General features: G+C 68.4%; 59 protein-coding genes, 1 tRNA gene and 1 pseudogene (2 of these 61 only partly in view). 32 read left to right on the forward strand and 29 right to left on the reverse strand.

All coding sequences use genetic code 11. The features are described 5' to 3' along the window. The 8 genes in view from LXT13_RS23435 to LXT13_RS23470 are tightly spaced (at most 35 nt apart) and all read left to right on the forward strand, a layout consistent with a single transcriptional unit that may run on beyond the window. Window positions 1–289 carry the 3' portion of a hypothetical protein gene (locus LXT13_RS23435; RefSeq protein WP_233374736.1) on the forward strand. The gene continues 143 nt to the left of window position 1, outside the view, so only the last 289 of its 432 coding nucleotides appear in the window; its start codon lies beyond the left edge, outside the window; the stop codon is at window positions 287–289. Further along, window positions 286–636 carry an antibiotic biosynthesis monooxygenase family protein gene (locus LXT13_RS23440; RefSeq protein WP_233374737.1) on the forward strand — a complete coding sequence of 117 codons (351 nt, stop codon included), beginning with the start codon at window positions 286–288 and terminating at the stop codon, window positions 634–636. The genes LXT13_RS23435 and LXT13_RS23440 overlap by 4 nt, the downstream gene beginning before the upstream one ends. Beyond that, complete coding sequence (locus LXT13_RS23445) at window positions 633–1,019, forward strand: hypothetical protein (protein ID WP_233374738.1); 387 nt, start codon at window positions 633–635, stop codon at window positions 1,017–1,019. The genes LXT13_RS23440 and LXT13_RS23445 overlap by 4 nt, the downstream gene beginning before the upstream one ends. Before the next feature lie 35 nt (window positions 1,020–1,054). Continuing rightward, window positions 1,055–1,987 (forward strand): branched-chain amino acid transaminase, encoded by a 933-nt coding sequence (locus LXT13_RS23450; protein WP_233374739.1) that lies wholly within the window; start codon window positions 1,055–1,057, stop codon window positions 1,985–1,987. Between the two features lie 13 nt (window positions 1,988–2,000). Beyond that, the gene (locus tag LXT13_RS23455; RefSeq protein WP_233374740.1) at window positions 2,001–2,216 is read left to right on the forward strand and encodes a zinc-finger domain-containing protein; all 216 of its coding nucleotides are present in this window, start codon (window positions 2,001–2,003) and stop codon (window positions 2,214–2,216) included. Beyond that, complete coding sequence (locus tag LXT13_RS23460) at window positions 2,216–2,659, forward strand: YybH family protein (RefSeq protein ID WP_233374741.1); 444 nt, start codon at window positions 2,216–2,218, stop codon at window positions 2,657–2,659. The genes LXT13_RS23455 and LXT13_RS23460 overlap by 1 nt, the downstream gene beginning before the upstream one ends. A 13-nt stretch (window positions 2,660–2,672) precedes the next feature. Beyond that, complete coding sequence (locus tag LXT13_RS23465; RefSeq protein WP_233374742.1) at window positions 2,673–3,638, forward strand: YheT family hydrolase; 966 nt, start codon at window positions 2,673–2,675, stop codon at window positions 3,636–3,638. A gap of 12 nt (window positions 3,639–3,650) precedes the next feature. Beyond that, window positions 3,651–4,166, forward strand: coding sequence for a DUF2946 family protein (locus tag LXT13_RS23470; protein WP_233374743.1), 516 nt, complete (start codon window positions 3,651–3,653; stop codon window positions 4,164–4,166). A 48-nt stretch (window positions 4,167–4,214) separates the two neighbouring features. Here the strand turns inward: LXT13_RS23470 and LXT13_RS23475 are convergent, their stop codons facing one another. After that, window positions 4,215–4,754: a c-type cytochrome gene (locus tag LXT13_RS23475; protein ID WP_233374744.1), complete on the reverse strand. Its 540-nt coding sequence runs from the start codon at window positions 4,752–4,754 to the stop codon at window positions 4,215–4,217. 134 nt (window positions 4,755–4,888) lie between these two features. Here LXT13_RS23475 and LXT13_RS23480 point away from each other — a divergent pair. Further along, window positions 4,889–4,964: transfer RNA gene (locus tag LXT13_RS23480), tRNA-Arg, on the forward strand. A 540-nt stretch (window positions 4,965–5,504) separates the two neighbouring features. On the opposite strand, the gene LXT13_RS23485 is transcribed toward LXT13_RS23480, so the two are convergent. From LXT13_RS23485 to LXT13_RS23540, 12 genes and pseudogenes are all read right to left on the reverse strand, one after another. Continuing rightward, entirely contained in the window at window positions 5,505–5,783 is a 279-nt protein-coding gene (locus LXT13_RS23485; protein ID WP_233374745.1) for a hypothetical protein, read from the reverse strand. Window positions 5,784–6,038: 255 nt separating this feature from the next. Next, window positions 6,039–6,668 (reverse strand): hypothetical protein, encoded by a 630-nt coding sequence (locus tag LXT13_RS23490; RefSeq protein ID WP_233374746.1) that lies wholly within the window; start codon window positions 6,666–6,668, stop codon window positions 6,039–6,041. A gap of 11 nt (window positions 6,669–6,679) precedes the next feature. Next, window positions 6,680–7,189, reverse strand: coding sequence for a hypothetical protein (locus LXT13_RS23495; protein ID WP_233374747.1), 510 nt, complete (start codon window positions 7,187–7,189; stop codon window positions 6,680–6,682). A 2-nt stretch (window positions 7,190–7,191) separates the two neighbouring features. Then, complete coding sequence (locus tag LXT13_RS23500; RefSeq protein WP_233374748.1) at window positions 7,192–8,286, reverse strand: hypothetical protein; 1,095 nt, start codon at window positions 8,284–8,286, stop codon at window positions 7,192–7,194. Between the two features lie 194 nt (window positions 8,287–8,480). After that, window positions 8,481–9,917: a hypothetical protein gene (locus LXT13_RS23505; protein ID WP_233374749.1), complete on the reverse strand. Its 1,437-nt coding sequence runs from the start codon at window positions 9,915–9,917 to the stop codon at window positions 8,481–8,483. Window positions 9,918–10,452: 535 nt separating this feature from the next. Then, a pseudogene (locus LXT13_RS23510) lies at window positions 10,453–10,803 on the reverse strand (transposase); the annotation flags it as partial. Between the two features lies 1 nt (window position 10,804). Next, the gene (locus LXT13_RS23515; protein WP_233374750.1) at window positions 10,805–12,118 is read right to left on the reverse strand and encodes a type II toxin-antitoxin system HipA family toxin; all 1,314 of its coding nucleotides are present in this window, start codon (window positions 12,116–12,118) and stop codon (window positions 10,805–10,807) included. Beyond that, window positions 12,115–12,414, reverse strand: a complete 300-nt coding sequence (locus LXT13_RS23520; RefSeq protein ID WP_233374751.1) for a helix-turn-helix transcriptional regulator — start codon at window positions 12,412–12,414, stop codon at window positions 12,115–12,117. The genes LXT13_RS23515 and LXT13_RS23520 overlap by 4 nt, the downstream gene beginning before the upstream one ends. 291 nt (window positions 12,415–12,705) lie before the next feature. Further along, window positions 12,706–13,005 carry a DUF4209 domain-containing protein gene (locus LXT13_RS23525; RefSeq protein ID WP_233374752.1) on the reverse strand — a complete coding sequence of 100 codons (300 nt, stop codon included), beginning with the start codon at window positions 13,003–13,005 and terminating at the stop codon, window positions 12,706–12,708. Between the two features lie 218 nt (window positions 13,006–13,223). Then, window positions 13,224–14,246 carry a FecR family protein gene (locus LXT13_RS23530; RefSeq protein WP_233374753.1) on the reverse strand — a complete coding sequence of 341 codons (1,023 nt, stop codon included), beginning with the start codon at window positions 14,244–14,246 and terminating at the stop codon, window positions 13,224–13,226. Between the two features lie 53 nt (window positions 14,247–14,299). After that, entirely contained in the window at window positions 14,300–14,794 is a 495-nt protein-coding gene (locus tag LXT13_RS23535; protein ID WP_233374754.1) for an RNA polymerase sigma factor, read from the reverse strand. A gap of 5 nt (window positions 14,795–14,799) precedes the next feature. Continuing rightward, window positions 14,800–15,393: a hypothetical protein gene (locus LXT13_RS23540; RefSeq protein ID WP_233374755.1), complete on the reverse strand. Its 594-nt coding sequence runs from the start codon at window positions 15,391–15,393 to the stop codon at window positions 14,800–14,802. Window positions 15,394–15,516: 123 nt separating this feature from the next. Between LXT13_RS23540 and LXT13_RS23545 the strand changes: the two genes are divergently transcribed. Continuing rightward, entirely contained in the window at window positions 15,517–15,831 is a 315-nt protein-coding gene (locus LXT13_RS23545) for a helix-turn-helix domain-containing protein (RefSeq protein WP_233374756.1), read from the forward strand. Between the two features lie 261 nt (window positions 15,832–16,092). Here the strand turns inward: LXT13_RS23545 and LXT13_RS23555 are convergent, their stop codons facing one another. Together LXT13_RS23555 and LXT13_RS23560 are read right to left on the reverse strand one after the other, a co-directional pair. Continuing rightward, complete coding sequence (locus LXT13_RS23555; RefSeq protein ID WP_255719689.1) at window positions 16,093–16,839, reverse strand: type IV toxin-antitoxin system AbiEi family antitoxin domain-containing protein; 747 nt, start codon at window positions 16,837–16,839, stop codon at window positions 16,093–16,095. A gap of 196 nt (window positions 16,840–17,035) precedes the next feature. After that, on the reverse strand, window positions 17,036–17,299 hold the full coding sequence (locus tag LXT13_RS23560; protein ID WP_233374758.1) for a hypothetical protein: 264 nt from the start codon (window positions 17,297–17,299) through the stop codon (window positions 17,036–17,038). 353 nt (window positions 17,300–17,652) lie between these two features. Here LXT13_RS23560 and LXT13_RS23565 point away from each other — a divergent pair, with 353 nt between their 5' ends. Further along, the gene (locus tag LXT13_RS23565) at window positions 17,653–18,162 is read left to right on the forward strand and encodes a DUF4142 domain-containing protein (RefSeq protein ID WP_233374759.1); all 510 of its coding nucleotides are present in this window, start codon (window positions 17,653–17,655) and stop codon (window positions 18,160–18,162) included. A 235-nt stretch (window positions 18,163–18,397) separates the two neighbouring features. Here the strand turns inward: LXT13_RS23565 and LXT13_RS23570 are convergent, their stop codons facing one another. Next, on the reverse strand, window positions 18,398–19,291 hold the full coding sequence (locus LXT13_RS23570; RefSeq protein WP_233374760.1) for a LysR family transcriptional regulator: 894 nt from the start codon (window positions 19,289–19,291) through the stop codon (window positions 18,398–18,400). A 95-nt stretch (window positions 19,292–19,386) separates the two neighbouring features. Here LXT13_RS23570 and LXT13_RS23575 point away from each other — a divergent pair, with 95 nt between their 5' ends. Genes LXT13_RS23575 through LXT13_RS23585 form a run of 3 tightly spaced genes read left to right on the forward strand, consistent with a single transcriptional unit; the run spans window position 19,387 to window position 22,959 of the window. Next, a complete protein-coding gene (locus tag LXT13_RS23575) occupies window positions 19,387–20,394 on the forward strand; it encodes an NAD-dependent epimerase/dehydratase family protein (protein WP_233374761.1) in 1,008 nt (335 codons plus the stop codon). A gap of 33 nt (window positions 20,395–20,427) precedes the next feature. Continuing rightward, a complete protein-coding gene (locus LXT13_RS23580) occupies window positions 20,428–22,152 on the forward strand; it encodes an IlvD/Edd family dehydratase (protein ID WP_233374762.1) in 1,725 nt (574 codons plus the stop codon). Window positions 22,153–22,212: 60 nt separating this feature from the next. Next, window positions 22,213–22,959, forward strand: a complete 747-nt coding sequence (locus LXT13_RS23585; RefSeq protein WP_233374763.1) for a proteasome-type protease — start codon at window positions 22,213–22,215, stop codon at window positions 22,957–22,959. A 235-nt stretch (window positions 22,960–23,194) separates the two neighbouring features. Here the strand turns inward: LXT13_RS23585 and nadC are convergent, their stop codons facing one another. Both nadC and LXT13_RS23595 read right to left on the reverse strand, forming a co-directional pair. After that, window positions 23,195–24,058: a carboxylating nicotinate-nucleotide diphosphorylase gene (gene nadC, locus LXT13_RS23590; protein ID WP_233374764.1), complete on the reverse strand. Its 864-nt coding sequence runs from the start codon at window positions 24,056–24,058 to the stop codon at window positions 23,195–23,197. Then, window positions 24,058–24,756, reverse strand: a complete 699-nt coding sequence (locus LXT13_RS23595; RefSeq protein ID WP_233374765.1) for a fumarylacetoacetate hydrolase family protein — start codon at window positions 24,754–24,756, stop codon at window positions 24,058–24,060. Before LXT13_RS23595 ends, nadC begins: the two co-directional genes overlap by 1 nt. Between LXT13_RS23595 and LXT13_RS23600 the strand changes: the two genes are divergently transcribed. Then, window positions 24,755–25,657, forward strand: a complete 903-nt coding sequence (locus tag LXT13_RS23600; protein WP_233374766.1) for a septal ring lytic transglycosylase RlpA family protein — start codon at window positions 24,755–24,757, stop codon at window positions 25,655–25,657. The genes LXT13_RS23595 and LXT13_RS23600 overlap by 2 nt on opposite strands. A gap of 4 nt (window positions 25,658–25,661) precedes the next feature. On the opposite strand, the gene LXT13_RS23605 is transcribed toward LXT13_RS23600, so the two are convergent. Beyond that, window positions 25,662–26,411, reverse strand: a complete 750-nt coding sequence (locus LXT13_RS23605; RefSeq protein ID WP_233374767.1) for an SDR family oxidoreductase — start codon at window positions 26,409–26,411, stop codon at window positions 25,662–25,664. A 41-nt stretch (window positions 26,412–26,452) separates the two neighbouring features. On the opposite strand from LXT13_RS23605, the gene LXT13_RS23610 reads away from it, so the two are divergent. Both LXT13_RS23610 and LXT13_RS23615 read left to right on the forward strand, forming a co-directional pair. Then, the gene (locus LXT13_RS23610; protein ID WP_233374768.1) at window positions 26,453–27,646 is read left to right on the forward strand and encodes a GGDEF domain-containing protein; all 1,194 of its coding nucleotides are present in this window, start codon (window positions 26,453–26,455) and stop codon (window positions 27,644–27,646) included. After that, entirely contained in the window at window positions 27,643–28,809 is a 1,167-nt protein-coding gene (locus LXT13_RS23615) for a GGDEF domain-containing protein (protein WP_233374769.1), read from the forward strand. The genes LXT13_RS23610 and LXT13_RS23615 overlap by 4 nt, the downstream gene beginning before the upstream one ends. A 39-nt stretch (window positions 28,810–28,848) precedes the next feature. Here the strand turns inward: LXT13_RS23615 and LXT13_RS23620 are convergent, their stop codons facing one another. After that, window positions 28,849–30,897, reverse strand: coding sequence for a M13 family metallopeptidase (locus LXT13_RS23620; protein WP_233374770.1), 2,049 nt, complete (start codon window positions 30,895–30,897; stop codon window positions 28,849–28,851). An 86-nt stretch (window positions 30,898–30,983) separates the two neighbouring features. Between LXT13_RS23620 and LXT13_RS23625 the strand changes: the two genes are divergently transcribed. Continuing rightward, a complete protein-coding gene (locus tag LXT13_RS23625) occupies window positions 30,984–31,481 on the forward strand; it encodes an MOSC domain-containing protein (protein ID WP_233374771.1) in 498 nt (165 codons plus the stop codon). Here the strand turns inward: LXT13_RS23625 and LXT13_RS23630 are convergent. The 6 genes from LXT13_RS23630 to LXT13_RS23655 form a co-directional block, all read right to left on the reverse strand. After that, the gene (locus LXT13_RS23630) at window positions 31,462–32,913 is read right to left on the reverse strand and encodes an aminotransferase-like domain-containing protein (RefSeq protein ID WP_233374772.1); all 1,452 of its coding nucleotides are present in this window, start codon (window positions 32,911–32,913) and stop codon (window positions 31,462–31,464) included. The two genes, LXT13_RS23625 and LXT13_RS23630, sit on opposite strands and share 20 nt — an antisense overlap. After that, window positions 32,913–33,497 carry a LysE family translocator gene (locus LXT13_RS23635; RefSeq protein ID WP_233374773.1) on the reverse strand — a complete coding sequence of 195 codons (585 nt, stop codon included), beginning with the start codon at window positions 33,495–33,497 and terminating at the stop codon, window positions 32,913–32,915. Before LXT13_RS23635 ends, LXT13_RS23630 begins: the two co-directional genes overlap by 1 nt. A gap of 91 nt (window positions 33,498–33,588) precedes the next feature. Further along, window positions 33,589–34,002 (reverse strand): VOC family protein, encoded by a 414-nt coding sequence (locus tag LXT13_RS23640; RefSeq protein ID WP_233374774.1) that lies wholly within the window; start codon window positions 34,000–34,002, stop codon window positions 33,589–33,591. A 43-nt stretch (window positions 34,003–34,045) separates the two neighbouring features. After that, a complete protein-coding gene (locus LXT13_RS23645) occupies window positions 34,046–34,465 on the reverse strand; it encodes a helix-turn-helix transcriptional regulator (RefSeq protein ID WP_233374775.1) in 420 nt (139 codons plus the stop codon). 263 nt (window positions 34,466–34,728) lie between these two features. Next, on the reverse strand, window positions 34,729–36,117 hold the full coding sequence (locus LXT13_RS23650) for a TolB-like translocation protein (RefSeq protein WP_233374776.1): 1,389 nt from the start codon (window positions 36,115–36,117) through the stop codon (window positions 34,729–34,731). Between the two features lie 92 nt (window positions 36,118–36,209). After that, window positions 36,210–36,686 carry a hypothetical protein gene (locus tag LXT13_RS23655; protein WP_233374777.1) on the reverse strand — a complete coding sequence of 159 codons (477 nt, stop codon included), beginning with the start codon at window positions 36,684–36,686 and terminating at the stop codon, window positions 36,210–36,212. Between the two features lie 150 nt (window positions 36,687–36,836). Between LXT13_RS23655 and LXT13_RS23660 the strand changes: the two genes are divergently transcribed. Next, complete coding sequence (locus tag LXT13_RS23660; protein ID WP_233374778.1) at window positions 36,837–37,556, forward strand: Hcp family type VI secretion system effector; 720 nt, start codon at window positions 36,837–36,839, stop codon at window positions 37,554–37,556. On the opposite strand, the gene LXT13_RS23665 is transcribed toward LXT13_RS23660, so the two are convergent. Beyond that, entirely contained in the window at window positions 37,537–38,202 is a 666-nt protein-coding gene (locus LXT13_RS23665) for a phosphatase PAP2 family protein (RefSeq protein WP_233374779.1), read from the reverse strand. The genes LXT13_RS23660 and LXT13_RS23665 overlap by 20 nt on opposite strands. Before the next feature lie 25 nt (window positions 38,203–38,227). On the opposite strand from LXT13_RS23665, the gene LXT13_RS23670 reads away from it, so the two are divergent. The 5 genes from LXT13_RS23670 (at window position 38,228) to LXT13_RS23690 (ending at window position 43,636) form a co-directional block, all read left to right on the forward strand. Then, window positions 38,228–39,214 (forward strand): KpsF/GutQ family sugar-phosphate isomerase, encoded by a 987-nt coding sequence (locus LXT13_RS23670; RefSeq protein ID WP_233374780.1) that lies wholly within the window; start codon window positions 38,228–38,230, stop codon window positions 39,212–39,214. Then, window positions 39,211–39,789, forward strand: coding sequence for a KdsC family phosphatase (locus tag LXT13_RS23675; protein ID WP_233374781.1), 579 nt, complete (start codon window positions 39,211–39,213; stop codon window positions 39,787–39,789). Before LXT13_RS23670 ends, LXT13_RS23675 begins: the two co-directional genes overlap by 4 nt. After that, the gene (gene lptC, locus LXT13_RS23680; protein WP_233374782.1) at window positions 39,786–40,445 is read left to right on the forward strand and encodes an LPS export ABC transporter periplasmic protein LptC; all 660 of its coding nucleotides are present in this window, start codon (window positions 39,786–39,788) and stop codon (window positions 40,443–40,445) included. Before LXT13_RS23675 ends, lptC begins: the two co-directional genes overlap by 4 nt. Window positions 40,446–40,527: 82 nt before the next feature. Continuing rightward, window positions 40,528–41,301, forward strand: coding sequence for an SDR family oxidoreductase (locus tag LXT13_RS23685; protein ID WP_233374783.1), 774 nt, complete (start codon window positions 40,528–40,530; stop codon window positions 41,299–41,301). Window positions 41,302–41,323: 22 nt separating this feature from the next. Further along, window positions 41,324–43,636: a carbohydrate binding family 9 domain-containing protein gene (locus LXT13_RS23690; RefSeq protein ID WP_233374784.1), complete on the forward strand. Its 2,313-nt coding sequence runs from the start codon at window positions 41,324–41,326 to the stop codon at window positions 43,634–43,636. Window positions 43,637–43,709: 73 nt separating this feature from the next. Here the strand turns inward: LXT13_RS23690 and LXT13_RS23695 are convergent, their stop codons facing one another. Further along, a complete protein-coding gene (locus LXT13_RS23695; RefSeq protein ID WP_233374785.1) occupies window positions 43,710–44,261 on the reverse strand; it encodes an RNA recognition motif domain-containing protein in 552 nt (183 codons plus the stop codon). Between the two features lie 224 nt (window positions 44,262–44,485). On the opposite strand from LXT13_RS23695, the gene LXT13_RS23700 reads away from it, so the two are divergent. Continuing rightward, window positions 44,486–45,385, forward strand: coding sequence for a hypothetical protein (locus LXT13_RS23700; RefSeq protein WP_233374786.1), 900 nt, complete (start codon window positions 44,486–44,488; stop codon window positions 45,383–45,385). A gap of 3 nt (window positions 45,386–45,388) precedes the next feature. Here the strand turns inward: LXT13_RS23700 and LXT13_RS23705 are convergent, their stop codons facing one another. Beyond that, window positions 45,389–46,699, reverse strand: coding sequence for a reverse transcriptase family protein (locus LXT13_RS23705; RefSeq protein WP_233374787.1), 1,311 nt, complete (start codon window positions 46,697–46,699; stop codon window positions 45,389–45,391). Window positions 46,700–46,913: 214 nt separating this feature from the next. Here LXT13_RS23705 and LXT13_RS23710 point away from each other — a divergent pair, with 214 nt between their 5' ends. The 7 genes from LXT13_RS23710 to LXT13_RS23740 all read left to right on the forward strand — a co-directional run. Next, on the forward strand, window positions 46,914–47,555 hold the full coding sequence (locus LXT13_RS23710; protein ID WP_233374788.1) for a MarC family protein: 642 nt from the start codon (window positions 46,914–46,916) through the stop codon (window positions 47,553–47,555). Window positions 47,556–47,558: 3 nt separating this feature from the next. Beyond that, on the forward strand, window positions 47,559–48,224 hold the full coding sequence (gene creB, locus LXT13_RS23715; RefSeq protein ID WP_233374789.1) for a two-component system response regulator CreB: 666 nt from the start codon (window positions 47,559–47,561) through the stop codon (window positions 48,222–48,224). Further along, window positions 48,224–49,654: a two-component system sensor histidine kinase CreC gene (gene creC, locus LXT13_RS23720; RefSeq protein ID WP_233374790.1), complete on the forward strand. Its 1,431-nt coding sequence runs from the start codon at window positions 48,224–48,226 to the stop codon at window positions 49,652–49,654. The genes creB and creC overlap by 1 nt, the downstream gene beginning before the upstream one ends. A 48-nt stretch (window positions 49,655–49,702) precedes the next feature. Further along, window positions 49,703–51,088, forward strand: coding sequence for a cell envelope integrity protein CreD (gene creD / locus LXT13_RS23725; protein WP_233374791.1), 1,386 nt, complete (start codon window positions 49,703–49,705; stop codon window positions 51,086–51,088). Window positions 51,089–51,139: 51 nt separating this feature from the next. Beyond that, window positions 51,140–52,789: a GMC family oxidoreductase gene (locus LXT13_RS23730; RefSeq protein ID WP_233374792.1), complete on the forward strand. Its 1,650-nt coding sequence runs from the start codon at window positions 51,140–51,142 to the stop codon at window positions 52,787–52,789. Window positions 52,790–52,930: 141 nt separating this feature from the next. Further along, window positions 52,931–53,164 carry a hypothetical protein gene (locus LXT13_RS23735; protein ID WP_233374793.1) on the forward strand — a complete coding sequence of 78 codons (234 nt, stop codon included), beginning with the start codon at window positions 52,931–52,933 and terminating at the stop codon, window positions 53,162–53,164. A 93-nt stretch (window positions 53,165–53,257) separates the two neighbouring features. After that, on the forward strand, window positions 53,258–54,355 hold the 5' portion of the coding sequence (locus LXT13_RS23740; RefSeq protein WP_233374794.1) for a B12-binding domain-containing radical SAM protein. The gene runs 807 nt beyond the window's last position; only the first 1,098 of its 1,905 coding nucleotides appear in the window; its start codon is at window positions 53,258–53,260; its stop codon lies off the right edge, out of view.

Consider the following 54,355-nt stretch of genomic DNA (forward strand, 5'->3'; position numbering starts at 1 on the left):
TGGCGGCCTGCAGGTGCTGACCAGCGCCACCGAGCCGCTGCTGGACGACAAGTACGAGGTGGTGCTGCTGCTGGGCCGCTCGGACGTGGACAGCGATGACGAGCAGGTGTCCTGGTTCAACGGCATCGTGGAGCGCAAATGGTCCCGCCCGGTGCCGCGCATGGGCAACCTGCACGGCATGAGCTTCGTCGCCCGCAACTCCACGGCCGAGCAGTTCCTCAACGGCCACCAGGGCGCACTGGAATCAGGCCAGTGGGTGCGTTGCGTGCTGCTCAAGGTGGCCGGGTGACGGCCTCGCTGCCGCAGCCGCCCTACTACGCCGTCATCTTCACCAGCCAGCGAACCACCGTCGACGAGGGTTACGGCGACATGGCCGACCGCATGGTGGCAATGGCCGCCGGACAGCCCGGGTACCTCGGCATGGACAGCGCCCGCGGCGCCGACGGGCTGGGCATCACCGTCTCTTACTGGCGCGGCCCCGACGACATCGCCGCGTGGCGCCGCCATGCCGAGCACAAGGTCGCCCGCGACACCGGCCGCCGCGACTGGTACCGGCACTACACGGTGCGCATTGCGCAGGTCGAGCGCGCCTACGGCTGGCACCACGACGACGGCCCCGCCGACCCGCGGCCATGAACCCCTGGATCGGCACCGGCCTGGCGCTGGCGTCGCTGCTCGTCGGCGGCGCGCTGCTGGGCTGGCAGGGCGCCATCTTCGCGACGACGGGCATCGTCTTCTGGCTGCTGCTGCAGATCACGCGGCTGATGCGCATCATGAAGTTGGCCGGCAGCGCCCCGCTGGGCAGCGTGGCCAACGCCGTCATGCTCGGCAGCCAGCTGCACGCCGGCATGAAACTGGTCGACCTGATCGCCCTGGCCGGCAGCCTGGGCGTCAAGCAGGCGCCCGAGACCTTCCTATGGCGAGACGCCGGCGGTGACGCCGTGGAGGTGGTGCTGCGGAAAGGCAGGCTCGCCGATTGGCGGCTGATCCGGGCGGACGGCGCGTCGGCCTCTTCGTAAAATCGCCGTTTTTCCTTTTCAGCCTGGAGTTCCCGATGGTTCCCGCCCCCCTGCACGACCGCGACGGCAAGATCTGGATGGACGGCGAGCTCGTCGACTGGCGCGACGCCAAGATCCACGTGCTGACCCACACGCTGCACTACGGCTGCGGCGCCTTCGAGGGCGTGCGCGCCTACGACACCGTCAACGGCACGGCCATCTTCCGCCTGCAGGAGCACACGCAGCGCCTGTTCAACAGCGCCAAGATCCTGCGCATGAAGATCCCGTTCACGCAGGAGCAGGTCAACGAAGCCCAGCGCGCCGTCGTCAAGGCCAACGGCCTGAAGAGCGCCTACATCCGCCCGCTGACGTGGATCGGCTCCGAGAAGCTGGGCGTCAGCCCCAAGGGCAACAAGATCCACCTCATCGTGGCCGCGTGGAGCTGGGGCGCCTACCTCGGCGAGGAAGGCATGAAGCGCGGCATCCGCGTGAAGACCAGCTCCTACACCCGCCACCACGTCAACATCACGATGACGCAGGCCAAGACGGTGTCCAATTACACCAACTCCATCCTGGCCAACATGGAAGCCACGGACGATGGCTACGACGAGGCGCTGCTGCTGGACGCCGCCGGCTTCGTCTCCGAAGGCGCGGGCGAGAACCTGTTCGTCATCAAGAACGGCGTCGTCTACACGCCGGACCTGTCGGCCGGCGCGCTGAACGGCATCACGCGCAACACCATCTTCGCGATCTGCCAGGACCTGGGCCTGAAACTGGTCGAGAAGCGCATCACCCGCGACGAGGTCTACATCTGCGACGAAGCCTTCTTCACCGGCACCGCTGCGGAAGTGACGCCCATCCGCGAGCTGGACCGCATCGAGATCGGCGCTGGCTCGCGCGGCCCCATCACGGAAAAGATCCAGTCGGCCTTCTTCGACATCGTGAACGGCCGCAACGCCAAGTACGCCGAGTGGCTGACCGCCGTCTGAGCACGAGAAACCCATGAGCACCACCCAAACGCCCGCCGCCACCGTCGAAGTCCTCGCCAAGGACTGCAACGACAACGGCACCGTCTTCTGCCCCAACCCCAAGATGGCGCTGTGGAGCAACCACCCACGCGTCTTCATCGACCTGAGCCACGGCGGCCAGGGCCAGTGCCCGTACTGCGGCACGGCCTACAAGCTGAAGGCGGGCGAGGTGGTCGGCGGCCACCACTGATGCGCCGCTCGCCCGCTCAGCAGGCCGCGCTGCTGGCCTCTCCCGACGACACCGAGGCCCAGTTCTACGAGGCCTTGCAGCACGCCGACCTGGACCACCTGATGGCGCTGTGGGCGGATGACGAGGAGGTGGCCTGCATCCTGGCCGGCGGCGCGCGCCTGATGGGCCTGACGGCCATCCGCACGACCTTCGAGTCGCTGTTCAAGCGCGGTGCCGTGCATGTGACCGTCGAACGCGTGCGCCGGCTGGTCAGTGGCGACTGCGCCATCCACCACGTGCTCGAGCGCGTGCAACGCCCTGGCGAGCCGCAGCAGGCCTGGGTCAATGCCACCAACGTTTACCTGAAGACGGCCCTGGGCTGGCGACTGGTGCTGCACCACGCCAGCCCCGGCAGCGCCGGCGACGTACAGGACCTGGTGTCCGAGGCTGGCATCCTGCACTAGGGCATCACACGCCATGCAGTACCGCGCGCCGCGCTGGCTCCCCGGCGGACATGCCCAGACGATCTGGCCCGCGCTGTTCAGCCGCCAGCACGCAGGCCCGCCACCGGACTGGACGCGCGAGCGCTGGGCCACACCGGACGGCGATTTCATCGACGTCGACTTCCTCGCCGGCGCGCCCGCGGGCGCCCCGCTGTTCGTGCTGTTCCACGGCCTCGAAGGCGACCGCACCAGCCATTCCAGCGTCGCCTTCGCAAGCATCGCCCGCGAGCGCGGCTGGGCGATGGCGCTGCCGCACTTCCGAGGCTGCTCGGGTGAGCTGAACCTGGCGCCGCGCGCCTACCACTCGGGCGACTTCGAGGAGGTCGGCTGGATCCTGCAACGCCTGCGCGAGCGCCATGGCGCGCCGCTGCTCGCAGCCGGCGTCTCCCTCGGCGGCAACGCGCTGCTGCGCTGGGCCGAGGAGGCCGGCAGCACCGCCTCGCACACCGCGCACGCCGTCTGCTCGGTCTGCTCGCCCATCGACCTCGCCGCCGCCGGCGCGGCCATCGACCGCGGCTTCAACAAGCAGGTCTATGCGCGCCGCTTCCTGCGCACGATGGTGCCCAAGGCACTGCGCAAACTGCAGCAGCACCCCGGGCTCTTCGATGGCGACCGCCTGCGCCGCGCAACGACGATCTACGAGTTTGACAACCTCTTCACCGCACCGCTGCACGGCTTCAAGGGCACCGACGACTACTGGGCCCGCGCGGCAGCCAAGCCGCACCTGCACCGCATCCGCATCCCGGCGCTGGTGCTGAACGCGCGCAATGACCCCTTCGTGCCCGGCGACAGCCTGCCTCACACCGCTGAAGTTGGTAGTTATGTGACACTCTGGCAGCCGGGTCACGGCGGCCATGTCGGCTTTCCCGCAGGCCGCCTGCCTGGCCATCTGCTGACCATGCCCAGGCAGGTCTGCGACTGGCTGTGGCGCCAACGCTGAAGGACGCGCTCGATGGATGACATCGTCCAGGCCGCACTGAAGAAGTGGCCCAACGTGCCCCACTGCTACGGCTGGCTTGCGCTCGACGCCCGCGGCGACTGGTACATGCGGGATGACCGCATCCAGCGCGCCGGCCCGTTCCCACGCGTCAAGGGAAGCCGCATCGAGCACGACAAGCTGCTCGCGTTCATCGGCCGCAACTACGCATCGGACGAGCGCGGCGCGTGGTTCTTCCAGAACGGGCCTCAGCGCGTCTACGTAGAGCTGGAGTGCACGCCCTGGGTCTGGCGGCTGCAGCCGGATGGCCGCGTGCTCAGCCACACCGGCCGCGAGGCAAGCGTGGACACCGCCTGGCTGGACGAGACCGGCCACCTCTACCTCGACACCGATCTCGGTTTCGGCCTCGTCCACACACAGGACATGGCGCTGGCGGCAGAAGCGGTCGAGGCGCGGCGCTGGACGCCGCAGGACTGCATCGCCGCCAAGCTGCCGGCCACCCACCAGTACCAGCGCCGGCCGCAGCCTTGAAAGAAACGAAGCCCGCACGCGGCGGGCTTGTTCATCGGAGGGACCGGATCAGTTCGCTGCGGAGGCAGCGGGCGCCGGCGCCTTGGGCTCCTCGAACTTTGCCCCACCCTGGTTGGCCATGTAGACGACGGCGCGGTGGATCTCGAAATCACTGTACTCGCCACCACCCTGGGCCGGCATCGCGTTCTTGCCCTTCAGCGCGGAGTTCAGCAGCGCCTCGACGCCGTTCTTGATCCGCGGCCCCCAGGCAGCGGCATCGCCCAGCTTGGGCGCCCCGAGGGCACCGCTGGCATGGCAGGCGGAACACACCGCCTGGAAGACCTGCTCGCCGGTCTTCAGCGCCGTGGCATCGCCGGCCGCCTTGACGTCCACATGACCGATGGGCGCGATGCGCTCGGCTACGGCCTGGGCATCCAGCGCGCCGGTTCCCGCGGCGGGCTTGGTCGCCGTGCTTACGTAGTTAGCCAGCAGGATGATGACGATGACTGGCACGACGAAGGCGAACAACACGGCCCAGGCCAGCTGCTTGGGCGTCTTGATCGGGCCGGTGTGTGCGTCGTCGTGGTCGTGATCGTGGCTGGCGCTCATGGATTCCTCTGGGTGATCCTGGTCGAAGTTCTCGGCGTGAAGCGCTTCGCGCACCACGAAAAGCCGCGGAATTATAGGAGCCGCTCATCGACCGAACCGGCCCGGGGGAACCCCGCTGTAGAATGCGAGGCTTCGCGCCCGTAGCTCAATGGATAGAGTACTGCCCTCCGAAGGCAGGGGTTGTTGGTTCGATCCCAACCGGGCGCACCAGACACAAGCCATGCAAGTCTCTGACCTGCATGGCTTTTTGCCTTCTTAGCTCTGTGCGCTGGCTGTGTAGATAAGGCAATGTGGGCCAAAAGTGGGCCAAATGCTCTCGCGCGGTTGCTCGCGTTGGCGCCCCTTCAATGGGACTGGCGGATTTCACGTTGAAGTGGCTCCGACAAATTAACTGAAGCCTTCGAGACCATCCGGACTCGCCAGTTCGCCGAGCGTGCTGCTGACGCGAAGCGTGAGCGAGCAATGTCTGCAGACCGGCGCTGTGACCCCATGCCAATGAAGCGGCTGTTCAGTCCTGCCAGTGCCCCGTTGACCAACAACTGTATGACTCGCAGCGGGTGATCCTCGGGCGCGAGCCGAGTAAGCAGCATGGGCGTAGCGCCGGTCAGTCTTGGGTGAGCGCGCTCAACGGCCAAGCGATGCTCGACAGCTCAACCACGCAACGCGCAGGCTATGAGCGGCGGCGTGGCCTGGATGACGTCGACGCTCGTTAGAGGGAGAGTGCAATCCTTGCTGGCGCCCCTCCCGGGTTCAAGATGACCTAGCCGGATGGATACAGATCAGCGAAGTCGCTGGCAGGAGATCGTTTTCGCTCACCTGCAGGGCTTGCAGGACGTCGTAAAGCCGAACGGAACGGTCTTTTGCGCCTTCGTCCGTCGCACGGAGCGTGACCAGTTCCTTTAGTTGAAGTGCGGCCTCGGTATCCGGTTCGGAAAGGTATGCGCCTAGATCCTGGCTTAGGAGGTTGCGCTGTTCCCACAGATCAGGCTCACCAGCTTCAACCGAGAGCGCTGCAAAAAAAGCCGGCATGCTTTTGCCAGCTGACGCCGCGTAACGTGAATTTCCGATTTCGCCTTGCAGGGCAACGAGCTAAATCACTTTCGTCGTTGGACTACATGAATCCCGGCCGCGCCTCTGGTCGCGAGTTTGGCGTCTCCATGTGGTTATTGCGATAAGAAGGATTATCGCAATCGCATTTGACAGAGGCAGGGTTTTATCAAGTCCTCAGAGGGTTTCAGCATCTAGCTGACCAGCACACCGGCCCTGACGAGCCGTTGGTCCACCTCAAATCGCGTTAGCGGCCTGCATCATCTTCAGTTCTGGGGTTTGCGCGCTGGAGCAGGCGCGCATGATCAAAAGGCGGTGAAGGAGAAGAGATACGCCTATCGTCAGCACCCACGTGACGCCGGTTTCCATGAGGATGACCAGCCAAATGAGGCCCGACTGGTCCCGGTCGATGCCTACTTTCAGGTAGGCCTCGAGGAACACGATGTCGATCTTGCCGGCAATCAGAACGCCGGCATTCAGCACCGTCACGAGAAGTGCCGTCGCGCCTCCGACAAGCACGACCTTGGTTTTGGCTTTGAGCGACGGTGCCGGCAGCGCCAAGAGAATCGTCAGAATGATTGCGGACGGCACGACCAGGTGGTTCGAGCTGACACTCGTCACGGGGAGCCGACTGTGTCCACGAAGAAAAAGTGAATCCGACAAGCGAACGGGCTTGAGCAGGAAAGTCCTGACCTCGACCTCGTTGTCTTCGGGCCGCACAACTAGCGTGATGGCGGTCGCCGAGTGGATCGCCTCCGAAACGAAAGAGATGGCTGGCGCCAATTGCGCTACCAGGGAGTTGGCCGCTAAGTGGGCGAGGTGGACGCACAGCACCCATGCGGCGCCGAACCTGAATGCGTATCTCAAGGACATGCTCCTCATCCGGCTCTCATGCCAAGCGGCCGGATGCTGCTCATCCACAGCATGAAGGCCACCCCACAGATGAGCAGCATGGCCGTCGGCACGTAGAGGTCGTGCAGGTCGGAGAACGAATTCCGGTGGTCCTTGAAAACCACGAATAGGGCGACGATCCTGGCGACGTTTAGGACGTGGACCAGCACCAATCCCGACACCAGCCCAATCAGCTTAGGTGCTGCCCGAGATGGGAAGCATGCGACGGCGGCAAGCAACAGGAACAGCACGCCGGCGCCGTCGCACCCGCGCACAACTGCAAGGTAGATGCCGTCAGACACGAGCCCGTTGTCACGGATCCCGACCGAAGCATCAAGAACGCTATTGAGAACGGCAGCGCACGGCTGAAGTATCAGAACCTCGTGGACCCGTTTGAGCTGCGCGTCCGGCAGAAGGAAGTAGCACCAGTTCAGCAGGGCGTAGACCAGCACAAAGATGGCGCCCATCCGAACCGACTTCGCGCTGGTCAGCCGCATGGTTAGCCTTGGCGGCCGCTGCGCCTTGCGACGTACAACGCCCCGGCGAAGAGCAACACACCGAAGATGAGCAACTGCCATTCGCTCGCCGTCGGCACGTTAGCTCCGGCAGTTCCAACTGGCCCACTGCTTCCAGAAGGCGGCGGCGGCACGTATTCAGACGTGAAACTATTGTTAAGGGAGTTTGGGTCTGGATTCTCCAGCGTCGAGATTGACGCCGTTGCCTTCATCGCAGATGCCGCCGTCACGACGGGAATGCTAACTCCATAGTATCCGTCTGAGGCAATTCCCAAGGGAGGTATTGAAAACACAGCTTTTGGGAACGTTATCGTCATGCGATATCTCCCGTCGGCACCTTGGGTAAGCTGCGATAGTGTGGGAACCGATCCTGTCCCTTCGTAAGTATCACTCCCCGTGATGTCAGTCCCGCCGTTCCCAAGCTGTGATGGCTTAATTGAAAACCCCGAATCAGCTTCCAAAGTCACCGCAAGCACGAAAGAACCCGAGGGCCTGACGGCGCTTAGGTTGTTGACCCGAGCATTGACAACGTAGCCTGAAAACCCATAAGTCGCCTTGTCCACAACAGTGAATGTGGACAAATCTGCTTCGAGCCCCGGCAGGAACCGAATAGTTGCAGCCTGATCTGGAATACTGGCGGGAACTGAGCTAGCTGCCAAGCAGTTACGGTAAATCAATTCCTGACGCGGAGCCAACTTAATGTAATGAACTGTTCCGGACCCATATGCAAGCTTGTCAAGCGGCCCAACTAAACTCGCCAAACTTGAACCAAAATAAAGCTTTGCGTCATAGAAATTCTGTGGGGCAACCTCCAGATAACCCACTTCACCGGCCGAATATGAATACCAAGCATTATACCCATATGTCATCAAGGGAGTTGGCTGAACCCTTGGCGCGGAACAATCAACGACATTTTCCACTTGCTGATTCGTATTGAGACGAGTGGTAATGGTAACCGGGCCGTTTCCGCCGGCGTGAAATATTGGCGCCCGGTTAGCAAAAGTCGAATTCGTCTGAGCACTGGCTATTATTGCCAAGCCAAACAATGCAATGCCAAAAGTTTTTCTGACCAATTTCACAGACGTCTCCCTGACGTTGAAAAAAATATGCCGTCAGAGTACGTTGCCGTCGTGTCGGTGAGTAGTGCTATGTCCCCGCTTTTTAGTCCAATAGGACTAGAGCCCACCATGGACGAACACCAAGAACTAGGGATCGCTCGGCCTACGAATAATCATTCAACGTCACCTACCGGTTGCCAAGCACTTCCAATTCCTCACGGCGCTATCCAAGCAGCGTTGAAGTCTGACGTTGCGTCAGTATTGAATCTTTCTGTTCGCCAGCCCAACAATACGCTGTCACCCGTAGCAACAAGCATTGGCTCCTTGTTGGTGGGTGACATCCCGCTACCGTAGAACACCCCGCGGACAGGGTTTGGCAGACCGACCATGGCCCCTGCGGCGGTCATGCGTACGAATTGCGTCGCGGTCAGGTTCTGAGCGTATGGATCAATATCGACCCAAGACACCGCAAACCCTGAAGTAGTCGAGGTGACAGCGGCTCTCGCAATCGGACCCATGTTCGGAGTTGCTAAAGTAGAAGCTGGGCTGCACAAATTGGTCGTACAGCTTGCCGCGGCAACTTGCTTGTAGGCGCCGATTTCTCCACTCCACACGACGAGAATCTCGCCAGAAGGCCGGACGGCGACGGCCGAAGTGTCGAATTCGCTACTGGTCAGAGTGCCAAGCGTACGCGCGTCCTTCCAAGGCGATGAACCTTCGCGAACCGACAGGCAGGTTGTAAATGTCGTGATCGCAGCTGTAGCGACTGCCAGTGGCTTGACCGTTGACGACGTGGTCTGTCGTATGGATCCGGTGCACTCGCTTGCACGCCAGGCCAACGCCACCAGCCCGGAGCTCATCGAGGACTGAACCTCAGTTATAGCGGCTGCCGTTGCCAGCATGGTTGGCTGCCCCTGCGGCAGGCTTGCAGCAGGGGCGGTCATCAGCTTCGTCGAAGATCCAACTCGTTCAAGCCACGCCAAGCCTGACTGACCGGAGGTGTCGCCACCCCACGCGGTCAGGTCGTCAATGGTTCCTTTAGAAACGTGACGCAACTGACTTGCTTGCCAACCGGCACCGGCACGGACAGCACGCCAGAGAGCTGAACTGCCCACTTCGCCGGTTCCCGCGCGCCACGTCTGCACCAGCCAGAAGATTTCAGGGGAACCGTCGGCATTGAAACGCACCAACAGCTTGTCCACGCGCGCTGCGCTCGTGTCAGGGAGGGTGAAGACTTCGGTGACCGCCGAGACGCCACCAGCACCGAACGGCGCCGATCTAATACGCCACTCAGTTCCATTGGCCGCCATTGCATATTCGACCCATGCTGCGATGGCACCACCTGCCTGTTCACTGGCAGCAATGGCCAAGCCGCGGCCCTCTACGAGTCCGCCAGCTGAAATGCTCGCCGTCCCGACGTTCCAGGCAGTTTGGCTAACGCTGGCGAGCTTCAGGCGGCCTGTGGATGTAGCTCCGCCGGGCGTACGCTTGTCGAGCTCCACCCAGCCGGCATAGGCATTCGAACCAGTGGCGGCCAGACGGATGGCGCTGCTTTCGGCAATGAGATTGCTGACCAACCACCGCGATGAACCGAGGGAGAATAGGCTGGCAGAGCTTGGCACAGCGTCGGCGTAGACCAAGTCGGTCGGCATGGGGGCCGTCGGCGTGGTGCCAGAGGGCACGCCTGCTGGTTGGCCGGCGGAGGGATTGATTTCGGATGGATTCGCACTCGAACCCGTTGACGGCGTCGCCGTAGGCGCACCTTCCCCACCACCACAGCCCTGAAGCATTAACGAGGCCGCGAGCACAAGGCTCAGCAGTCTGAACGTTAGGTTACTTTTCATCGCGCTGCTTCATACATCTTGGACCCCTAAAGGTGAAATGGTCGACAAGCCCGGCTAAAGCGGTGTGACGCGAAGGCTCCACGGGTGAGCCGATCAGCTCATGATCGGGAGGCCCTCGGAGATTCGGCGCGAACTTGGAGGGGGTGCAGGAAATGTTGACCCTGTCCCAGGATCCCGTACCGTTCAGGTCAGTCTGCAAAACCGCGTCCGCAACGAGCACTAAAGCCGCCAGCGGGGTTGGCACTTCGTGATGTGCAAATTGCGAGCTCTCTGAGCTCCGTTTTTGCCCTCGGACGCGAGGTTTCTAGGCTCTCGGCGGCTGATTGCCGCACGGTGAGCGCACTCATCCCTGCGCGCCCAGGATTTGTCGCCGAGCCATCCACAGATTGCTGAGGGCAAACAGCATCGTCAGTCGCGCGGTGTTCTTCGCCAAGCCGCGATAGCGGACCTTGGCGTAGCCGAACTGCTGCTTCACGACACGGAACGGGTGCTCTACCTTGGCCCGTACGCTGCCCTTGAACTGCTCGACCTGCTCCAGCAACCGATCTGACCGGTACCTCGGGTCCAGTGCCTTGCGCTTGCCCGGCTTGAGCGCCACATGCCATTGCGTCTTGCAGTCTTTGAGCTCCTCGCGCTTGGCCACACCCCGGTAGCCGGCGTCGGCGAACGCGACGATTTCTTCGCCGCGATCGAGCTCACCTGGCACGCGGTCGACGCGATTTGGGCGCTGCCGGCCCGAGAATGACGGGCGTAGTCGCGGCGTTCTCGCGGTACTCTCGATGCGCTGAAAACGCGGCCGCAGTGACCGCGATGTCTGCGCCCGAGATCCCTGCCTTCCGTGCAAGATCTGCCCACCCGTCGACCGCGCTGGCCACGTCCTCAACAATGGCAGCACCGCGGTCCGTCGTAAGGCCATAGAACTCGGCCGTCGTCAGCACCGTGGCCAGATTCGGTCGGTTGTCCGAGTCGTCAATGTTCAGCACGTGCTCGGCCTTGTCGATGTTTGGATTGACGTCGAAAGCAGGCGAAAGCCGCCAGCCGTCCTTGCCGAGCAGGAAGCCATGGTTTCGGAGGTGATCGTCGCGATTGCCGACCGCGACGTTGAAAGCGACGCGGCGAAAGAGTTGTTGCAGGTCGCTGGCCACGTGCGCCGGATCTCCGGACGTCCTCAGGAACTGGGCCAATTCCAGGTAGCTGACGCCCTCGCTCTGGTCTCGACGCAGCAGCGTCATGGCGGAGGCATAGAAGCGTCGCTTGCCTTCAGTGCGATCAAATCTTTGGACGCAGAAGGTGTGGAACTCGTTGTTCAGTTGGACCACCTTGGCGGGCGGGACATCGATTCCAGCCTTGTCGGCCATCTTGTGGACCACCGCTTCCCAGGCGCCGATGTCGCGGTCATCGTCGCGTGACGGGAACTTGCCGATCCACAGCGCGCCATCCTGCTCCGAGAAGTTTGCCTTGGGCCGGGCCCCTCCCAACGAGGCACCTGGCGCTACGAGCACCGCGAGCCAGCGGCGCAGTGCGTCCAGGTCGTCGATGCGTTTGCTCGTCAGAAGCGTGGCGACGGACTCCAGCTCGCGCAGGCTCGTCACTGGTGGCGCTGCCATCTTCTCGTCGCCGAGAAATTCTTCGGTGCCTTCCATTCGGAACCGCAGCGCGCCCTGCCGTGTGAAGTCCTGGACACCGATGAGGAAGTCCCATGCGTGCAGCGTTCGAGGTTTCTGATCGGCATCTTTTGCCTGAAGCGCCTCGCGCCTCTTCATCAGCGTCTGGCCCCATCGGTCCGGCGACGAGTCCAGGAAGATGCCGAAGTTCCCGGCCTCTGGCTTCGGGAAGAAGGGTTGTTCATCCAGAGAAAGGTCCGGATCGAGCATGAAAGCCTTCGCGTCCTTGATCCACGCCTTGTCGTAGCTGAAGCGAACCTGACCCCGGTCATGGGACAGCGTGCCGACGCGACGCATTTCGTCCAGGTCGCTATCGAGCCAGACCTCCAGATCCGATCCGCTCATTTCGCGCTCTCACGCTTGATGGCCGCTGCAGCACGTCCGGCCTTCGGCGGGGAATCCATCCGGAGATCCTGTAGCTTCCTCCCGACCTGATCGTCGGCTGCCACCGTGTCGATATCCTTGTCTAAGCCGAGGACAGCAAGCACTCGCAGATACGTGCCCAGCGTTGCACCGGGATCTCCAGCTTCGACGTTGTACAACGAGGTGCGGGAAATGCCTGCTCGCTGCGCCACCGTGATGGTCGTCAGCTTCCGGCGTAATCGGGCAAGACGCACGCGCTCACCCAGCGCAGCGAGCATGCGCTGCTCCTGGGGGAATATGACGGGAGGTTTGCTGGGCATTGGTTCGGCCGGAATTGGCGAAACGTTCACCATTATGGACAGAAAGAAAGGTTTTTGTCCAAAATGGTGATGCAACCAGGCTGTATCAAAGAGGAACGCTTTCGAGGCCAGTGCGCTGGACGGCCCCAACCTTTCACAGTTTCTCGTCAGAGCCATCCCTCGGTGCAGGCTTACTGAAGCATCCCGAGGCAGCCGTGGCCCGCGAGAGCCCTCTTCCCGGAGAGCCCAGTCTGATAGTGGAGCCCGCCATCACGCGCCATCTGGCTTTTGCCAAAGCGCGATGACCAGCAGGCTATGGATGACCCACAGCACGGCGCCCTCATTGACCTCGTCCTCATCCATCAACCCGTGCGCGAACTCGTTGCGCAGGTTCATGCCACGCGGGTCGGCAAAAACGACCTTCAGGTAAAGGGCAAGCCGTGGACCGAACGGTCCAAGTGAAGCGACTAGGTCTGGGTTGAACAAGATGTCTCCCATGTTGATCGAGACGCTGACGCCCGGCACGGTGCCGGCGGGCTTCGTTGTCGGACGCCCGACAAGATCGACCATCGACCGCAAAGCAGAGCGTCGCTGACGTACGGCGCAACCGCCGGCCAGTGCTATCGCGCCGTGGAAAGACTAGTTTTTCTTGACGTAGTGCTTGGTAGTTGGTGAGACGCTGATAGCCGGACGCGCTGTTGCACTTCGGGGCATCAATGCACCCCGTACATCCCGCGACGAACCACGGTGTCTCGCACGGTCCCAGCCCGCTAACGATCCGTTTCAACTCAATTGCGGATGGAGGCAGCGTCCGCGGGACTGGCGCTCAGCTCCAGCCCACCCTCACGCGGTGTGACGACCAAACCATGCAGTCTTGCCACGGCGTGCGCGAAGCCTTCGTTGTCACCGGTCCGATAGGACCCGCTGATGCGCAGAGACCGCAACGCCGTGGAATCAGCGAGCGCGATCTGCACCTTGCTGTAGCGGTTCATGTCGGCGATGGCGTCCGGCAGCGGGGTGTCGTCCAGGATGGCGAAGCCTCGCTGCCACGCGAGCAGCCGGTCAAGCTGGGGGCGGTCCACGCGGGCTTGTTCTGCTCCCTGGCGCAGCGTGCCGGCCGAATGGCCCACGCGCAGGCGCTCGCCCGGCGCCATGACCACAGGAGCGTCGGTCGCGCTCTGCATGGCGCCTCCTGCGCGTTTCACGATCACTTGCCCCTCGATGAGCGTCACGTTGAACGCTTCACCCGCCGACTCCCCGGGGGGCGTGGATCGAACCAGGAAGGCTGTTCCCGTGGCGACAACCTCGGAGTCTGTCACGCTGACGACGAATGGCCGGCCGGCGTCCTTGGCGACCTCAAACAGCGCTTCGCCGTGTTTGACCGTCACGCTCCGCTGCGAGTCGGTCAGCCTGACCCGAGTCTCGGTCGACGTGTTCAGCGTCATGCGGCTACCGTCGGCCAGAACGATCACCCGCTGCTCACCGACGCCGGTGCTGTACGTGTCACCCGGCCAGAGGATCACGGCAAACACCACGGCGAGGCACAGGGTCGTGAGCGCCAGTGCCGCGTGCCCAGCGCGACTGCCCCATGAGCCCGCACGGTGTGGCGGATCGCTCACGGCTGCCTGGATCTGTGCTCGAGTCAGGCCGCCCACTTCCTGCCAGGTGTCCGTGCAGCGCTCGAAGGCCAGGCGGTGCGCCGCCGACTGGGCCTGCCACGCCAGGCATTCGCGCTCCATCGCCCGCGACCGACTATGACTATGCAGCCGGGTGACCCACACGGAGGCCTCGGCCAAGATCTCGCGCGTCACGAGCGGCTTGTCGCTTGCCCCCTGTCTGCCGGAGGCATCTAACGGTTGCACGGCTACCAGCCTTCCATCCACTCCGTCAGCCGCAGTGTCGCCTTGGCAAGGTGTTGGTGCACGGTCGCGACGCCGATGCCGTAGCGATCGGCGATCTCAGCAGGAGTCAGGCCATCGATACGGTTCGCGATGAAGATTTCTCGCGTCCGCTCGGTCAACCGGCCCACCCCGAGCGTCAGGCGCGCCATGCGCTCTCTGGCCAGCACCACAGCTTCTATGGACGGGGTGGTGTCGATCAGCAGCACGTCCTCCAGCAGGACATGCTCGCCACGTCCCACGGCCGTGCGATGAACGTCGATGGACAGGTTCAGCGCCGCCCGCATCAGAAACGCCTCAGGCTGGTCGACGGGTTGCCGCTCGTCCTCGTAGCGGACCAGGCGCAGCCATGCCTCCTGCACCAGGTCCTCGGCCTCGTGCTCGGTCTGCCCACGACGTTGCAAAGCGCCGCGGACCCTCGCGAAGACGTCCTGCCAGTTCTTCATGAGCCCGGCCGACATGGCAGTCAGGCCGCTCGGACCAGGACGCGGGGCGCAGAGCTGACGCCATACGGCGCCGGCTTGGCGCGCTCCCAGTAGTCGGCCAGCAGGTCCCGGTCCGCGCGCTGGAACGTCAGCGCGAGGAAGTCGGCTGCCGCGGAGTGCTCAGCGAACGGGCCGCACTTCTTCGCCGCACGCGACATGCGGTCCTGCAGGCGCTTCGCGGCGGCATCCGTCCAGCGGATGGCCTGCCGCATGCGATGGCTGATGGCGCCGGACTCGCGAAGCTCGGCCACGGTTCGCTCGCAGAGCTTGGGGTCCCGGGCCTTCATGGCGGCGGCAACGCCGGCGTCGGCGGCCAACGCGTGAACCCTCTCCAACCCGCGGTCGTGGAGGTTCTCAGCGATGCGCTGTGCCGTCTCAGGGCCTTCGTCACGCCAGGCCCCCAACACCTGGAACTGACCATCGGTGAACAGGCCGAGCGCCCAGTGCCATTCGGCGGCGCTGGACGCACCTTTGATCCGCATCGGAAGCCAGAGCTTGCCGAACTGCACAGCCGTGTAGCGGCAGCAGAGTGCGCTGCCGAACCAGTCGGAGGAATCCCAGAAGAAGTAGGACATAGGTCACTCCATGCGGATCAGTGCGAAGCCAAGCTGAACCCTCTTGAGGTCAGGCCTAAGCAACCGCGAGCTACGAAATTCGTAGTAGTCGCATTCTACGAAAGCTACGACTCTCGTAGCAACATGTCTGCGACAAATGAGGGCTCATCGGATGTTTGGCGCAAGCGCCTGAAAGAGGCGAGGCTCGCGCTTGGCATGAGCCAGAAGCAGTTGGGTATCGAAGCAGGGCTGGACGAGTTCGTGGCGTCAACCAGAATCAACAGGTACGAGCAAGGCGTTCACGCCCCAGACTTCCAGATTGCGATGCGCTTGGCAGAGGTGCTTCAGGTTCCGGTGGCATTCCTCTACTGCGATGCTGACGAGATGGCGCAGATGATCTTGGCCTTCCATCGAGCATCTAAGCCGCAGAGACGGCAGGCGCTGGCTGCTTTGCAATAACCCGAGTAGCGCGCTGGTGCCGCCCACGGAACCGGAGGTAGAAGCCCCACAGCTTCGGCATGGGCGGTAATTCAGGGAAGCAGACGATCGGACTGCGGCAAAGCCGCCGCAGGTGCCGCGCTGACTTTGGGGCGGGCAGGCGCGACATGTCCTGGACCAAGAGGTTGAGCGCCGTGCCGCCCTTCATCACGAACACAGGCGTCTCAAACACCGCTGGTTCGATGTCCAGCAAGAGCTGGACTGTTCGAACGTAGGCCTCGTTCACGTCGGCCGCTTCAGGTTGAGCCGCTCGCCGGACTTGGTGGTGGAAACCCAGCGACGGCCTCCGCCCAGTCGCTCGCTGTGCTTGCGCGCAAGACCAGCCCAGGACAGGCCCAGCTCCTCAGCCAGCGCGTGAGCCAGCCTTGCGACCTTGATCCGTTTGAGATGGGCAAGGAGTTCTTCCAGCACGGGCAGGCGCAGCGCTCGTGCGCTCTCGACCAGGTGACGAGTCTCTTCGAGTTCCTGTCCCTTGCCCACATCGCTCAGCAGTTCGAGCAGCGCCCGTTCCGGCGTGGAGACAAGCACGTCAGACCGCCCCCCAGGCAAGGCCGCCAAGCCAACATCGGCTTGCAGCCCTGGATCAAAGAGATGGGTCGCCTGGTAGTCCGCCGGGAAGACCGATGTGAACCAGGTCGGCAGCGATGCCGACTTGTCACCCCAGAGGATCAGTCGATCTTTGGCGGCGAGGTTGTGCCGCACCCCTCGCCAGGCAAGCGCCGTTTTTCCGCCGACGTGCAGACCGGGTATGGAGTCCGCCAAGCGAGCCAAGCTGGCATCGCGGCCCAGCTGGTCCCCTGGGAGGATGTAGACGCCATGTCCGAGGCGCTCAAGCCAGCCATCTTGAGCAAGCCTTGACACCTGCTTGGCAGTCAGCCCACGCGCCTGTAGCCATGTGGTCGGCATGGGCGAACCTCGCGGCACATCCGGCAGCAGCTCGCGGAATATAAAGGATGGCGAAGTTCCCATTTAAGGGGTATTTTATGGATTTTTTTATTCCGACACTAACTTAGATCGGCCGCTAAGCCGGATGTTGAAGTCAAGTCGTTGCCTGCACCACTGCATATAAATATCGCTAAGATTCTCGCCAAACGGTCAATAAGCGAACATTTTTATTCCGAAGCCCGTTACGGTGGCTACACCGACACGGCCGATCCTGGTCAACCTAAAGAGCGAGCTTCGCCAGCGCCTCCGCCGCATGATCCGCGCGCAGGTGCCCGTAGTGCTTTTCGATCATTTCCACGCACGTCCCACTCAGCTGCGCGACCGTCAGAAGATCGAGGCCGCCGACAACTAGATCCGTGATCGTGGAATGCAGGAGGGTGTACAGGACCGTCCCCGCTGGCAGGCCGGCCGCGGCAGCGGCAGCCTTCATGGGCTTCTTCCAGGCGTCCTTGTTCCAGGCCTTCCCACTGGCTTGAGCGAACAACGGTGCAGCGGGTCCATGGCAATGCTTACGGAATGACGTCTATCGCCTCTTTCGACGGTGGAGCGGGTGGTTTCATGGACGTCGGCGGCGGTCACGACCCGTTCGCTTGAAGGCGCAGCCAGGACTGCCGCCGGTGGAAGTCCCGCAGGTGCTGCTCACCCAACGCGCCGTCGTTCGCGTTCACAGGGACGCAGTACAGCGGATCGCGATGACGGCGCCGCATCACGTCCTCCTACGAAAGTCTCGGCGCCCGCCGACGCCGAGCGCGGCAGCAACCGCCTAGATTGGGCGTTAGTCCAGCCGCGGCCCTTTTGCAGCGGCGGATCGTCCCGCCACCTGCTAGGAGCCCTGCCATGCGCACCCCTCAACGATTCATGAGCCTAACCGTGCTCGTCGCCGCCGCAGTGTTCGCCGGCCATGCGCACGCCCGTTCCGACGCCTCGTTCATGAAGGAGGCGGCCCATGCCGGCGCCGCCGAGATCGAGGCCAGCAAGCTGGCGTCCACGAAGGCGAAGAGCGCCGACGTGAAGTCGTTCGCCGACGCGATGGTGACGGACCACACCAAGGTGGCCGACGAGCTGAAGGCGCTGGCCGCGTCGAAGAAGGTCAAGCTGCCCGACGGTCCGTCGATGACGCAGAAGGCTGAGCTCAAGCTCATCGACACCGGCGACAACGACAAGTTCGACGAACGCTATGCCAAGCACTTCGGGGTGAAGGCGCACGAGGACACGATCAAGCTATTCGAGGACGCCGCCAAGAACGCCAAGGACGCCGAAGTGAAGGCCTGGGCCGAGAAGACGCTGCCGGGCCTGCGGCACCACCTCGAGATGGCCCAGGCGTTGAGTGTGGCGCCAAAGAAGTAAGCCATGAAGGCGTGCCCCCTTCGGTGGCGTCTCGCGTGGGTAGCGCTGGCCGTCGCCGGCGCCGCAACGCTTGCCGCATGCCAGCGCGAGTTGCCCGTCGCGCAGGCCGCCACAGCTCAGGCCCCGACACCCCCCTCGCCGCCCGCCTCGCCAGCGTCGTCCACCCCGGCGTTCCCGGCGGCTTCCGGCCCGGCCTCAGCGCCGCCGTCCAGCCCAATCCGCTGAGATCGCCGCTTCAGGCGCCGACGTATCGCGTCAGCGCCTGTACCAGCGCGTCGAAGACCGCCCGGCACGGCGCGCTGTGGCGCAAGTCTTCGTGCATGGCGACCCAGGTGTCCATCGGCCACGCGAAGGCATCGGCGAACAACCGCTCCAGCGCTGGCGTGCGGTGCGCCAGCGGCACCTGGCAGGCGCCGATGCCCGCGCCGGCGCGGATGAGCGCGAGCTGGGCGAGGTCTGAATCGCAACGCAGCGAGAAGCTGTCGCGCGTGATGCCACCGAGCTGACGCGACCTGGCGCGGATGAACGGGGTCAGCGTGTCAAAGCCGATCAGCGTGTGCCGGGACAGCGCCGCCATGGAGGCCGGCATGCCGTGACGCGCGAGGTAGTCCGGATGGGCGTGCAGGCCCACCTCGATGCTGCCGATGCGCCGCGCGATGAGCTGGCCCTGCTCGGGCGGCGTCATGCGCACGGCGATGTCGGCCTCGCGGCGCAGCAGGTCCTGCAGTTGGTTGCTCAGCGCGAGTTCCACGACGAGGCCGGGGTGGCGCTCGCGCAGGTCCGCCAGCACACCGGGCAGTACCTCCACGCCCATGACCTCACTGGTCGTCACGCGCACGGTGCCTCGCAGTTCGTCCTCATCGCCGCTGGTGGCCGCGCGTTGGAGCGCCGCGGCGGCGGCCTCCATCTGCTCGGCATGCCCGCGCAAGGCCAGTGCTGCCTCGGTCGGCCGCAGGCCGGTGGAGGAGCGAGTGAACAGCGGTCGCGCCAGCGCCGCCTCAAGCGCGACGATGTGGCGGCCGACGGTGGGCTGCGTCAAGCCCAGCGCTCGCGCGGCGCCCGACAGAGAGCCTTCCCGCAACACTCCCAGCAGCGTCCGCAGCAACTCCCAAGGGATCGTGGAGGCCATGCATAAATGTATAGCTGATCGCCGATCTTCGACAATTCCTTTTGCGCCCGCCGGTTCCCAGAATCCGTTCCATCGACAACGGCTGGAGAGCAGCGATGACAGGCAAGGACAGGACGGCGCTGGTGTTGGGCGCGAGCGGCGGGATCGGCGGCGAGGTGGCGCGGCAGATGCGGGCCGCCGGCTGGCGCGTGGTGGCCCTCAAGCGCGGGCTCGCGGTGGCACGGGAGACGCGCGAAAACATCGACTGGCGCCGCGGCGACGCGATGAACGCGGCGGATGTACGGGCCGCAGCAGAAGGCTGCGGCGTCATCGTGCATGCGGTCAACCCGCCCGGCTACCGCGACTGGGACCGCCTCGTGCTGCCGATGCTGGCGAACAGCATCGCCGCGGCGACCGCGCAGCGCGCCACGCTGGTGTTGCCCGGCACCGTCTACAACTTCGGACCGGACGCATTCCCGCTGCTGCGGGAAGACGCGCCGCAGCACCCTGCCACGCGCAAGGGCGCGATCCGCGCGGCGATGGAGAAGACGCTGCGTGAGGCCAGCGACGTCGGGCTGCGCGTGCTCATCGTGCGGGCCGGGGACTTCTTTGGGCCGCGGGCCGGCAACAACTGGTTCTCGCAGGCGCTGCTGCGGCCGGGCCGGCCGGTCGCCACGCTCCGCAATCCCGCCGCGGCCGGCGTGGGCCATCAATGGGCCTACCTGCCCGATGTCGCCCGCACCATGCTCGCGCTGCTGGAGCGGCGCGACACGCTGCCGGCCTTCGCAAGCTTCCACCTGGCCGGGCACTGGGATGCCGACGGCCGCCAGATGGCCGAGGCCATCCAACGCGTCGTCGCGCGACGCACCGGCCGCACGCCGCGCATCGCACCACTGCCGTGGTGGCTGTTCGACGTGGCATCGCCGTTTGTCGCGACGTTCCGCGAGATGCGCGAGATGCGCTACCTGTGGCAGCAACCGGTGCAGCTGGACAACGCACGACTCGTCGCGACTCTGGGCCATGAACCGCACACGCCGCTGGACGAGGCCGTCGAGGCGTCACTGCAGGGCCTGGGTTGCTTGCCGGCCGTGGCCGAGCCCTGCGCCACCAGCGCATCGGGATAGCGCTACCATAGCGTCTCGGACAGGAGACTTGTGATGACGGACGGGAAGAAGAAGCTGCGCAGCCAGGAGTGGTTTGGCGGGCACGACAAGATGGGATTCGTGCACCGCTCGTGGCTGCGCAACCAGGGCTACCCGAACGACTGGTTCACCGGCAAGCCGGTCATCGGCATCTGCAACACCTGGAGCGAGTTGACGCCGTGCAACGGCCACCTGCGCGACCTCGCCGAAAACGTCAAGCGCGGCGTCCTGGAGGCGGGCGGCGTGCCGTTCGAGTTCCCGGTCATGTCGCTCGGCGAGACCATCATGAAGCCGACGACCATGCTGTTCCGCAACCTGGCGAGCATGGACGTCGAGGAGTCCATCCGAGCCAACCCGCTGGACGGCGTCGTGCTGATGACAGGCTGTGACAAGACCACGCCGTCGCTGATGATGGGCGCGTGCAGCGTGGGCCTGCCGACGCTGGTCGTCTCGGGCGGGCCGATGCTCAATGGCAAGTTCCGCGGTGGCGAGATCGGCTCGGGCACGTTCAACTGGCAGGTCAAGGCCAAGCTGGACAGCGGCGAGTTCAACGACGCCGACCTGACCGAGGCCGAGGTCTGCGGCAGCCGCAGCGCCGGCCACTGCAACACCATGGGCACGGCGTCCACGATGGCTGTCATGGCCGAGGCGCTGGGCATGACGCTGCCGGGCATGGCGTCCATCCCGGCCGCCGACTCGCGCAAGAAGCTGATGGCGCAACTGAGCGGCCGGCGCATCGTCGAGATGGTCAACGAGGACCTGACGCCGGCGAAGGTGTTAACGCGCCAGGCCTTCGAGAACGCCATCGTCGTGAACGCGGCCGTCGGCGGCTCCACCAACCTCATCCTGCACCTGCTCGCGATTGCCGGCCGCATCGGCGTGCCGCTTGCGCTCGAGGACTTCGACCGCCACGGCAGCCAGGTGCCGTTGCTCGTCAACCTGAAGCCCTCAGGCCAGCGGCTGATGGAGGACTTCTTCTACGCCGGCGGCCTGTCCGTCGTCATGAAGGAGCTCAGCGACTTGCTGCATCGCGGCGTGCTGACGGTCAACGGCAAGACGCTGGACGAAAACTACCGCGCCGCGACCTGCTACGACACGACCGTCATCCGCCCGTTGGCCGAGCCGCTGCAGCCGGCGGCCGGCATCGCGGTGCTGCACGGCAACCTGTGCGAGCAGGGCGCCGTCATCAAGCCGTCGGCGGCCACGCCGGCGCTGCTGAAGCACCGCGGTCCGGCCGTCGTATTCAGTAGCATGGAGGACTACCACGCGCGCATTGACACGCCGGAACTCGCCATCACCGCCGACAGCGTCATCGTGCTGCAGGGCGTAGGGCCGCGCGGCTACCCCGGCATGCCGGAGGTCGGCAACGTGGACCTGCCGCGCAAGCTCGTCGCCGAAGGCGTGACGGACATGGTGCGCATCTCCGACGGCCGCATGAGCGGCACAGCCTACGGCACCGTCGTGCTGCACGTCGCGCCGGAGTCGGCCGCCGGCGGCACACTGGCACTGGTGCAGGACGGTGACCTCATCGAGCTGGACGTGCCGGGACGCCGGCTGCAGCTGCTCGTCAGCGACGACGAGCTGGCCCGCCGCCGCGCCGCCTGGGCGCCGCCAGAGGCCGTGGCAACGCGGGGTTATGTCAAGCTCTACGTCGACCATGTCCAGCAGGCGCACCTCGGCGCGGACATGGATGTGCTGGTGGGCAGCTCGGGCCCGGTCGTCGCACGCGATTCGCATTGAAACGCACGGCGGCTGGGCGCTGGCCATAATGGTCCGGTCGTCCTCCAAGCCCCTGCCGCCATGACCTACTGCGTCGCGATGCGCCTGCGCGCCGGCCTGCTGTTCGCCTCCGACACCCGCACGAATGCCGGCGTCGACCACATCGCCAGCTTCCGCAAGATGCACCAGTTCCAGATCCCGCACCAGCGCGAGATCGTCGTGCTGACCGCGGGCAACCTGGCAACGACGCAGTCCGTCATCTCCCTGCTGAACCAGCGACTGAAGGGCGACGGCGAGCACCTGCTCAACCTGCCGAGTCTCTACGACGCCGCCGTGCTGCTCGGCCGCACGGTGCGCGAGGTCATCGACCGCGACACCGACCCGCTGGACCGGCGTAGCAACAACGTCGACTTCGGCGCCAACTTCCTGCTCGGCGGCCAGATCAAGGGCGAGGGGCCGCGGCTGTTCCACGTCTACCCGCAGGGCAACTTCATCGAGGCGACGGAAGACACGCCTTACTTCCAGATCGGCGAGAGCAAGTACGGCAAGCCCATCATCGACCGCGTCATCGACTACGACACCACGCCGCTGGACGAGGCGGCCAAGTGCACGCTCGTCAGCTTCGACTCGACGATCCGCTCCAACCTGTCGGTCGGCCTCCCGATCGACATGCTAATGCTGCGCGCCAACCAGTTCGAGATGGCAATGAAGCCGCCACACCGCATCGGCCGCGACGATCCGTACTTCCTGGCGCTGCGCGATGGCTGGAGCGCGGGGCTGCGTCGCGTGTTCGACGAGTTGCCGAACGAGCCCTGGTTTGATGCTTGAGCCCCTCGCCTGACGGGCCGACTTCGGGCGGCCGGCGCTCGGATTGCAGTCGGAACGCAAGAAGGGCACAGAGCCCAACGCGCGTCCCTGGCATCTTCAACGCACTGGGCTGAAGGCGACATCAGCCGCACAACACGCTGATGTATCCAGGGAGAGCAAACGTGGGGTCTGCGCCCGGAACGAAATTTAGGGCGCGGCCCGGCTCCCTCGTGTAGGACCGGGACGCGTCAGAGGCTCAGACGGGACCGAGCACACGCATCGAGTAGTCCACCGCCTTGACGTCCTTCGTCAGCCGGCCGATGGAGATGCGGTCGACGCCGGTCGCTGCGATCCAGCGCAGCTGCTCCAGCGCGACGCCGCCCGACACCTCCAGCAGCGCACGCCCGGCGTTCACGGCCACGGCCTCGCGCATCAGCGGCTCGGTGAAGTTGTCCAGCAGCACGCTGACCGCGCCGGCGTCCAGCGCCTCACGCAGTTGGGCGATGGTCTCGACTTCGATCTGGATGTCCACGCCGGCGTTCAAGGCCTGCGCCGCGCGCAGCGCGTGGCCGACGCCGCCGGCCGCCGCGATGTGGTTCTCCTTGATGAGGATGCCCGCGTAGAGCGCCAGCCGCTGGTTCTGCCCGCCGCCGACGCGCACCGCGTACTTTTGCGCCAGGCGCAGGCCGGGGAGGGTCTTGCGCGTGTCGAGGATGGCACAGCCGCGCGGGTTGGGGCTGGCGCCGGCCACCGCATCCACGTGGGCGCGCGTGATGGTGGCCGTGGCGGAGAGCAGCTGCAGGAAGTTCAGCGCAGGCCGTTCGGCCGACAGCAGCAGCCGGCCATCGGCCTCGATGCGGCAGACGATGCTGTCTGCCGCCATCGCCGCGCCTTCGTCGTAGAGCCAGTCGATTCGGACGGTCGCATCCAGCGCGGCGAACACGCCGTCGAACCAGTCGCGCCCGCACAGCACCGCCGCTTCGCGCACCCGTACCTGGGCCGCCACGCGCCGGCCCGCGGGCACGAGCTGGGCGGTCCAGTCGCAGCGGCCAATGTCCTCAGCCAGCGCGTCGCGGATGTTGCGGGCGCGGGCCTCTTCGAGCGTCTCCTGCGCAAACATCACTCGGCCGGCCCGATCGTCAACGAGATGTCGCCCAGGCCTTCGATGCGGCCGGTGATCACGTCGCCCGCCACCACGGCGCCCACACCGGCCGGCGTGCCGGTGTAGATCAGATCGCCCGGGTGCAGCCGGTACAGCTGCGACAGGTTGGAGACGATCTCGGCGGCGCTCCAGATCATGTCGGCCAGATCGCCGCGCTGCTTCTCCACGCCGTTAACGGCCAACGTGATGGCGCCCTTGTCCAGCACGCCCACATCGGCCGCACGCGCAATGTCGCCGAGGATGGCGGACTGGTCGAAGCCCTTGGCCGTGTCCCAGGGCTTGCCGGCGGCCTTGGCCGCGGCCTGCAGATCGCGGCGGGTCATGTCCAGGCCCGCGGCATAGCCCCAGATCGCCGCTTTGGCGGCCTCGGGCGTCACCTTGAACACAGGCGCACCCAGCGCCAACACCAGCTCCATCTCGTAGTGGTAGTTGCTGGTCTGGGTCGGGTAAGGCACCGTCGAGCCGGAAGGCGTCAACGCGGTGGCCGGCTTCGTGAAATAGAACGGCGGCTCGCGCGTCGGGTCGGCACCCATCTCGCGGGCATGATCGGCATAGTTGCGGCCGACGCAGAAGATGCGGCGCACCGCGTAACGGGCGTCCGTACCGCGCACGGCAGCACTGGGAATCTCGGCAGGAGGAAAGACGAAGTTGCTCATGGCATGGCATCCACGATGGGGACGGAGGGCGCAGCATACTGGCCAGCTGATGGCGGTGCTGGCGCTGGCCGCGCTTGGCGGCTGCGCGACCCGGCCCGCCGCCACCGGAAGCGCCGACCGCGACGGCCCGCTGCCCAACCCGCCGGCCAACCTGGCACAGGTGCCCGACGCGGTGCCGCGCATCGAGCCCATCCGCATCGGCGGGCCCAACAAGCCCTACGAAGTGCTGGGCGAGCGCTACGAGCCCATCACCGCGGACAGCGCCTACGTGGACCGCGGCATTGCCACCTGGTACGGCCGCAAGTTCCACGGCCGGCCCACGGCCAGCGGCGAGGTCTACAACATGTACGCGATGACCGCGGCCCATGCGACGCTGCCCATCCCCAGCTACGCCCGTGTCAGAAACCCGGCCAACGGCCGAGAGGTCATTGTCCGCATCAACGACCGCGGCCCATTCCACAAGGGCCGCATCATCGACCTGAGCTACACCGCCGCGCTGAAGCTCGACCTGCTGCGCGGCGCCGGGCCGGTGGAGGTGCGCCGCATCACCTACGCCGAGATCCGCGCCGGCACCTGGCCCAGGCCCGCCGAGCCGGCGCCCGTCTTCGTGCCGGACGCACCGCCCGCGGCGCCGCAACGGGACACCACCGCCACCGTCGCTGCCGCGGCGGGCGCCTGGCTGCAGTTCGGCGCCTTCGCCAAGCTGGACGCCGCCGAAAGCCTGCGCCAGCGTGTGGCCGAGGCCGACCTGACGCTGCTGCCGCTGCTCACCATCGTCCGCGAAGCTGGCCTGCACCGGCTGCGCGCCGGCCCTTTCCCGAGCGCCGATGAGGCCCGCGCGACGGCCGAGCGGCTGCGCGCCGATGCCGGGCTGGAGGCCAGCCTGGTCCCGCCGCGCTGAGGTGCTAGCGGCCGCCCGCTACGTCCAGCATCGCGCCCACCGTGTAACTGGCCGCGTCGCCGAGCAGCCAGACGATGGCCTCGGCGATCTCCTCCGGGCGGCCGAGCCGCTGGATCGGGATGCCGGCCACCGCGCCAGCCGCGTCCATGCCGCTGGCGGAGTGGATGTCGGTGTCGATGACGCCGGGCCGCACACCGTTGACGCGGATTCCCTCGGCGATCAACTCCCGGGCCAGGCCCCTCGTCAGCGTGTCGACGGCGCCCTTCGTGGCCGCGTAGTCGACATAGATGCCGGCCGAACCGAACTCCGCCGCCCGCGAGCTGATGTTGACGATCGCGCCACCCGCGCCGCCGCGCGCCGTGCTCATGCGCCGCGCCGCCTGCTGGCAGCACAGCAGCGTGCCGATGACGTTCACGTCGAACAGTCGCCGCCAGCGCTCAGGCGTCATCGCGTCGAGCCGCGCGGCCGGCGCGACGATACCCGCGTTGTTCACCAGCCCCGCCAGACGACCGCCCGCAGCATCCAGCGCCGTGAACATCGCGGCCACCTGCGCCGCGTCGGCCACGTCGGCGCGGCAGGTCAGCGCGCGGCGGCCGCTGGCGCGCAACTCGGCGGCCAGCGCCCCGGCGGCAGGGCCGTCCTGCGCATAGTTGATCGCCACGTCCCAGCCGACCGCGGCGCAGCGCCGGGCGGTCGCCGCGCCAATGCCGCGCGAGCCACCGGTGATCAAGATCCAGTCAGACATGCCCGGCATTGTGTCGGCGTCGGAGAAGATACGGCCCCTTCTCGCGACCTATGCAGTTTCTCGACGTCCCGACCATCCTCCAGGTCACCGCCCTCTTCAACCTGATGTCGGCGCTGGCCTGGCTGGCGCTCGCCCAGGTGTTCCGTGTCGCGCCGCGGGCGGGCCGGCTCATGGCGGGCTTCCACCTGCTTTATGTCATGACGCTGCGCCAGCAGGAAGCCGCTGCCGGCTGGCCGCCGCCCCTGCGGCAGGCAATGACGGAATTCGGCCTGCTGGGCTGCTCGGTGCTGCTTCTGCTGGCGCTGCGGCGCATGCTGCGCAGCCGGCAGCGCTCTCACGACATCGCATCGATCGCCGGCCTGGGCGCAGCAGCCATCGCCGCAGGGCTGGCCGGCGGGCAGGCGCTGGTCCCGCAGTTGGCCAGCACGGCCTGCGTCGCGGCCTTGGCGCTGCTTTCGACCCGCGAGGTAGTGCGCGGCCTGGCCGGGCGGCTGTCCCGCCCCGTCATCGCATGCACGGTGCTGCCCTTTGCGCTGCTGGCGGCGCTGAGCAGCGCACACCTCGTCGAGCTGCTGCTGGACCCCAGCTGGGCCGAGGCCGTGGCCGCCGACCGCCTGCCCAGCGCCCTGCGCGCCTCGCTGCTGTTCGTCATCACGGCGGGCATCACGCTGGACCTGATCTCGCTGATGATCTGGCGCGTCATCGCGCGCATCCAGCATCTGACCGAGCGCGACACGCTGACCGGCGCCATGAACCGGCGGGCCTTCGAGCAGGCGCTGGTGGAGGCGCAAGGCCTGCTGCAGCGCGGCCACCGGTTCGCCCTGGTCATGATCGACATCGACCATTTCAAGCGGGTCAACGACACGCATGGCCACGCAGCCGGGGACGCGGCTCTTCAGCACTGCGTCCGGATCTGGCAGACCGGGCTACGCGAGGTGGACCGGCTGGGCCGCCTCGGTGGCGAGGAGTTCTGTGCGCTGCTGCCGCTGGCCGCCGCGGACGACCTGGACACGGCCGCCACCATCGCCGAGCGGCTGCGCGCCGGCCTGTCGGCGCAGCCGCTGCGCTGGCACGAGCTGGAGCTGCCGCTGTCCGCCAGCTTCGGCGTGGCACTGCCGGTGGCGGGTGATGCGCAGGGCCAGGTCGGCATGGCGCGAGCCGATGCCGAGCTCTACCGTGCCAAGGCCGAGGGCCGCAACCGCGTCTGCGCCGCGACGCACCTGCAGGAGCTGGCCGCCGCATGAGCCTGCCCAGCCACTCGCTGACGCTGATCGCCGCCATCGGGGCCTGCGCCGGCATCTCGATGACCGTGTGGCTTGCCTTTGCGCTGCCGGCGCGAATCGCACCGCGCGCCTCGCTGCTGATGGCCTGCGCCAACGGCACTGTCATGGTGTCGCTCGTGTTCCGCCTGATGCGCAGCACCCATCCCGGCGGCGCGCTGATCGGCTGGACCGGCGACGTGCTCGCGGTGGCGTCCGCGGCGCTGCTGGGCATGGCCGTCACGGCCATCACTCGTCGTCGCGTGCCCTGGAGGCGCGTCTGCGCCACTGTCGCTGCGGTGGCGCTGGTGCTGCTGATCGCGCCGGGTGACGACCTGCGCTGGCCCGTGCGCATCGTCCACGGGGCCGGTGCCTGCCTGATGCTGGCCGCCGGCATCGGCGCCTGGCGCCAACTCAGTGTCGACACCAAACTGGGAGACCGCCTGACGCCCGCGCCTCTGGCGCTGCCGATTTTTCTGCTGGCGATCCTGATGGCCGTGCGCTGCGCGGCCAGCTTCGTGCTGCCGCCCGAGCACCTCGACATGCACCGGCCGACGCCGTTCAACATCGCGCTGCTGTGGGGCGGCGTCGTGGCCCTGCTGATGCAGAACGCAACGCTGGCCTTCCTCGTGCTGATGCGGCTGATCCGCCGCATCGAGCGGCTGCTGGAACGCGATCCGCTGACTGACACGCTGAACCGCAGCGCCTTCCACCAGGCCCTGAACCATGCCCACGCGTGGTTTCGCCGCGACCGCGGCTATGCGCTCGTCATGATCGATATGGACCGCTTCAAGCAGCTCAACGACACGCTGGGCCATGCCGCCGGCGACGCCGCGCTGCGGCAGATGGTGGCGGTGGTGCAACCTTGCCTGCGCGAGGTGGACCGCTTCGGCCGGCTGGGCGGCGAGGAGTTTTGTGTGCTGCTGCCGGACACCAACATCGCCGGCGCCGCGCTGGTCGCCGAGCGCATGCGCACGCTGATCCACGCCGAGCCCCTGCGCTGGCTTGAGCAGGACTGGCCGCTCAGCGCCAGCTTCGGCATCGCCGAGGCTGCGGCCACCGACACGCGCGGCGACGAGGTCCTGGCCCGGGCCGACCAGGCGCTCTACCGCGCCAAGCACTTGGGCCGCAACCTCGTGCAGGCCTGAACGGCCCTCTCCGCCGGCTCACCGGCGGCGTGGTTCAGGTCACCACACCTTGCAATGCGCGCCTGCCGGCTTCACGAGCTTGGCGCCGGGCTTGCAAGCGAAGGCCTTTCCGAACTCCGGCATGTTGACGACGACGCCGTTGATGCGCCAGCGGGCCGGTGAATGCGGGTCGATCTTGGCGTGGACGCGCAGCACCTCGGGCCGGGCGTCGGCGCAATCCCACTGCGCGAAGCCGACAAAGAAGCGCTGCTCGGGCGTCAGCCCGTCGCGCGACTCGCCCGGCTTGCCGGCCATGTGGGCCTTCCAGGCCTCCCACGCGAGGATCAGGCCGCCCAGGTCCGCCAGGTCTTCGCCGAGCGTGAGCCGGGAGTTGATCTTGATGTTGTCGACGACCGGGTAGGTACCGTACTGGTCCGCCACACAGGCGGCGCGCTTCTCGAACTCGCGGCCATCCTTCTTCGTCCACCAGCTCTTCAGGTTGCCCTGCGCGTCGAACTGGCGTCCCTCGTCGTCGAAGCCGTGCGTCAGCTCATGGCCGATGGTGCCGCCGGTGTTGCCGTAGTTGGGCGCCTCGTCGAGCTGTGGGTCGTACAGCGGCGGCAGCAGCACGGCGGCCGGGAAGTTGATGTCGTTCATCTGCGGGTCGTAGTAGGCATTCACCGTCTGCGGCGTCATGTTCCATTCGCCGCGGTCCACCGGCTGGCCGATCTTGGCCAGCCGGCGCTTCGCCTCGAAGACATTGCCGCGGATGACGTTGCCGAGGAAGTCGCCCCGCTGCACGGTGAGGGCCGAGTAGTCGCGCCAGCGCTCGGGGTAGCCAACCTTGTTGACGATGGCCTTGAGCTTCTGCTGCGCACGGGCCTTGGTGGCATCGCTCATCCACGTCAGGCTGTCGATGCTGCGCGCCATCGCGGCCTCGATCTCGTCGGTCATCTGCACCGTGGCGGCCTTGAGCTCGGGCTTGAAGTTGCGGGCGACGAACTCCTGGCCCAGCGCCTCGCCCAACTGCACGTCGACGAGCTGCACACAGCGCTTCCAGCGCGCCTTGAGCTGCGGCGTGCCGGTCAGCGTCTGGCCATAGAAATCGAAGTCGGCCTGCACGAAGACCTCGTCCAGGGCCGGCGCCAGGCTGCTGGCGAGCTGCCAGCGCAGGTAGGTCTGCACGTCGGCCAGGCTCATCGCCTTCAGTCGCGCGGCCAGCGCCTTGAAGAAGGCCGGCTCGGTGACGTTGTAGCGCGCCTGGTCGGCGGGCACGCCCAGGCCGGCCTGGAAGGCGGCCCAATCGAAGCCCGGCGTCAGCGTCTGCAGGCCACGGGCGTCGACGACGTGGAAGGTCTTGTACGGGTCACGCTTGTCGACCTTGCTGAGCGACGCGCGGGCCAGCAGCGTCTCCGTGGCCAGCACGCTGCGCGCATGGGCCCGGGCCACGGCGGGTGCGTCGCCGAGCAGTTCGAAGAAGCGCGCCACATGCGCCTCGTAGGCGTTGCGGATCTTGAGCGTCTTGTCGTCGCGCTTGAGGTAGTAGTCGCGATCGGGCAGACCCAGCCCGCCCGCGTAGGCGAAGGCGATCTGGCGCGTCGCATCGGCGAAGTCCTGGCCCGCGCCGAAGCCGAAGAACAGCCGCTCGTTGCCCGTGGCCAGCTGCAGCTCGGCCAGCAGCCCCGGCAGCGCCCGCTTGTCCTGCAGCGCGGCGATGCGGTCCAGCAGCGGCTGCAGGCCCTTCAGCCCCGCCGCCTGCACGGCGCCCTCGTCCATGCAGGCGGCGAAGTAATCGCCCAGCTTGGCCTGCGTCGGGCTGCGCTCGGCGCCGGCATCGCCCAGCTTGTCCAGCACGCCCCACAGGTAGCGCTGGTTCTCGTTCGCCATCTTCGCGTAGACCGACCAGCGAGACTGGTCGGCCGGGATCGGGTTCTTCTGGCTCCACGCACCGCAGGCGAAGCGGTAGAGGTCGTCGCACGGATCGGCGTTGCGGTCCATGACGGTCGTGTCGAGGCTCGGGATGTAGGGCAGCGCGTCGAGCGGCGCCTCGTCGGCCGCATGGGCCAGCGTCGCCGACAGCACGGCGGCAAGCAGCATCAGTCGTTTCATGAGAGGGAGCCAAAGGCTGAGGTGGCGCGATTGTGGTCCTGCCCACGCTGGACCTAGGCGGGCGGCTGCTGCGCTAAGGTTGCGACATGAGAACCCTGCGCGACCTGAACACGCCGCCGGCCCACATCAAGGGCCGCGTGGAAGCCCTCATCATGCGCGGCGCGCCGCGCGACCCGGCCCGCACCATCGAGGCCACCACGGCGCTGGCCGGCATCGGCCTGGCCGACGACCGGCTGGGCCGCCGCGGCGAGGCCGAGCTGTCGACCCGGCAGGTCACGCTGATCCAGCAGGAGCACTTGGCCGTCATCGCGACGCTGGCCCGCACGGCGCCGATCGACCCGGTGGGCCTGCGGCGCAACATCGTCGTGTCCGGCATCAACCTGCTGTCGCTGAAGAACCAGGTGCTGCGCGTCGGCGAGGCGCTGATCCAGATCGTGGGACCTTGCCAGCCCTGCTCGCGCATGGAAGAGGTCATCGGCGCGGGCGGCTATGCCGCGATGCGCGGCCATGGCGGCATGACGGCGCGCATCCTGCAGAGCGGCGCGCTGCGCGTGGGCGACCCGATCAGCGTGGAGACGCCATGACCCGCGCACGCGCCACGGCGCGCTGAGCGCTTGTCGCCGCGCTGAGCTGCTGCTTCAGGTACTGGCCCAGCCGCGGCTGCTGGCTGAAGGCGGCGTTGAAACGCAGGTGGGGGTCGGGTGCGCCGTCGGCGGCGAACGTGGCGCCGCGCACGAGCAGGATGCCGTGGCGGAAGGCGTCCTTGACGAGCTCGTCCACTTCCACGCCGGCCGGCACCGCGCCCCACAGGAACAGCCCGCCCTCGCCTGCGTGGTCCAGCTGCACGCCGGCCTGGCTCAGCTGCTGCGTGGCCGCGGCGCGCGCCACGGCCAGGCGCTGCTGCAGGCGGTCCAGGTGCTTGCGCCAGCGGCCGGCGGCCAGCACCTCCAGCAGCACGAACTCGTTGAGCGCCGGCGTCGTCAGCACCGACAGGATCTTCTCGCGCAGCAGCGGCCTGAGCAGCGCCGGCTCGGCGGCCAGGTAGCCCAGCCGCAGGGCCGGGCTCATGGCCTTGCAGATGCTGGAGTAGTAGATGACGCGGTCCAGCCCGGAGAGCTGGGCCAGACGCGTCGGCGTGCCGGGGTGGAAGTGGCCCTGCACGTCGTCCTCGGCCACCAGCAGGCCGTGGCGCTCAGCCAGCCGCAGCACCCGGTGCAGGTTGGCCGCAGTGCTGCCCCAGCCGGTCGGGTTGTGCAGCACGCTCTGCAGGAACAGCAGCCGCGGGCGGTGGCGGGTGCATGCGGCCTCCAGGGCGTCGAGGTCGATGCCGTCGGGCCGGCGCGGCACCGGCACGATGGTCACGCCGGCCTGGCGCAGGCGGTCGAACAGCAGGAAGTAGCCCGGCGTTTCCACGGCGACGGCATCGCCCGGGCTCAGGAAGGCGCGGCAGATCAGGTCGATAGCCTGCGTGCCGCCGTACGTCGTCATCACGCGGCTGGCGTCCACCGCGATGCCCTGCCCGCGCAGCATCAACGCGAGGCGCTCGCGCAGTTCGGGCAGGCCCTGCGACGGGCAGCGCGAGGCCATGCCGGCCGTGGCGCGCGCTAGGCCCCGCTGCACGGCGGCGGCGGGCACGGCGTCTTCCAGCCAGGTCGCTGGCAGCGCGCCGCTGCTGGCCAGCAGCACGCCGGCGCGCTGGTCGCTGGCCTGCTGCGCCAGCCACACGGCTTCCTGCTCGTCGCCGGCTTCGACGCGGGCGGCGTCCGGCATCGCATTGGCCGGCCCCTCGGCGACGAAGAATCCTGCCGTGCCGCGCGAATCCACGAGGCCAGTGGCGACGAGCCGGTCGTAGGCCGTGACAACGGTGTTGGGGCTGACGCCCAGGCGCTGCGCGAGCTGACGGATGGAGTTCAACCGTGCGCCGGGCGGCAGCTGCGCGCTGGCGATGAGCGCCTGCAGCCGCTGCTCGATCTGGTCGGCCAGCGGCGTGGGGGAATTGCGATCGAGCGAGAACATCAGTTCAGCAGCAGCACGGCCAGGAGGGCAAGGGACGCGGCCATGATGGCATTGAACACCCGCCGCCGTGCCGGGCTCGACAGCCAACGCCCGATGCCCACGCCGAACAGCGCCCACATCGACACGCACGGAAAGCCGATGACCGCGCCAACCGCGCTGACGAACAGTGCGCCGGCCGGCACGCTCCACCCCGGCGGCATGAAGACCGAGGCGATCGTCACGGCGCGCACCCAGCTCTTGGGGTTCACCGCCTGCATCAGCGCCGCTTCCGTGAAGCTGACGCGCTGCGGCGGGCGGTCGGTTGCCGCCGGGCTGCCGGCCAGGCGCCACGCGAGCACCAGCAGGTAGAGCGTGCCCGCCAGCCGCAGCGCGCTGTGCAGCAGCGGCCAGGCGACGAACAGCGCGCCGAGGCCCAGGCAGGTGATAAAGGTCTGCACGGCATTGCCCACGTTCATGCCGAAGATGGTGGGCAGCGTGCGCCGGTAGCCGTGGTGCGCGCCACTGGCCACCAGCATCATGTTGTTGGGGCCGGGCGTGCCGGACATCAGCGCGCAGTAGCCGAGAAAGGGCAGCAACTCGTTCATGCCGCCATTGCAGCGGCAGGCGCGCACGACGGGAAGGCACAGCGCGCCCCGCCGCGCGCGGTGCTGTATCAGCCCGCGGACCGGTACAGCCTCAGCACGGCGCCTGCTGGATGCGGATCATGTTGCCGGCCGGATCGCGCAGTGCGCAGTCGCGCACGCCGTACGGCTGGTCGGTCGGCTCCTGCACGATCTCGGCGTCGGCGGCCTGGATCTTCTCGAACGCGGCGGCAAGGTCGGGCGTGGCCAGCACGATCATGCCGAAGCTGCCCTTGGCCATCATCTCGACGATTGTGCGCTTCTCGTCATCCGTCACGCCGGGCGTGGCCTGCGGCGGGTACAGCACGATGGACGTGCCCGCGCCGCCGGCCGGGCCGACGGTGATCCAGCGCAGACCACCGTAGCCGACGTCGTTGCGAACCTCGAAGCCGAGCACGTCTCGGTAGAAGGCCAGGGACGCGTCGGCGTCGGTGTGGGGCAGGAATGCGTGGTGGATGTTGATCTGCATGACTGTTTCCTTGAAAGGCGACGCCAGTCTAGGCACCGTCCCGTCAGGGCGCTTCTCGATTCCTGACCGGGCGGGACACCTGCTTCGTCACGCAGGACGGCAGGCCGCGCAACTCGCCCGCCGCTTGGCGCCGGTAGACACTAGGCGGCACGCCGACCAGCTCCGTGAAGCGCGTGCTGAACGTGCCCAGCGACGCGCAGCCGACCTCGAAGCACACGTCGGTGACCGACAGGTCGCCGCGGCGCAGCAGGGCCATCGCACGTTCGATGCGGCGCGTCATCAGGTAGGCGTAGACGGACTCGCCATAGGCCGCGCGGAACTGGCGGCTCAGATGACCGGCGGACATGCCGATGCCGCTGGCCAGCGCCTCGACGTCCAGCGGCTGCGCGTACTCGCGGTCGATGCGGTCGCGCACGCGCCGAAGCCGGACAAGGTCACGCAGCGTGGTGTCGGTGGCAGGCATGGGATGGAGGATATGTCCTACGCCCCGCCCGCCGCCGTCCGACCCGCAGCCCGGCAGTCACGGCGCAGACTGTCTCCTTCACACAGCGAAGGAGCCCGCCATGGGACACAGCAGCCTCGTTGGCACGGAACAAGCCCCGCAACGCGCGGCCGGCCGGGATGAAGACGCTCTGGGGCCTTCCGACCTCACGGACACGGGCAGCGACATGTCCGGAGTCGACAGCCTGCCCACCGCCGATCCGGGGGAGCCGGTGGACGTGACGCTCAGTCGTGACCGAGCTGTCGCGCCGATCGAGGGCAGCCTCGAAACGTCGGATGTGGAGGATGGTTCAGACATCGACGTTGACCAGGTGATCGACGCGCCTGAACCTGACGACGCGACGCCCCGCCAGCAGGGTGACGCGGAGCCGATGACGCCGAGTTCGCGCCGCTGACCCGCGAGCCGCCCGCTGCGGTGTCGGGCTTGGGCGCGGTGGGCGCGCCTTGCAGGCGGCGCAGCACCGGCTGCAAGCCCAGGGCCAGCGCGACCAACGCCAGCGAGGCCGGCTCGGGCAGGTCGCGCGGCGCCTGGGGACCCAGCTCGCTGACGAAGACCTGCGACGCACCAGAGGGGTTGCGGCCGTCGATGTTCATGTTGGACACGAAGGCGATCGTGCGCCCGTCCTCGCTGAGCGCCGCGCTCATGCTGAAGCTACCCAGCGTGTCGGTCACCTGCTGGAAGCTGTCGGCCAGCAGGTCGTAGACGAAGACCTCCAGGCTGCCATCGGCGTTGCCGCCGGTCAGGTTGGCATCGGTGGTGAAGGCGATGCGGCTGCCGTCGCCGCTGGCAGTGACGCCACTGAAGTTGCCACTCGTGGTGTGTGTCACCTGCTGCAGGTTCTGCGTGCCGATGTCGTAGCGGAAGATTTCGGTGTTGTGATCGGCGTTCTGGCCCAGCGGATCGAAATCCCCGGTGAAGAACAGGCTGCTGCCATCGGCGCTGAGCGCCGGCCGCTCGAAGCTGCTGCCACGCGGCCCCACCGCGGTCGTGACGCCGGTGGCCACGTCGTACAGCTGCATCGTCCGCCCGAAGGTCTGGTAGGCGACAAAGCGCGCATCGGCGCTCATCGCAAAGCTCATCGGGTTGCGGGTGACCGTGCCGACGAAGGACTGCGACGTCGTGTCGTACAGGCGCAGCCCTACATTGCTGATGTCCACTGCGATGGTCTTGCCGTCATGGCTGATGGCCGACTGTTCGAAGCCGCCCAGCGGCGTCAGCGTCGCGGTGACGTGGCTGCCGACGTCGTAGGTCTGCGTCTGGAAGCTGGAGAAGCCGCCGCTGCTGACGAAGTGCTGGTAGACGATGCGGCTGCCATCGCCGCTGATGGACGGCGTCTGGTTGCCTCCGGTGAAGCCGCCGTCGGAATGCTCGCTCACCTGGGTCAGCTGCCCGCTGCTGCGGTCGCGGACGAAGACCTCAAAGCTGTTGTCGGCGTTCTGTCCGGTCAGGTTGGAAGCGGAGTAGAACGCCAGCCGGCTGCCATCGGCACTCAGGCTCGGACCGAAGGAGTTGAAGTCGCCGCTGGTGACCTGCAACGGCGCGGCAGAGGCGAGACCGGACAGGCCGGTGGCCAGCAGCAGGGCGCAGGCGGTGGCAGGGCGTGGGGACATCATGGCGGGCTCCGGAAAGCAGGGTGCGGTCTTGAACAGACGCGCCCGGCGCTCCGCCTGCGACAGCCCTCACCCCCCGCACCCGCGGGGGGCGCTCAGGCGGGCTTGGCGGGGCAAGCCTTGGCCGCAGCCAGCCCGCGCAGGAAGCCCCGGCGCACGCCACCGGCAGTGATGGCGACGCTGACCTGGCGGGCATAGCGCTCGGCGCCGCTGAGCTTTCGTACCCAGCCCCGGAAAGGCACGACGCCCTCGGCCGTGCGCTGCAGCGCGCCGGTAGCGGCGTCCTCGCCACGGTCGAGCAGGCCGCTACGCCCGGCACCAGCCGGCGCGTCGAGGTCCGGGCCCAGCACCTCGTCCAGCGCACGGACGTCGGCCGCCAGCGCGGCGCAGCTTGTGTCGGCCGGCGTCGCGTACGGCGCCGCGGCGGCCGCCTTCAGCACGTCGGGAATGTCGGCGCGGACGACGTTGATGTCGGACAGCGGCGTCGTGGCGGCGGTCGCCACCTTGTCGGAGCTGGAACTGGCGCAGGCCGTCAGTGCGGCGGCGGCGAGGAGGATGAGATGACGTTGCATGGCCGCCGATCATCTCAGGCCGCGGCGCGACCGGTCAGCGCGGCAACCCGCATCCGCGCGCCGGCCCGCATCCGCAGGCTTGGGGATGGCCAGCGCCATCGGCTGTGGCCAGCATCGCCGCGCCCAATCCCGGGCGTCAGGAGATTCGACATGGCTCTTCTTTCCCTGCGTGCCGCGCTCGCGGCGGCGCTGTTGTGCCTCGGCGTGGCCGCGGCACCCTTGGCCCAGGCGGCCAACAGCTATTACCTGAAGATCGACGGCATCCGAGGCGACTCGACCGACAAGTCGCACAAGGACTGGATCGACATCGACAGCTTCGCGTGGGGCCTGACGGCGGCCTCCTCCAGCGGCGGCGCCGGGGCTGGCAAGGTCACGTTCGCCGATTTCTCATGGAGCCAGGCCGTGGACTCGTCAACCACGGCCTGGTTCGCGAACGTCGCCACGGGCCGGCACGTTCCCGAAGTCATGCTGGAAGTCACCAAGCCGGGCCCCAAAGGGGAGACTGCCGCCTTCTTTCAGATGATCTTCACCGACACCGTCGGCACCGGCCTCAAGGTGCACGGTGCAGGTGACGCGCTCACGGCCGATGCCTCCATGACCTCCGGCGCGACGGTCACGCTGCGCTACAGGCCTCAGAAGAAGGGGGTCTTCGGTGACTGGGTGGAGGGAAGCTTCGACATCCGCCGCAGCGGCTCGTCCGCACTGTTCAGCGGCGACTCCAACGCGCTGATGGGCCTGTTCACCTCAGGCGGCAGCATTGATTTCGACGCCGGCGCGGTGACGCCCGTGCCCGAACCCGCGCCCACGGCACTGTTGGCCGCCGGCCTGGCGCTGCTGGCCCTGCTGGCCTTCAGGCGCCGGCGCGGCTGAGCCGCCACGGTCCCAGGTGCGCGGCGGCCACCGTGACCGCCCAGCAGATCCAGGCGGTCCACATCGTGTGGCTCGGGTAGTGGGCGCCGCGCACCATCTGCCCGATGCCGTAGATGACGCCCAGCACGACGACGGCCAGCCACCACGCCCTCGCGGCCTTCGGGTAAGCGCGCGCCAGCGCCCAGCCGCCAGCAAGGTACGAGAACGCCGCGCTCGCGTGGCCCGATGGGAAACAATGCCCGCCGCCACCGTCGCGCATGCCGAAGGCCCAGTGCGACACGTACTGCGCCGCGCCGCCGAACTCCGCGAGGTCCCAGGGGCAGCTGGTGAGGCTGGCGCGCTTGATCAGCGAGATGGCAGCCAGGCACACCAGCGTCGTCACGAGCCACCACGTGCGCTCGCGGCGGGTCAGCGCCGGCAGCGCCCGGGGCCACAGATTGACGAGCACGATGAACGCCATCGCGACGTAGGAGACCAGCCGGCCGCCCTCGTGGATGAGCGCCCGCGTGAGCCAGGCCTCCCGCCAGGCGAAGCCACTGGCATCGCCCACCTGGCGCATGGCCCACAGGTCCAGATGGCTGGCATCCCAGGCCAGCAACAGCACGAGGGCCAGGGCGACCCAGCGGAAAGGGCGGAGGCTTTGCATCGGGTGCATTGTCTACACTGACCCGATGACTCCGGATTCCCTCGACGCCCCGCGCGCCATCCACATGGGCCGCAACGCCCTCGAAGTGGAAGCCCGCGCACTGGCGCAGCTGGCGCCGCGCCTGGGCGACACCTTCGCCGCCGCCGTGAAGGCCATGCTGACCTGCACCGGCCGCGTGGCCGTGATGGGCATGGGCAAGAGCGGCCACGTGGGCCGCAAGATCGCCGCCACGCTCGCCTCCACCGGCACCCCGGCGCTGTTCATCCACCCAGCCGAGGCGGCACATGGCGACCTCGGCATGGTCACGCCGGGCGATGTCGTGCTGGCGCTGTCCAACTCCGGCGAGAGCGACGAGCTAAACGCCATCCTGCCGGTGCTGCGGCGCCTGGGCATCCCGGTCGTCGCAATGACCGGTCGCGCCGAATCCAGCCTGGCCGCGCACGCCGACATCGTGCTGGACAGCGCCGTCGCCGAGGAGGCCTGCCCGCTGCAGCTCGCGCCGACGGCCAGCACGACGGCGCAGATGGCGCTGGGCGATGCGCTGGCCGTCGCGCTGCTGGACGCGCGCGGCTTCAGGGCCGAGGACTTCGCCCGCTCCCACCCCGGCGGGGCGCTGGGCCGCAAGCTGCTGACCCATGTGCGCGACCTGATGCGCAGCGGCGATGCGCTGCCGCGCGTGTCGCCCGCCACGCCCTTCACCGAGCTGATGCGCGAGATGAGCGCCAAGTCGCTTGGCATGGCCGTAGTCGTCGACGCCGAGGACCGCGTGCAGGGCATCTTCACCGACGGTGACCTGCGCCGCCTCATCGAGCAGGGCTGCGACCTGCGCGCGCTGACCGCCACCGAGGTGGCCTCTCCTCGGCCGCGCACCGTCGGTGCCGACGCGCTGGCCGTCGACGCTGCCGACCTGATGGAGGCCGCGCGCATCACCGTCGTGCTGGTGGTGGACGCCGACCGGCGCCTGCTCGGCGCCGTCAGCATCAACGACCTCATGCGGGCCAAGGTGATATGAGCGCTCTGAACTTTCCGGCTGAACTGCTCGTGCGGGCCCAAGGCAGCGGCCTGGGCGTCAAGGTTGCCCTCTTCGACGTGGACGGCGTGCTGACGGACGGGCGCATCTACATCGGCGAGAGCGGCGAGGTGTTCAAGGCCTTCAGCACGCTGGACGGCCATGGCCTGAAGTCGCTGCAGCAGGCCGGCATCGCGCCGGTCGTCATCACCGGCCGCGACAGCCCCGCCGTGCGCCGCCGCGTGGCAGACCTGGGCCTGAAGCACGCGCTCTACGGCATCGGCGACAAACTGGCCGCCGCCGAGCCGCTGCTGGCCAAACTGGGCGTGGCGTGGGGCGAGGTGGCCGCAATCGGCGACGACTGGCCCGACCTGCCGCTGCTCGCCCGCGCAGGCTTCGCCTGCGCCCCGCCCGGGGCGCACGCCGAGGTGCAGGCCATCGCACACCATGTGACGAAGGCACCGGCCGGCTTCGGCGCCGCGCGCGAGTTCTGTGACCTGCTGCTGATGGCCGCCGGCCACTACGAGCGGCTGCTGCACGCCCATCACGCCACCCTCGACGGTGGGCGCTCAGCATGACCCCCGTCACGCTGCCCGCCCCGCCGCCGCGCCGGAAGCCACCCCAGCCCTGGACCTGGCGGGTGCAGGGCCTGCTGTCCAGCTACCTGCCGGTGCTGCTGATGGCCTTCCTGGCGGGCGGCACGTGGTGGCTCGTCAAGAACACGCCACTGCTCAGCGAGCCCGGCGAGCTGGCGCCGCCGCGCCATGAGCCCGACTACCGCATGAACGGCTTCGAGATCCAGCGCATCGGCGCCGACGGGCGGCTCAACGTGCACATTGCCGGCGCGGAGCTGCGCCACTACCCGGACACCGACACGGTCGAGATCGACAACGTGCGCGTGCGCGCTATCGCGCCCGACGGCACGCTGGCCATCGCCGAGGCGCGCCACGCCGTCAGCAATGGCGACGCGACGGACCTGCAGTTGACGGGCGACGTGCACCTGCGCCGCCTGCCGCCCGGCGCGGCCGACGACGCCCCGGCGCTGATGGAGGTGCGCGGGGAGTTCGTGCAGGCGCTGTCCAACGCCGAGATCCTGCGCTCGCACCTGCCCGTGACGATCCGCCAGGGCGGCTCGACGCTGAACACGCAGAATTTCGAGTACCGCCACCTGACCGGCCGGCTCACCTTCAGCGGCAAGACGCAGGGCCAGATCGTGTCGCGGAGCCCCAGGTGACGGTGTGGCGCGCCGGGCGCCGGGCCGCCCGGGCGATCCGCACGACGAATAGCCTCGTGTCACCGCGGGCCGGAACGCTTTCATGAGCGAACTCGTCTTCATCACCGGCGCCTCCAGCGGCATCGGCCAGGCGCTGGCGCTGCGCTTGTACCGTGATGGCGCGCGGCTGGCGCTGGTCGCGCGGCGCACCGCCGAGGTGGAACGCTGGGCTGCCGAGCAGGGGCTGGATGCCGCGCGGTTTCGGGTCTATGGCGCCGATGTCGCCGACGTGCCCGCCATCACCGGCGTGGGCAGGGATTGCATCGCCACCCAGGGCGTGCCGGACATCGTCATCGCCTGCGCGGGCATCAGCGTCGGCATGGACACGGCGCAGTTCGAGGACCTGGACGTGATGCGGCGCGTCTTCGCGATCAACAACGTGGGCCTGGCCGCCACCTTCCACCCTTTCATCGTGCCGATGCGCGCGCGACGCTCTGGGACGCTGGTGGGCGTCGCGAGCGTGTCGGCCATCCGCGGCCTGCCAGGCCATGGGGCCTATTGCGCCAGCAAGTCCGGCGTCGTCGCCTATTGCGAGAGCTTGCGTGTCGAGTGCCGGGGCTCGGGCCTCGGTGTCGTCACGCTGCTGCCGGGCTACATCGACACGCCGCTGACGCGCGGCAACCGTTACCGCATGCCCTTTCTGATGCCGGTGGACGCATTCGCCGAGCAGGCGGTGCGCGCCATCCGCGCCCAGGCCAGCTACCGCGTCATCCCATGGCAGATGGGTGTGCTGGCCAAGGTGCTGCGCCTGCTGCCCAACGGGCTGTACGACTGGCTGCTGTCCCGGCGGGGCCGCAAGCGGCGTGAAGGCGGCTAGGCTGGCGGCGCCGCAGGTCGCCATGCGCCAACGCCTGTCCGGTCTGGGCCTCGCGCTGGCCCTGGCGCTGCCTGCCGACGCCCAACCGGCGTCGCCGGCGCAGCCGACCGCCCTGCGCCTGGCCGCGGGCGACACGCCGCCGACGCTCGACGGCCGGCTCGACGACGCCGTCTGGCGGCGCGCGCCTGTCTATGACCGCTTCGTGCAGTTTTTGCCCGCCGACAAGCAACCCGCGCGCTGGCGCACCACCGTCCAGGTGCTCGCCACCGAGGACGCGCTGGTCTTCGGCATCCGCGCGTGGGACCCGGCGCCCGAACGCATCCGCGCGCCGTTGGCACGGCGGGATCAGGTCAAGGCCGACCAGGACTACGTCGCCGTCTTCATCGACCCCGTGGGCCTGGGCCGCGCGGCGCAGTACGTGCGTGTCAGCGCCGCCGGCAGCGTCGACGACGGCCTGTTCTCGGCCGAGGAAGACGCCGACGATTCCGCGCCGGATTTCGACATCGAGGCCGCGGCCGCCCGGCTGCCCGACGGCTACAGCATCGAGCTGCGCTGGCCCCTGGCGGCTTTGCGCTTTCCCCACACAGGCGGCGCGCCCTGGCGCGTCATGGTCACGCGCAACATCCCGCGCGAGGACCGCATGCTCGACGTCAGCTCACCCGCGCTGACCCAGGACGCGCTGACCTTCATCGCGGATTTACAACCGCTGGACGGTCTGGGCGACCTCGCGATGGACGTTCGCGAGCGCAGCTTCGTGAGCGTCCACCCCGAACTCACGTGGCGCCGCGTGAACGAGCTCAGCGACAACGACGGCCGGCGCCGCGCGCAGCACACCTCGCTCGGCGCCGAGATCAAGTGGCGGCCGCGGGCGGACTGGGTCGTCGACCTGACGCTGAACCCCGACTTCTCCCAGGTCGAGGTCGACGAGCCCCAGCTGGCCGGCAACACACGCTTCGCACTCAGCGTGCCGGAGAAGCGGCCCTTCTTCCTGGAGAGCGCCGACGTCGTGGGACCCACACAGCCCGACGAGTCGGGCGAGAACCGAAGCCTGGCCGCCTTCTACACGCGCGCCATCACGGACCCCGACTGGGGCCTGCGCGTCACGTGGCGCGGCGCCGGCGCCGAGGCCACCGCCTTGCATCTGCGCGATGCCGGCGGCGGCACCGTGCTGCGTGCCGGTGCCTTCTCCACGCGCACGGGCTGGCAGCCGCGCGATTCCGAGGCCAGCTTCGCGCGCGGTCGGCTGCAGCTGGGCGGCCTGGGCCTGGCGGCTCTGGTGTCGCTGCGCAACTTCGGCGAGGGTCGCAGCACGCAGGTCATCGGCAGCGATGGCCTCTGGCGCGACGGCGACAGCGACCAGTGGCGCGGCCACCTGCTGCTCTCCACGACGACCCTCGGGTTGGACGAGGACGGCCAGGCCCGGCGTGTCGGCCGAGAGCACGGTCACCGCGCGTGGCTCGGCTGGCGGCACCGGGACGCCAACTGGACCGCCAACGTCAACGTCGAAGACATCGGCGCGCGCTTTGCCAACGACAACGGCTTCGTCAGCCAGAGCGGCATCCGGCGCGCCTCGGCGTTCGGCGCGCTGCGCCTGGGGGCGTCCGAGTTCGCCGGACTGTCGGTGCACGACCATGAAGCGCAGCTCCGGCTGCAGGAGACCCGCACGAAGGCGGACCCGCTGCTGGGCGTGGCCGCGGGCCGGGTGGTCGACCGCCTCGTGCAGCCAGGGTTCTGGTTCGCCGCGGCGCGCAATACCGGCGTCTGGGGGCACGTCGGCCTGGACCGCCATCGCGCCCGTGACGGCGCCCCGCTGCATGCGACACGCACGCTGCTGCTGGGCTTCGAATCCAACCCTGGCGAACTGCTGAACTTCGTCACCGCCGAGGTGGAATGGGGCCGCCGGCTGGACGTGGACGCCGACCGCGTCGGTCCCGGCGCGCAAGGCCAGCTGCAAGCTCAGATGCGCCTGCCGCTGCCGCGCTGGGCCGGGGCTGGGCGCTGGCTGGAAATCGACCTGCGACTGGGCGTGGGCTGGGTGGACGCGCCCGACGGCCACCGCGCATTCACGGACCGCAGTGCGCAGAGCCTCTTCGTGCTGCACCTGAGCGCGCACGACTCGTTGCGCCTCATCCGCCAACAGACACGCTTCAGCCGCCGCATGGACGCTGCATCGGGCCTCATGGCGCTGGAGGAGCGGGGGCGGCTGCTGTCGCTGATGGCGCAGCACCGCGTCGGCCTGGCGCGCGTCATCGGCCTCGGACTGAACCGCGGGCACGCGCAGCCAGGCAGCGTGCGATCCAGCGAGTTGTTCGTGAAGGTCCGCGTGGGCTATTGAGACCCCGCACCCGCCCTGAAATTGAACAAGGCGCCCGAAGGCGCCTTGTTCATCGAAGCCGTGAGGCCGGCGATCAGTAGCCGCTGCCGCCGCCACCGTAGCCGCCGCCGGAGCGACCGCCACCGCCGTAGCCGCCGCCACCCGAGCGACCACCGCCGCCGCCGCCGTAGCCGCCACCACCGCCGCCGTAGCCGCCGCCACCCGAGCGACCACCACCGCCGCCGCCGTAGCCGCCACCACCGCCGCCGTAGCCACCGCCGCTGCCGCCACCACCGTAGCCGCCGCCACCCGAACGGCCACCGCCGCCGTAGCCGCCGCCACCGGAGCGGCCACCGCCGCCGAAGCCGCCGCCACCACCGAAGCCACCCGGACGCTCTTCACGCGGGCGGGCCTCGTTGACCACGATCGCGCGGCCTTCCAGAGCCTGGCCGTTCATGCCGTTGATGGCAGCCTGCGCCTCGGCGTCAGAACCCATCTCGACAAAGCCGAAGCCCTTGGAGCGGCCGGTTTCACGATCCATCATGACCTTGGCCGAGGTCACGCTGCCGAACTGCGAAAACGCCTCGTGGAGCGATTCGTCACGCACGCTGTAGGCCAGATTGCCCACGTAAAGCTTGTTTCCCATGGGGAAGCCCTTCTCTCTATCTCAAAACCTAAAAAACCATGTGGAGCTTCAACCCATCGTGAACCATTCAAGCGAAGGTGCGGCGTCCAGACACAGGCAATTCATTATGGTGGCGGGGTCAAGAATTGCATCGAGGGCCTCATGCAAGTGTTGTTTTTCAGAGCTAGCACAAACCCTGGCGCGTCCCGCGTCTCATGTTCGCGTCACCGATAGCATCGCCCCTGATGAGCTTTCCCCTCCTTCCCGCGCTGGCCCGTGTGCTGGCCAGCATCGACGCACCGCGCAACCTGCGCGCCCTTTACGCCTTGCTGGCGGGCTTCTGCATGGCCGGCCTGCTGCTGGCCACCGCCCAGTCGTCGGCCGCCCGCGGTGACGACCTGCTCAGTGCCGTGTGGATGGGCTTGGCGCTGGCTGTCGCCTTTTTCGGCGTCAACACGACGGGCCTGATGCTGATGGACCAGGCGCGCGGCCTGCCGGTGCGCGAGCCGCAGGACGCGCTGGCCGACGCGCTGCGCAGCGGCCATCGCGTGCTGCTGGCGCTGCTCGCCTGCGTCGCGCTGGCGGCCGCGGGCGTCGCCGTGCTCGCCGGCTTGCTGTGGGCAACGCGCTGGCCGTGGGTGGGCGCGCCGCTGCTGGCGTTGGTGCTGCCGGCCGGCGTGTTGCTACTGGGCGGCGTGGCCTTCGTGCTGGTCGTGCTCGTCGGTCCGCTGGCGGGCCCCGCCGTCTGGGCCGGCCAGCGCAGCGCGGGCGTGCTGGCCTTCCTGCGTGGCCGGCTGCGCCACGGCCTGCCGGAGACGGCGCTGCTGATGGCCGCCGTCTACCTGCTCGTCGCGCTGACGACGGCGGCCGTCAGCTTCGTCGTCGTCAGCGGCGGCAAGCTGCTGGCGGGCCTGGCCATCCTCGGCGCCGGCATCGAGGTACCGGCGCGGCAGCTGCTGGCCGGGGTGCAGGGCCTCGGGCCGCGCAGCTTCGGCGCCAGCGGCCTGCCGCTGGAGGGCGGCAGCCTGGGCATGGCCGCGCTGGTGGGCGGCGGTGTCGTCTTCGCTCTGGCGCTGGTGCTGCCGACGCTGGTGTGGCTGCGCGGCTGCTGTGCGGTCTATCTGGCGTTGACGGAGCGCGACTGACGCTCAGGCGCGCCAGTCGATGCGGTCGAACAGCGCCTGCAGCTTGCGCGCCTTCGCCGGGTTGAGCTGCGCCGCCCAGGCCACGCGGCCCTGCAGGTGGGCGCGAAAGTCGGCATGGCCTTCACGGTTCTGCCCCGCCGGGCCGTCGACGACGCAGCGGTGCAGCGTGGCCTTGAGGCGGTCGAATGCGTCGCGCGGCAGGTTGGGCCGTTCGTTGACGACGATGCCGCACACCGATTGCCGCTGCGCCACGCCCTGCGCTCGGGTCTTGTTCGGATTGACGGCGAAGCCCTCGTCCTCGGCGATCGCCGTCACCCAGGCGACGAGCGTCCGCACCGGCAACGACGCCGGCCCCGAGAACACGAGGTCGTCGGCATAGCGGCTGTAGCGGGCACCGAAGGCCTCGGCCAGGCCGGTGAGCCGGGCATCCAGCGCGAAAGCGCACAGGTTGGCCACGGCCGGCGATGTCGGCGCGCCCTGCGGCAGGTGCGGGTCGCGCAGCCGCTGGCGCTGCAGGAAGGCCAGCCGCGGCTCGGCGCGCAGCCACGCCTCGGGCGTCGCCGTGGTGCACAGCGCCGTCAGCGCCCGCGCGACGGCGGCGGAGTAGCCCAGCGTACGGAACAGCGCATGCACGCGGGCGGCGCGCACGGTGGAGAAGAAGTCGCTCAGGTCCAAACGCAGCACCCGCGCCTGACCGGCGTGCCGCATGGCATGCTCGACGACCGAGCGGCCCGGCGTGTAGCCGAAGGCCGCGTCGTGCGGCGGCAGGCCACTCAGCAGCTGCGCCAGCAGGCGGCGCTGGATGGCGCGCAGATGCGGCGCGGGCACCTCCAGCAGCCGCCAGCCTTCGGAGCGCTTGGGCACCAACTGCTGCCGATAGTGCTGGTGGGCCAGCGGTCGCCGGCGCTGCCAGTCGGCCGGCAGCGTCAGCCGCCACAGGCCCGCCGGCGTCAGCCCCAGCCCGCGCGCCAGCGTGCCGACCGTGGGCCAGTGCGGACGCGCCAGACCGGCCGGCGCAGGCGGCAGGTCCTCCGGCGAGCGCAGCAGCCAGCGGCGGGCATCCGGCCGGGCGTCACTGACCCAGGCGTCGGCGAAGCCGGCATGCGCCTCGACGCGTTCGCCCAGCGCCGCCACGTCCAGCCGCTGCCAGACCTCGCCCGGCACGCGCGCCATCGCCCGGGCCAGATCGGCCAGCCACGGCGGGCGGGCATCCAGGCAGGCGGCCATGCGCGCAGCCAGCGCCTCCTCGCGGGGCGCGCCAGCCAGCATGGCGTGGGCCAGCGCCCGCGCCGTCATCATGCGGGCGTGACCCACCCGTCGTCTCCCTGTTGAAGAAGGTGCGGCCGCAGCCCGAGCGACGGGTGATGCATGGGGTGTCGGGCGCACAGCGCCCCGCGCTCCATGCCCTGCTGGACGCGAGATCGGCAACCCCCGGGGGTACCCCGGAGTGCAAACCCGTGAAGGCTTGCCAGGACCTCGGGCCGCAGCCGCAGCGCGATGGTAGGGCCTGACGCCACAATGCCGCGCCATGGACATCTACAAGCCCTTGGTCGCGCTGCTGGCCATCGTGAACCCGGTCGGCGTCGTTCCCTTCTTCATCCACTTCACCAGCAGCCTCACGCGCCAGCAGCGGCGCCGGACGATGCTCGTCAGCGCCTGCACGGCGGGCATCGTGATCGCGCTGTCGGCACTGTTCGGGCTGAAGATCATTGAGTTCTTCGGCATCTCCCTGGCGAGCTTCCAGGTCGGCGGCGGCTGCCTGCTGCTGATCAGCTCGCTGCAGATGCTCAACGCCCAGCCGGCCGAGGCACGCAAGGAGGATGTCTCCGAGGGTGCGACCAAGGCCGACGCGGGCGCGAGCATCGCCGTCGTGCCGCTGGCCATCCCGCTGCTGACCGGCCCGGCGACGATCTCGACGATGGTCATCTACGCCGACAAGACGCGGTTCTGGTGGGAGATTGCCATCCTGTGCGGCTACGGCGTCGTCGTCACGGCGGTCACCTACGTCGTGTTCTCCGCGAGCAGCAAGATCGCCAAGGTGCTGGGCCAGACAGGTATCAACATCATGACGCGCCTGATGGGCCTGATCCTCGCCGCGCTGGCCGTGGAACTGCTGGCCGACGGGCTCATCAAGCTCTTCCCCGTGCTGGCCATGCGCACGCTCAGCTGACGCATGGGCAGCATCCTGCTGCTGGAGGACGACCCGGCTATTGCCGACACCGTCGCCTTCGCGCTGCGCCGCGAGGGCTTCGCCGTCGAGGCGCTGGGCTGGCTGGCCGAAGCGCGCGAGCGCCTGCGCACCGGGCCGGCGCCGGAGCTGCTGATCCTGGACATTGGCCTGCCCGACGGCCGCGGGCTGGACCTGTGCCGCGAGCTGCGCGCCGGGCCGCTCGCCCATCTGCCGGTCATCGTCCTGAGCGCCCGCAGCGACGAGATGGACCGCGTGCTGGGGCTGGAGCTGGGTGCCGACGACTACCTCGCCAAGCCCTTCAGCCCGCGCGAGCTGGTGGCCCGCGTACGCGCGCTGCTGCGACGCGCCCAGGCCGCGCCACCGCCGGCGCCTGGCTTCAACGTGGACGGCTCGCGGGTGCGGCTGGACGGTGTGCTGCTGAACCTCACGAAGCTCGAGCTGGGCCTGCTGCTGAAGCTGCTGGCCGCACCGCAGCGCATCCACTCGCGCGAAGCGCTGCTGGACGCCGTCTGGGGCAGCAGCGCCGACAGCGGTGACCGCACGGTGGACACTCACATCAAGACGCTGCGCGCCAAGCTGCGCGAGGCCGCGCCGGCGCGCGACCCGATCAAGACGCACCGCGGCTTGGGCTACTCGCTGGAACCCTGATGCGCCTGGGCCTGCGCGTCTTCTTCGGCTTCTTCCTCATCGCGGGCCTGAGCGCCGTGCTGCTGCTCAAGGTCTTCCTCGCCGAAGTGAAGCCCAGCGTGCGCGAGGTCATGGAAGACCTGATGGTGGACACCGCCCACCTGCTGGCCGAGGTGGCGGCCGACGAGATGGCCGCCGGCCCGCCCACACCGGACGGCCGGCTGGCCGGGCAACTGCAGCGCTATGTGAAGCGCGAGGTGGATGTGACGATCTGGGGGCTGCGCAAGCAGAGCCTGGACCTTCGCATCTACGTGACCGACGCGGCGGGCCATGTTGTGCTCGACTCCGGCCAGCCCTCGGCCGTGGGGCAGGACTATTCGCAGTGGAACGACGTGGCGCGCACGCTGCGCGGCGATTACGGCGCCCGCGCCAGCCCCTATCGCGCGGGCGACGACCGCAGCACGGTGCTGGTGGTCGCCGCCCCCGTCGTGAAGGACGGCCGCGCGCTCGGCGTTGTCAGCGTCAGCAAGCCGGTCGCCAGCGTGCAGCGCTTCATCGACCGCGCCGAGCGGCGTGTGTTCTGGGCCGGCGCGGCGCTGCTGACGGCCAGCCTCGTCGTCGGCGTGGCGGTGACGCTGTGGCTGGTGGCCACCGTACGGCGGCTGCGGCGCTATGCCACGCAGGTGCAGGCCGGGCAGAACCTCGCGCCGCCAGACGTACCGGGCGAACTGGGCGAGCTGGCGCATGCCATGGACGACATGCGCCGCCGCCTAGAGGGCCGCGAGCAGCTGGAGCACGACGTGCGCGCGCTGACGCATGAGCTGAAGAGCCCGCTGGCCGCGCTGCGCGCCAGCGGCGAGCTGCTGCAGGAGGATCTGCCGCCGGCCGACCGCCAGCGCTTCGCCGCCCAGGTGCTGGACCAGACCGCCCGGCTGCAGACGCTGGTGGAGCGCGTGCTGGCGCTGTCGCAACTGGAGGCGCAGCTGGGCCCGGGCGAACGCCAGCGGCTGACGCTGGCCGACTGGGCCGATGCGCAGCTGCAGCGCCAGGCGCCACGCCTCGCGCAACGGGGCCTGACCGTCGCCTGGACAGAGCGAGCACCGGCCGCAGTGGACGCCGACGCGGCGCTGCTGGAACTCGCATTCAGCAACCTGCTGGTCAACGCCATCGACTTCGCGCCGCCCGGCTCGACGCTGGAGCTGGCCGTCAGCAGCACGGCCGGCACGGCGCGGCTGAGTGTGCGAGATCACGGCCCCGGCGTGCCCGCGGCCGGCTTCCCGCAACTGGGCAAGCGCTTCTTCTCGACGGCGCGGCCCGGCAGCCTCGTCAAGGGCTCGGGCCTGGGCCTGGCCATCGCGCGGCGCGTGGCCGAGCTGCACGCCGGCCGGCTGGCCTTCGAGGCAGCCGGGCCGGGCCTGCGCGTCACGCTCGTGCTGCCGGCTTCACGCTGACTTCACACGCCTCGTCATCGCCTCACGCGGCGTCGCGATGCTGGCGGCATGAAGCTCAACCCCCTCTTCTCCAAGCTGGCCATCCTGGCCGTCGTCACCGTCCTCATCTGCGTTGTGCTGGCACAGATCGGCGGGCTCGTCACCGAACGCCGGTGGCGGCAGCGCGAAGCCGCGCAGACCGTCGAGCAATCGCTGGCGGGGCCGCAGGCGCTGGCCGGGCCGTTGCTCGTGCGCGCCTGCAAGGAATCCTGGACCGTGCAGAGCGCCGACGGCAGGAAGGAGTCCGTCGAATCGCGCGATTTCTGGCTCATGGTCGCGCCCACGGCGCTGAAGGTGGGCGGCGGCATCAGCCCCGAAGTCCGGCACCGCGGGCTCTTCAAGGTCAACACCTACCTCGCGCAACTGAACATCGAGGCCCGCTGGGACAGCGTCGGGGCCCTCGCGCCGCGGGCCGAGCATCCGAACGGCCGGCTGGCCTGCGAAGACCCGGCCGTCGTCGTGACGCTCAGCGACACGCGGGGCATCCGCGCTGCCGAGATCAGCCGGGACGGCCACGCACTGAACGCCCGCCCCGGCAGCCCGCACCCGGCCCTGCGCAGCGGGCTGCATGCGGTGCTGCCCGGCCTGCGCCCGGAGGAGCCGCTGGTCGTGTCGGCCAAGCTCAGCCTCGTCGGCAGCCAGCGGCTGGGGCTGGTGCCCGCCGCCGAGGACACCGACGTGACCTTGCAGTCGAGCTGGCCGCATCCGAGCTTCACAGGCCAGTTCCTGCCCGTCGAGCACCAGATCGGCGTCAGCGGCTTCACGGCGCACTGGCAGGTGTCGTCGCTGGCGAGCACGGCCGTCGCCGACCTGATGGCCGGCAAGCCGCTACCGGCGCTGACCGGCGACAGTGGCCCGGACTACGTCCGAGTGGCGCCGCCGACACCCGGTGAGAAGCAGGGCAGCCTCGACGTCCTCGCCGTCGAACTCGTCGACCCCGTGAACCCCTACGTCATGAGCGACCGCGCGATCAAGTACGGCCTGATGTTCATTGCGCTCACCTTCGTCACCGTCGGCCTCACCGAGCTGCTGACCGGCCGACGTGTCCACCCGGTGCAATACCTGCTCGTGGGCCTGGCGCTGAGCCTGTTCTTCCTGCTGTTGCTGAGCCTGTCGGAGCACCTGCCCTTCCTCGTGGCCTACCTCATCGCCGCAGGCGCCGCGGCGGCCGTGCTGACGCAGTACGCCGCCGCCATGCTGGGCGGCTGGTGGCGGGGCGGTGCCTTCGGGGGCGGCATCGCACTGCTGTACGGCGCGCTCTACGTACTGCTGAGCCGCGAGCAGACGGCGCTGGTCATCGGCGCGGTGCTGCTGTTCGCCGTGCTGTCCGCCGTGATGACCTTGACGCGCCGGCTCGACTGGTACGGCCTCGGAGCGACGGACCGGAAGGACTGAATTACGCTCGCGGTCTGCCCTGCGCCGCAGGACGTCCCCCCGCATCGCTCCATGCCGCAACAAGGTTTCGACTACATCATCGTGGGCGCCGGCACCGCCGGCTGCCTGCTGGCCAACCGGCTCAGCGCCGACCCGACGAAGCGCGTGCTGCTCATCGAGGCGGGCGGCAAGGATGACTATCACTGGATCCACATCCCGGTCGGCTACCTGCACTGCATCGGGAACCCGCGCACCGACTGGTGCTTCAACACCGAGCCCGAACGCGCGCTGCACGGCCGCACGCTGCGCTACCCGCGCGGCAAGGTGCTGGGCGGCAGCTCCAGCATCAACGGCATGATCTACATGCGCGGCCAGGCGAGGGACTACGAGCACTGGGCCGACGCCACGGGCGACGACACCTGGCGGTGGGAGCGCGTGCTGCGCGCCTTCCGCCGCCACGAGAACCACTGGCGGCTGGACGACCCCAAGGCGGCACCCGACGGTTTCGCCGCGCTGCACGGCCACAAGGGCGAGTGGCGTGTGGAGCAGCAACGGCTGCGCTGGCCCATCCTCGACGCCTTCGCCGCCGCTGCGCAAGAGGCCGGCATCCCGGCCACCAGCGACTTCAACGCCGGCAACAACGAGGGCGTGGGTTACTTCGAGGTCAACCAGCGCAAGGGCCTGCGCTGGAACGCGGCCAAGGCCTTCCTGCGGCCGACGTGCCTCGGCCGGCCCAACTTCGAGCTGTGGACCGGCGCGCATGTGCGCAAGCTGCGCCTGCTGCACGACCACGCCGGCCTGCGCTGCAGCGGCGTGGAGGTGATGACGCCGCAAGGCCTGGAGCAGCCTTGGATCAACGTGGGCGGCGAGGTCATCGTCGCAGCCGGAGCGATCGGCTCGCCACAGCTGTTGCAGCTGTCGGGCCTGGGCCCGGCACCGCTGCTGCAGCGGCTGGGCCTGACGGTGGAGCGCGACATGCCCGGCGTAGGCGCCAACCTGCAGGACCACCTGCAGCTGCGCACCGTCTTCAAGGTGCACGGCGCCCGCACGCTCAACACGCGCAGCGCCTCGTGGCTGGGCCGCGCCGGCATCGGCCTGGAATACCTGCTGCGCCGCAGCGGCCCGATGAGCATGGCGCCTTCGCAACTGGGGGCGTTCACGCGCAGCCGGCCGGAGAAGGTCTGGCCCGACCTGGAATACCACGTGCAGCCGCTGTCGCTGGACGCGTTCGGCGAGCCGCTGCACCGCTTCGACGCCTTCACCGCCAGCGTCTGCAACCTCAACCCGACGAGCCGCGGCACCGTGCAGATCACGTCGCCCGACGCCGCAGTGGCGCCGGCCATCCGGCCGCACTACCTGTCCACCGACGCCGACCGGAACGTGGCCGCCGAGAGCCTGAAGCTGACGCGCCGCATCGTCGCCCAGCCGGCGTTGGCTGCCTACCAACCCGAGGAATACCTGCCTGGCCCGCAGCACCAGACCGACGAGGACCTGGCCATGGCAGCCGGCGACATCGGCACGACGATCTTCCACCCCGTGGGCACCTGCCGCATGGGCCGCCGCGACGACCCCGGCTCGGTCGTTGACTCCCGCCTGCGAGTGCTGGGCGTGGCCGGCCTGCGCGTGGCCGACGCGAGCGTGATGCCGACGATCACCAGCGGCAACACGGCGTCGCCGACGTTGATGATTGCAGAGAAGCTGGCGGGGTGGCTGGTGGGATGAGCGTGTCGAGCACCACAGTCCCGCCACCCCTAGGCGCATGGCCGACTCCCCACCCGAATTCCGTTCCGTACGCGGTGCCGCAGGGCTCCGCCTCTAGGCGGAGTCCCGCCCACACCATCAGATCCAACTCTCATTGACACCTTGAATCCCTCGCTCTCGATTGCGTGGGGCAGCCTTCTCCTCGGACCGCCCGCCGCGATCACCGCCTTCTTCGTCACCCGCAGGCGCGCGCCGGAGACGATGAGACGCGGCTCAATGACGTGCATCGGGTTGATCGCGCTCGTGGTTGGCGCCGCCTGCCTCGACGTCTCGTTCACATCGGTCACGGCCAACACGGTCAGCGTGTCGGCTGACTGCCACGCGCAGCTCGGGTGAGCCTGCCAACACCGGAGCTCGAACGGGCAATCCCGCTGGGGCCTACGGCATTCGCCAACAGACGACAGACTGCGGGCCGCGACAATCGTCGCCATGTCGTCCCCGTCTGCACGCGTGCTCGCCGTCATCCCGCCGATGACGCAGCTGAACACGCCCTACCCGTCCACCGCCTACCTGACCGGTTTCCTGCGCTCGCGCCAGATCGACGCGCACCAGGTGGACCTGGCGCTGGCACTGGTGTTGACACTGTTTTCGCCCGCCGGGCTCATGCAGATCCGTGAAGCGGTTCAGGCCCTGCCCAGCGGCCGACAAACCAATCAGACCGCCTGGTTCGATGGCGAATTCCCCGCCATCGCGGCCACCACACCGCGCGTGCTGCGCTTTCTGCAGGGCCAGGACCCGACGCTGGCGCACCGCATCAACACGCGCAGCTTCCTGCCAGAGGGCGCGCGCTTCGCATCGCTGGACCATTACATCGGCGAAGAGGGCGAGGATCCTCTCGCCTGGGCCTTCGGCGCGCTCGGCTTGCAGGACCGCGCCCGGCATCTGGCGACGCTGTTTCTCAACGACCTGGCAGACGTGCTGCGCGACGCGGTGGACCCGCGCTTCGAGTTCGTGCGCTACGCCGAGAAGCTGGCCGCCGCGCAGCCGGCCTTCGACCCGCTGGCCGACGCGCTGGCCGCACCACCCAATCTCGTCGACACGACGCTGCAACGGTTGACCCTGGATGCCCTGGAACAGCACCAACCCGACGTCGTGCTGCTGTCCGTGCCCTTCCCCGGCTCGGTCTACGCGGCCTTGCGCATTGCGCAGGCGATCAAGGCGGCGCGGCCGCAGGTCGTGACGGTGCTGGGCGGCGGCTACGTGAACACCGAGCTGCGCGAACTGGCCGAGCCGAGGCTGTTCGACCTCATCGACTATGTGACGCTGGACGCCGGTGAACGACCGCTGCTGGCACTGCTGGAGCATGTCGGCGGCAAACGCTCCAAGACGCGCCTCGTGCGCACCTTCTGGCGCGACGGCACGCAAGTCCGCTACACGAACTTCGTCGAGCCCGACATTCCGTTCGACGACGTCGGCACACCGACCTGGGACGGCCTGCCGCTGGACCGCTACCTGTCGCTGCTAGACATGCTCAATCCGATGAACCGGCTATGGAGCGACGGGCGCTGGAACAAGCTGACGGTGGCG

Origin of the sequence: Pelomonas cellulosilytica (genome assembly GCF_021353265.1) — a bacterium.
Lineage (GTDB): Bacteria > Pseudomonadota > Gammaproteobacteria > Burkholderiales > Burkholderiaceae_C > Pelomonas > Pelomonas cellulosilytica.

Coding starts and splice junctions, on each gene's coding strand:
- LXT13_RS23445 (WP_233374738.1), top strand. CDS start 633: ATGAACCCCTGGATCGGCACCGGCCTGGCGCTGGCGTCGCTGCTCGTC.
- LXT13_RS23450 (WP_233374739.1), top strand. CDS start 1,055: ATGGTTCCCGCCCCCCTGCACGACCGCGACGGCAAGATCTGGATGGAC.
- LXT13_RS23455 (WP_233374740.1), top strand. CDS start 2,001: ATGAGCACCACCCAAACGCCCGCCGCCACCGTCGAAGTCCTCGCCAAG.
- LXT13_RS23460 (WP_233374741.1), top strand. CDS start 2,216: ATGCGCCGCTCGCCCGCTCAGCAGGCCGCGCTGCTGGCCTCTCCCGAC.
- LXT13_RS23465 (WP_233374742.1), top strand. CDS start 2,673: ATGCAGTACCGCGCGCCGCGCTGGCTCCCCGGCGGACATGCCCAGACG.
- LXT13_RS23470 (WP_233374743.1), top strand. CDS start 3,651: ATGGATGACATCGTCCAGGCCGCACTGAAGAAGTGGCCCAACGTGCCC.
- LXT13_RS23475 (WP_233374744.1), bottom strand. CDS start 4,754: ATGAGCGCCAGCCACGATCACGACCACGACGACGCACACACCGGCCCG.
- LXT13_RS23485 (WP_233374745.1), bottom strand. CDS start 5,783: ATGCCGGCTTTTTTTGCAGCGCTCTCGGTTGAAGCTGGTGAGCCTGAT.
- LXT13_RS23495 (WP_233374747.1), bottom strand. CDS start 7,189: ATGCGGCTGACCAGCGCGAAGTCGGTTCGGATGGGCGCCATCTTTGTG.
- LXT13_RS23505 (WP_233374749.1), bottom strand. CDS start 9,917: ATGCCGACCGACTTGGTCTACGCCGACGCTGTGCCAAGCTCTGCCAGC.
- LXT13_RS23515 (WP_233374750.1), bottom strand. CDS start 12,118: ATGAGCGGATCGGATCTGGAGGTCTGGCTCGATAGCGACCTGGACGAA.
- LXT13_RS23520 (WP_233374751.1), bottom strand. CDS start 12,414: ATGCTCGCTGCGCTGGGTGAGCGCGTGCGTCTTGCCCGATTACGCCGG.
- LXT13_RS23525 (WP_233374752.1), bottom strand. CDS start 13,005: ATGGTCGATCTTGTCGGGCGTCCGACAACGAAGCCCGCCGGCACCGTG.
- LXT13_RS23535 (WP_233374754.1), bottom strand. CDS start 14,794: ATGTCGGCCGGGCTCATGAAGAACTGGCAGGACGTCTTCGCGAGGGTC.
- LXT13_RS23540 (WP_233374755.1), bottom strand. CDS start 15,393: ATGTCCTACTTCTTCTGGGATTCCTCCGACTGGTTCGGCAGCGCACTC.
- LXT13_RS23545 (WP_233374756.1), top strand. CDS start 15,517: ATGTCTGCGACAAATGAGGGCTCATCGGATGTTTGGCGCAAGCGCCTG.
- LXT13_RS23555 (WP_255719689.1), bottom strand. CDS start 16,839: ATGGGAACTTCGCCATCCTTTATATTCCGCGAGCTGCTGCCGGATGTG.
- LXT13_RS23565 (WP_233374759.1), top strand. CDS start 17,653: ATGCGCACCCCTCAACGATTCATGAGCCTAACCGTGCTCGTCGCCGCC.
- LXT13_RS23570 (WP_233374760.1), bottom strand. CDS start 19,291: ATGGCCTCCACGATCCCTTGGGAGTTGCTGCGGACGCTGCTGGGAGTG.
- LXT13_RS23575 (WP_233374761.1), top strand. CDS start 19,387: ATGACAGGCAAGGACAGGACGGCGCTGGTGTTGGGCGCGAGCGGCGGG.
- LXT13_RS23580 (WP_233374762.1), top strand. CDS start 20,428: ATGACGGACGGGAAGAAGAAGCTGCGCAGCCAGGAGTGGTTTGGCGGG.
- LXT13_RS23585 (WP_233374763.1), top strand. CDS start 22,213: ATGACCTACTGCGTCGCGATGCGCCTGCGCGCCGGCCTGCTGTTCGCC.
- nadC (WP_233374764.1), bottom strand. CDS start 24,058: ATGTTTGCGCAGGAGACGCTCGAAGAGGCCCGCGCCCGCAACATCCGC.
- LXT13_RS23600 (WP_233374766.1), top strand. CDS start 24,755: ATGGCATGGCATCCACGATGGGGACGGAGGGCGCAGCATACTGGCCAG.
- LXT13_RS23595 (WP_233374765.1), bottom strand. CDS start 24,756: ATGAGCAACTTCGTCTTTCCTCCTGCCGAGATTCCCAGTGCTGCCGTG.
- LXT13_RS23605 (WP_233374767.1), bottom strand. CDS start 26,411: ATGCCGGGCATGTCTGACTGGATCTTGATCACCGGTGGCTCGCGCGGC.
- LXT13_RS23610 (WP_233374768.1), top strand. CDS start 26,453: ATGCAGTTTCTCGACGTCCCGACCATCCTCCAGGTCACCGCCCTCTTC.
- LXT13_RS23615 (WP_233374769.1), top strand. CDS start 27,643: ATGAGCCTGCCCAGCCACTCGCTGACGCTGATCGCCGCCATCGGGGCC.
- LXT13_RS23620 (WP_233374770.1), bottom strand. CDS start 30,897: ATGAAACGACTGATGCTGCTTGCCGCCGTGCTGTCGGCGACGCTGGCC.
- LXT13_RS23625 (WP_233374771.1), top strand. CDS start 30,984: ATGAGAACCCTGCGCGACCTGAACACGCCGCCGGCCCACATCAAGGGC.
- LXT13_RS23630 (WP_233374772.1), bottom strand. CDS start 32,913: ATGTTCTCGCTCGATCGCAATTCCCCCACGCCGCTGGCCGACCAGATC.
- LXT13_RS23635 (WP_233374773.1), bottom strand. CDS start 33,497: ATGAACGAGTTGCTGCCCTTTCTCGGCTACTGCGCGCTGATGTCCGGC.
- LXT13_RS23640 (WP_233374774.1), bottom strand. CDS start 34,002: ATGCAGATCAACATCCACCACGCATTCCTGCCCCACACCGACGCCGAC.
- LXT13_RS23645 (WP_233374775.1), bottom strand. CDS start 34,465: ATGCCTGCCACCGACACCACGCTGCGTGACCTTGTCCGGCTTCGGCGC.
- LXT13_RS23650 (WP_233374776.1), bottom strand. CDS start 36,117: ATGATGTCCCCACGCCCTGCCACCGCCTGCGCCCTGCTGCTGGCCACC.
- LXT13_RS23655 (WP_233374777.1), bottom strand. CDS start 36,686: ATGCAACGTCATCTCATCCTCCTCGCCGCCGCCGCACTGACGGCCTGC.
- LXT13_RS23660 (WP_233374778.1), top strand. CDS start 36,837: ATGGCTCTTCTTTCCCTGCGTGCCGCGCTCGCGGCGGCGCTGTTGTGC.
- LXT13_RS23665 (WP_233374779.1), bottom strand. CDS start 38,202: ATGCAAAGCCTCCGCCCTTTCCGCTGGGTCGCCCTGGCCCTCGTGCTG.
- LXT13_RS23670 (WP_233374780.1), top strand. CDS start 38,228: ATGACTCCGGATTCCCTCGACGCCCCGCGCGCCATCCACATGGGCCGC.
- LXT13_RS23675 (WP_233374781.1), top strand. CDS start 39,211: ATGAGCGCTCTGAACTTTCCGGCTGAACTGCTCGTGCGGGCCCAAGGC.
- lptC (WP_233374782.1), top strand. CDS start 39,786: ATGACCCCCGTCACGCTGCCCGCCCCGCCGCCGCGCCGGAAGCCACCC.
- LXT13_RS23685 (WP_233374783.1), top strand. CDS start 40,528: ATGAGCGAACTCGTCTTCATCACCGGCGCCTCCAGCGGCATCGGCCAG.
- LXT13_RS23690 (WP_233374784.1), top strand. CDS start 41,324: ATGCGCCAACGCCTGTCCGGTCTGGGCCTCGCGCTGGCCCTGGCGCTG.
- LXT13_RS23695 (WP_233374785.1), bottom strand. CDS start 44,261: ATGGGAAACAAGCTTTACGTGGGCAATCTGGCCTACAGCGTGCGTGAC.
- LXT13_RS23700 (WP_233374786.1), top strand. CDS start 44,486: ATGAGCTTTCCCCTCCTTCCCGCGCTGGCCCGTGTGCTGGCCAGCATC.
- LXT13_RS23710 (WP_233374788.1), top strand. CDS start 46,914: ATGGACATCTACAAGCCCTTGGTCGCGCTGCTGGCCATCGTGAACCCG.
- creB (WP_233374789.1), top strand. CDS start 47,559: ATGGGCAGCATCCTGCTGCTGGAGGACGACCCGGCTATTGCCGACACC.
- creC (WP_233374790.1), top strand. CDS start 48,224: ATGCGCCTGGGCCTGCGCGTCTTCTTCGGCTTCTTCCTCATCGCGGGC.
- creD (WP_233374791.1), top strand. CDS start 49,703: ATGAAGCTCAACCCCCTCTTCTCCAAGCTGGCCATCCTGGCCGTCGTC.
- LXT13_RS23730 (WP_233374792.1), top strand. CDS start 51,140: ATGCCGCAACAAGGTTTCGACTACATCATCGTGGGCGCCGGCACCGCC.